The sequence below is a fragment of the Pseudoalteromonas sp. McH1-7 genome (assembly GCF_013366255.1).
In the GTDB taxonomy this organism is placed as follows: domain Bacteria; phylum Pseudomonadota; class Gammaproteobacteria; order Enterobacterales; family Alteromonadaceae; genus Pseudoalteromonas; species Pseudoalteromonas peptidolytica.
Window position 1 is genome coordinate 230687 of sequence record NZ_JABWPQ010000002.1, and the last position, 57671, is coordinate 288357.

52 protein-coding genes and 1 tRNA gene (2 of these 53 running past the window's edge) are annotated in these 57671 nt (G+C 42.3%); 8 read left to right on the top strand and 45 right to left on the bottom strand.

The features are described from left to right. The 16 genes from HUZ36_RS02325 to HUZ36_RS02400 form a co-directional block, all read right to left on the bottom strand. Positions 1 to 398, bottom strand: the beginning of a protein-coding gene (locus HUZ36_RS02325; RefSeq protein ID WP_128729615.1) for a flagellin N-terminal helical domain-containing protein. 565 nt of this gene lie to the left of the window's left edge; only the first 398 of its 963 coding nucleotides appear in the window; it begins with the start codon at positions 396 to 398; the stop codon falls past the left edge of the window. 157 nt (positions 399 to 555) lie between these two features. Then, positions 556 to 1521 carry a flagellin N-terminal helical domain-containing protein gene (locus tag HUZ36_RS02330; protein WP_128729614.1) on the bottom strand — a complete coding sequence of 322 codons (966 nt, stop codon included), beginning with the start codon at positions 1519 to 1521 and terminating at the stop codon, positions 556 to 558. Positions 1522 to 2445: 924 nt separating this feature from the next. Continuing rightward, positions 2446 to 3408 (bottom strand): flagellin N-terminal helical domain-containing protein, encoded by a 963-nt coding sequence (locus tag HUZ36_RS02335; RefSeq protein WP_125252061.1) that lies wholly within the window; start codon positions 3406 to 3408, stop codon positions 2446 to 2448. Positions 3409 to 3724: 316 nt separating this feature from the next. Next, the gene (gene flgL / locus HUZ36_RS02340; protein WP_176031893.1) at positions 3725 to 4960 is read right to left on the bottom strand and encodes a flagellar hook-associated protein FlgL; all 1236 of its coding nucleotides are present in this window, start codon (positions 4958 to 4960) and stop codon (positions 3725 to 3727) included. A gap of 2 nt (positions 4961 to 4962) precedes the next feature. After that, the gene (locus HUZ36_RS02345; RefSeq protein WP_176031894.1) at positions 4963 to 6975 is read right to left on the bottom strand and encodes a FlgK family flagellar hook-associated protein; all 2013 of its coding nucleotides are present in this window, start codon (positions 6973 to 6975) and stop codon (positions 4963 to 4965) included. Between the two features lies 1 nt (position 6976). Beyond that, positions 6977 to 7930, bottom strand: a complete 954-nt coding sequence (gene flgJ, locus HUZ36_RS02350; RefSeq protein ID WP_176031895.1) for a flagellar assembly peptidoglycan hydrolase FlgJ — start codon at positions 7928 to 7930, stop codon at positions 6977 to 6979. A 103-nt stretch (positions 7931 to 8033) separates the two neighbouring features. After that, a complete protein-coding gene (locus HUZ36_RS02355; protein WP_444428300.1) occupies positions 8034 to 9152 on the bottom strand; it encodes a flagellar basal body P-ring protein FlgI in 1119 nt (372 codons plus the stop codon). Between the two features lie 2 nt (positions 9153 to 9154). Next, on the bottom strand, positions 9155 to 9838 hold the full coding sequence (gene flgH, locus HUZ36_RS02360) for a flagellar basal body L-ring protein FlgH (RefSeq protein WP_125252066.1): 684 nt from the start codon (positions 9836 to 9838) through the stop codon (positions 9155 to 9157). 16 nt (positions 9839 to 9854) lie between these two features. Continuing rightward, the gene (gene flgG / locus HUZ36_RS02365; protein ID WP_099640599.1) at positions 9855 to 10643 is read right to left on the bottom strand and encodes a flagellar basal-body rod protein FlgG; all 789 of its coding nucleotides are present in this window, start codon (positions 10641 to 10643) and stop codon (positions 9855 to 9857) included. Positions 10644 to 10659: 16 nt separating this feature from the next. After that, positions 10660 to 11424 (bottom strand): flagellar basal body rod protein FlgF, encoded by a 765-nt coding sequence (locus HUZ36_RS02370; protein ID WP_147390773.1) that lies wholly within the window; start codon positions 11422 to 11424, stop codon positions 10660 to 10662. A 123-nt stretch (positions 11425 to 11547) separates the two neighbouring features. Further along, positions 11548 to 12948 carry a flagellar hook protein FlgE gene (gene flgE, locus HUZ36_RS02375; RefSeq protein WP_128729610.1) on the bottom strand — a complete coding sequence of 467 codons (1401 nt, stop codon included), beginning with the start codon at positions 12946 to 12948 and terminating at the stop codon, positions 11548 to 11550. A 41-nt stretch (positions 12949 to 12989) separates the two neighbouring features. Further along, positions 12990 to 13670: a flagellar hook assembly protein FlgD gene (locus tag HUZ36_RS02380; protein WP_147390774.1), complete on the bottom strand. Its 681-nt coding sequence runs from the start codon at positions 13668 to 13670 to the stop codon at positions 12990 to 12992. A gap of 16 nt (positions 13671 to 13686) precedes the next feature. After that, on the bottom strand, positions 13687 to 14118 hold the full coding sequence (gene flgC, locus HUZ36_RS02385) for a flagellar basal body rod protein FlgC (RefSeq protein WP_125252070.1): 432 nt from the start codon (positions 14116 to 14118) through the stop codon (positions 13687 to 13689). A gap of 2 nt (positions 14119 to 14120) precedes the next feature. Continuing rightward, on the bottom strand, positions 14121 to 14531 hold the full coding sequence (gene flgB / locus HUZ36_RS02390; RefSeq protein WP_125252071.1) for a flagellar basal body rod protein FlgB: 411 nt from the start codon (positions 14529 to 14531) through the stop codon (positions 14121 to 14123). A gap of 673 nt (positions 14532 to 15204) precedes the next feature. Continuing rightward, positions 15205 to 16038, bottom strand: coding sequence for a CheR family methyltransferase (locus HUZ36_RS02395; protein WP_176031897.1), 834 nt, complete (start codon positions 16036 to 16038; stop codon positions 15205 to 15207). Positions 16039 to 16053: 15 nt separating this feature from the next. Continuing rightward, positions 16054 to 16986 carry a chemotaxis protein CheV gene (locus HUZ36_RS02400; RefSeq protein WP_125252073.1) on the bottom strand — a complete coding sequence of 311 codons (933 nt, stop codon included), beginning with the start codon at positions 16984 to 16986 and terminating at the stop codon, positions 16054 to 16056. 140 nt (positions 16987 to 17126) lie between these two features. On the opposite strand from HUZ36_RS02400, the gene flgA reads away from it, so the two are divergent. From flgA to flgN, 3 genes are all read left to right on the top strand, one after another. Then, complete coding sequence (gene flgA, locus HUZ36_RS02405; RefSeq protein ID WP_176031898.1) at positions 17127 to 17834, top strand: flagellar basal body P-ring formation chaperone FlgA; 708 nt, start codon at positions 17127 to 17129, stop codon at positions 17832 to 17834. A 72-nt stretch (positions 17835 to 17906) separates the two neighbouring features. After that, positions 17907 to 18230 carry a flagellar biosynthesis anti-sigma factor FlgM gene (gene flgM / locus HUZ36_RS02410; protein WP_125252075.1) on the top strand — a complete coding sequence of 108 codons (324 nt, stop codon included), beginning with the start codon at positions 17907 to 17909 and terminating at the stop codon, positions 18228 to 18230. Beyond that, positions 18223 to 18651: a flagellar protein FlgN gene (gene flgN / locus HUZ36_RS02415; RefSeq protein ID WP_176031899.1), complete on the top strand. Its 429-nt coding sequence runs from the start codon at positions 18223 to 18225 to the stop codon at positions 18649 to 18651. The genes flgM and flgN overlap by 8 nt, the downstream gene beginning before the upstream one ends. A gap of 527 nt (positions 18652 to 19178) precedes the next feature. Here flgN and HUZ36_RS02420 read toward each other — a convergent pair. Continuing rightward, complete coding sequence (locus HUZ36_RS02420; RefSeq protein WP_128732337.1) at positions 19179 to 19655, bottom strand: LPP20 family lipoprotein; 477 nt, start codon at positions 19653 to 19655, stop codon at positions 19179 to 19181. A 192-nt stretch (positions 19656 to 19847) separates the two neighbouring features. Between HUZ36_RS02420 and HUZ36_RS02425 the strand changes: the two genes are divergently transcribed. Next, positions 19848 to 21044 carry a flagellar assembly protein T N-terminal domain-containing protein gene (locus tag HUZ36_RS02425; protein ID WP_176031900.1) on the top strand — a complete coding sequence of 399 codons (1197 nt, stop codon included), beginning with the start codon at positions 19848 to 19850 and terminating at the stop codon, positions 21042 to 21044. Positions 21045 to 21115: 71 nt separating this feature from the next. Continuing rightward, a complete protein-coding gene (locus HUZ36_RS02430) occupies positions 21116 to 21304 on the top strand; it encodes a hypothetical protein (protein ID WP_176031805.1) in 189 nt (62 codons plus the stop codon). Between the two features lie 124 nt (positions 21305 to 21428). Here the strand turns inward: HUZ36_RS02430 and HUZ36_RS02435 are convergent. From HUZ36_RS02435 to rppH, 16 genes are all read right to left on the bottom strand, one after another. After that, positions 21429 to 21503: transfer RNA gene (locus tag HUZ36_RS02435), tRNA-Arg, on the bottom strand. Between the two features lie 249 nt (positions 21504 to 21752). Continuing rightward, on the bottom strand, positions 21753 to 22391 hold the full coding sequence (locus HUZ36_RS02440; protein WP_128732340.1) for a FlgO family outer membrane protein: 639 nt from the start codon (positions 22389 to 22391) through the stop codon (positions 21753 to 21755). Positions 22392 to 22405: 14 nt separating this feature from the next. After that, complete coding sequence (locus HUZ36_RS02445; protein WP_128732341.1) at positions 22406 to 23059, bottom strand: FlgO family outer membrane protein; 654 nt, start codon at positions 23057 to 23059, stop codon at positions 22406 to 22408. A 14-nt stretch (positions 23060 to 23073) separates the two neighbouring features. Next, positions 23074 to 23655: a FlgO family outer membrane protein gene (locus HUZ36_RS02450; RefSeq protein WP_128732342.1), complete on the bottom strand. Its 582-nt coding sequence runs from the start codon at positions 23653 to 23655 to the stop codon at positions 23074 to 23076. A gap of 404 nt (positions 23656 to 24059) precedes the next feature. Continuing rightward, complete coding sequence (locus HUZ36_RS02455) at positions 24060 to 24752, bottom strand: SPOR domain-containing protein (protein ID WP_176031901.1); 693 nt, start codon at positions 24750 to 24752, stop codon at positions 24060 to 24062. Then, positions 24753 to 27650: an SdrD B-like domain-containing protein gene (locus HUZ36_RS02460; protein ID WP_176031902.1), complete on the bottom strand. Its 2898-nt coding sequence runs from the start codon at positions 27648 to 27650 to the stop codon at positions 24753 to 24755. It abuts the gene before it with no gap. Between the two features lie 72 nt (positions 27651 to 27722). Beyond that, positions 27723 to 28499, bottom strand: coding sequence for a fimbrial biogenesis chaperone (locus HUZ36_RS02465; protein ID WP_176031903.1), 777 nt, complete (start codon positions 28497 to 28499; stop codon positions 27723 to 27725). A 261-nt stretch (positions 28500 to 28760) separates the two neighbouring features. Continuing rightward, positions 28761 to 29216 carry a DUF4402 domain-containing protein gene (locus HUZ36_RS02470; protein WP_176031904.1) on the bottom strand — a complete coding sequence of 152 codons (456 nt, stop codon included), beginning with the start codon at positions 29214 to 29216 and terminating at the stop codon, positions 28761 to 28763. A 43-nt stretch (positions 29217 to 29259) separates the two neighbouring features. Further along, positions 29260 to 29901 (bottom strand): DUF4402 domain-containing protein, encoded by a 642-nt coding sequence (locus HUZ36_RS02475; protein WP_147390944.1) that lies wholly within the window; start codon positions 29899 to 29901, stop codon positions 29260 to 29262. 144 nt (positions 29902 to 30045) lie between these two features. Beyond that, entirely contained in the window at positions 30046 to 30588 is a 543-nt protein-coding gene (locus HUZ36_RS02480; RefSeq protein ID WP_176031905.1) for a hypothetical protein, read from the bottom strand. A gap of 75 nt (positions 30589 to 30663) precedes the next feature. Beyond that, positions 30664 to 31545, bottom strand: coding sequence for a UTP--glucose-1-phosphate uridylyltransferase GalU (gene galU / locus HUZ36_RS02485; RefSeq protein ID WP_147390946.1), 882 nt, complete (start codon positions 31543 to 31545; stop codon positions 30664 to 30666). 8 nt (positions 31546 to 31553) lie between these two features. After that, a complete protein-coding gene (locus HUZ36_RS02490) occupies positions 31554 to 32387 on the bottom strand; it encodes a thymidylate synthase (RefSeq protein ID WP_128732350.1) in 834 nt (277 codons plus the stop codon). A 12-nt stretch (positions 32388 to 32399) separates the two neighbouring features. After that, positions 32400 to 33212, bottom strand: coding sequence for a prolipoprotein diacylglyceryl transferase (gene lgt, locus HUZ36_RS02495; protein ID WP_176031906.1), 813 nt, complete (start codon positions 33210 to 33212; stop codon positions 32400 to 32402). A 9-nt stretch (positions 33213 to 33221) separates the two neighbouring features. Next, the gene (locus tag HUZ36_RS02500) at positions 33222 to 34031 is read right to left on the bottom strand and encodes a sulfite exporter TauE/SafE family protein (RefSeq protein WP_147390948.1); all 810 of its coding nucleotides are present in this window, start codon (positions 34029 to 34031) and stop codon (positions 33222 to 33224) included. Positions 34032 to 34077: 46 nt separating this feature from the next. Then, positions 34078 to 36366 (bottom strand): phosphoenolpyruvate--protein phosphotransferase, encoded by a 2289-nt coding sequence (gene ptsP, locus HUZ36_RS02505; RefSeq protein ID WP_176031907.1) that lies wholly within the window; start codon positions 36364 to 36366, stop codon positions 34078 to 34080. A gap of 16 nt (positions 36367 to 36382) precedes the next feature. Continuing rightward, positions 36383 to 36907 (bottom strand): RNA pyrophosphohydrolase, encoded by a 525-nt coding sequence (rppH, locus tag HUZ36_RS02510; protein WP_125254277.1) that lies wholly within the window; start codon positions 36905 to 36907, stop codon positions 36383 to 36385. Between the two features lie 435 nt (positions 36908 to 37342). On the opposite strand from rppH, the gene mutH reads away from it, so the two are divergent. Further along, on the top strand, positions 37343 to 38017 hold the full coding sequence (mutH, locus tag HUZ36_RS02515) for a DNA mismatch repair endonuclease MutH (protein ID WP_128732352.1): 675 nt from the start codon (positions 37343 to 37345) through the stop codon (positions 38015 to 38017). A gap of 376 nt (positions 38018 to 38393) precedes the next feature. Continuing rightward, a complete protein-coding gene (locus HUZ36_RS02520; RefSeq protein WP_128732353.1) occupies positions 38394 to 38585 on the top strand; it encodes a hypothetical protein in 192 nt (63 codons plus the stop codon). Positions 38586 to 38642: 57 nt separating this feature from the next. Here the strand turns inward: HUZ36_RS02520 and eno are convergent, their stop codons facing one another. From eno to rlmD, 5 genes are all read right to left on the bottom strand, one after another. Next, entirely contained in the window at positions 38643 to 39935 is a 1293-nt protein-coding gene (gene eno, locus HUZ36_RS02525) for a phosphopyruvate hydratase (RefSeq protein ID WP_125254274.1), read from the bottom strand. A gap of 242 nt (positions 39936 to 40177) precedes the next feature. Beyond that, positions 40178 to 41812, bottom strand: a complete 1635-nt coding sequence (locus tag HUZ36_RS02530; RefSeq protein WP_147390695.1) for a CTP synthase — start codon at positions 41810 to 41812, stop codon at positions 40178 to 40180. A gap of 151 nt (positions 41813 to 41963) precedes the next feature. Continuing rightward, positions 41964 to 42782: a nucleoside triphosphate pyrophosphohydrolase gene (gene mazG, locus HUZ36_RS02535; protein ID WP_128732355.1), complete on the bottom strand. Its 819-nt coding sequence runs from the start codon at positions 42780 to 42782 to the stop codon at positions 41964 to 41966. Then, positions 42766 to 44919, bottom strand: a complete 2154-nt coding sequence (relA, locus tag HUZ36_RS02540; protein ID WP_125254271.1) for a GTP diphosphokinase — start codon at positions 44917 to 44919, stop codon at positions 42766 to 42768. The genes mazG and relA overlap by 17 nt, the downstream gene beginning before the upstream one ends. A 206-nt stretch (positions 44920 to 45125) precedes the next feature. Next, positions 45126 to 46445 (bottom strand): 23S rRNA (uracil(1939)-C(5))-methyltransferase RlmD, encoded by a 1320-nt coding sequence (rlmD, locus tag HUZ36_RS02545; RefSeq protein ID WP_147390697.1) that lies wholly within the window; start codon positions 46443 to 46445, stop codon positions 45126 to 45128. A gap of 78 nt (positions 46446 to 46523) precedes the next feature. Here rlmD and barA point away from each other — a divergent pair, with 78 nt between their 5' ends. Continuing rightward, complete coding sequence (gene barA, locus HUZ36_RS02550; RefSeq protein WP_128730349.1) at positions 46524 to 49292, top strand: two-component sensor histidine kinase BarA; 2769 nt, start codon at positions 46524 to 46526, stop codon at positions 49290 to 49292. A 297-nt stretch (positions 49293 to 49589) separates the two neighbouring features. Here barA and purF read toward each other — a convergent pair whose 3' ends face one another. The 7 genes from purF to HUZ36_RS02585 form a co-directional block, all read right to left on the bottom strand. Continuing rightward, the gene (gene purF, locus HUZ36_RS02555; RefSeq protein ID WP_128730347.1) at positions 49590 to 51122 is read right to left on the bottom strand and encodes an amidophosphoribosyltransferase; all 1533 of its coding nucleotides are present in this window, start codon (positions 51120 to 51122) and stop codon (positions 49590 to 49592) included. An 18-nt stretch (positions 51123 to 51140) separates the two neighbouring features. Continuing rightward, complete coding sequence (locus tag HUZ36_RS02560) at positions 51141 to 51635, bottom strand: CvpA family protein (protein WP_125254267.1); 495 nt, start codon at positions 51633 to 51635, stop codon at positions 51141 to 51143. Between the two features lie 61 nt (positions 51636 to 51696). Then, positions 51697 to 52323, bottom strand: coding sequence for an SPOR domain-containing protein (locus HUZ36_RS02565; protein ID WP_176031908.1), 627 nt, complete (start codon positions 52321 to 52323; stop codon positions 51697 to 51699). Positions 52324 to 52358: 35 nt separating this feature from the next. Then, positions 52359 to 53624 carry a bifunctional tetrahydrofolate synthase/dihydrofolate synthase gene (folC, locus tag HUZ36_RS02570; protein ID WP_128730343.1) on the bottom strand — a complete coding sequence of 422 codons (1266 nt, stop codon included), beginning with the start codon at positions 53622 to 53624 and terminating at the stop codon, positions 52359 to 52361. A 26-nt stretch (positions 53625 to 53650) separates the two neighbouring features. Beyond that, positions 53651 to 54526: an acetyl-CoA carboxylase, carboxyltransferase subunit beta gene (accD, locus tag HUZ36_RS02575; RefSeq protein WP_125254460.1), complete on the bottom strand. Its 876-nt coding sequence runs from the start codon at positions 54524 to 54526 to the stop codon at positions 53651 to 53653. Positions 54527 to 54660: 134 nt separating this feature from the next. Then, positions 54661 to 55455 carry a tRNA pseudouridine(38-40) synthase TruA gene (truA, locus tag HUZ36_RS02580; protein ID WP_125254459.1) on the bottom strand — a complete coding sequence of 265 codons (795 nt, stop codon included), beginning with the start codon at positions 55453 to 55455 and terminating at the stop codon, positions 54661 to 54663. A 146-nt stretch (positions 55456 to 55601) separates the two neighbouring features. Next, positions 55602 to 57671, bottom strand: part of the annotated coding region (locus tag HUZ36_RS02585) for a FimV/HubP family polar landmark protein (RefSeq protein WP_303246154.1) (this coding region is incomplete at its 5' end). The annotated region continues 471 nt past the right edge of the window; 2070 of its 2541 annotated nt are in view.

Sequence of the window (57671 nt, forward strand, 5' to 3'; positions counted from 1 at the left end):
CCAAATGTGGTATCTGCAGCAACCCTATTCACTTCTTTAGATAGCGACTGGATCTCTTCTTGTATTGCTAAGCGGTCTTCATCAGTATTAGAGCCGTTAGAAGCCTGCTGTGCCAATGTGCGAATACGCTGAAACATTTGTGTTGTTTCATCTAGCGCACCTTCGGCTGTTTGTGCTAATGATATACCATCATTTGCATTTCGAATGCCCTGATTCAGACCATTGATTTGACCTGTGAGACGATTAGATATCTGCATACCAGCAGCATCATCTTTCGCACTATTTATACGAAAACCTGAAGATAGTCTTTTAAAGGACGTATCAAGTGAATTCGCAGAGTTCATTAACTGACGCTGCGCATTTAATGAGCTAACGTTAGTATTTACATATAAAGCCATAATAGCCTCCGCTTTATCAATTTTAATCAAAGCGTCGGGATACCCCTACCCTTCAGCTTCGACGAGTTAGAGTCCTAAAGTTATAGTTCTCTAACTCTGCTATCGACTGACAAAGAAAAAGCTTTAGCTTTTTTTTAAATAATTTGATTATTCAGTTTTAACCTTGAAGTAAGCTCAATGCTGCTTGCGGTCTTTGGTTAGCCTGGCCGAGTATGGTCTGACTTGCCTGTTGTAGGATCTGGTTCTTTGTCAGCTTGGCCGTTTCTAAAGCAAAATCGGCATCTTTAATTCGAGATTTTGCAGCTGATAAGTTCTCAGATATATTCGCTTGGTTTCGAATTGTAGATTGGAAGCGGTTTTGAACTGCACCTAATTCGGCACGTTTTTTATCCACTACTGCAATTAACGCATCCATACCAGCCATTACCGCTTGAGCATTGGCTTGAGTTGATACAGATATACCAGATGCTGTATAAACTGCAGCGAAGCTTGTCGCATCAGCCGAGACTCCAACAGATGTACTAATGGAGCCTGCAACAGCGCTAAGAGAGGCGCCACTTACACCACTTGCGATACCAGCAATACCTGACAAAGTAAAGCCGCCATTTGACACCATACTATTAGACGTTGCCCCAACAAACTGCATACTAAAGCCTATTGTCTGAACGGCATCAGCGCCAACTTGGAAGTTAGCCGCGTATGTGCCATCAAGCAAGTTTTGACCACCAAACGTGGTGTCGGAGGCAACACGGTTGACTTCTTTGGCTAGCTGCTGGATTTCTTCTTGGATCGCTAACCTGTCTTCATCAGTGTTAGAGCCGTTAGCTGCTTGCTGTGAAAGCGTTCTGATCCGCTGAAACATCGACGTAATTTCATCCATCGCCCCTTCTGCAGTCTGTGCCAAAGAAATACCATCATTAGCATTTCGGTTTCCTTGATTCAGACCCATAATTTGTGATTGAAGACGGTCGGAAATTTGTAGACCAGCCGCATCATCTGCCGCACTATTGATGCGCATACCTGATGATAAACGTTTAAAAGAAGTATCTAGTTCATTGCCAGAATTAGTTAGTTGTCTTTGTGCGTTAATAGCACTGACATTAGTATTTACATATAAAGCCATAACTCACTCTCTTTTTGTCAAATCAATTATCTAATTGATAGATAGTTAAATGACAAAGCGGCACTTATGCATCGGGTGTTCAACCAACTAAGGCAACCAATTGCCACTTTGACGCCAAAATTAACTCTGACAAGATATAAGCAATATGCAGGCCAACAATAAAATACGTATTCTAAATAGTGAAGTCGATAGGAATTATCTAACCTGAGGTTTAGATAAGGAGTCTTCCAACTCATTGCTGCTAAGCCATAACTTAGTTTTTCCTTGTCTAGCCAGAGAGTTTTATGGAAAACACCGCTTCCGCGTCCTGCTCTCGTTAAGGTGTTTGCATCCTGTAGGCAAGGCAAATTTACGCATTAATAGCTGGCCATTAGAAGTGAATTCAACGCAGCCAGCGCAAAAATCAGGCAATAAAAATCACTATTTATCAAAAAGTTAGATTCCCTAGTTGAGCAATAGCATAAGTTGAGAGAGTGAGCGAGTTGAAGTAGGAAAGTAGTTGTAGCAACTTCTATTGCGTTGCTGTACTGCCAAACAACCTAGATCAATACAGGAGTTTCAACTGCGAAATATCAGAAGATTAGCAGTAATAATATTTTTCTTTAATTCTGCTATGACCAGTCGCAAAGAGTAATTTACAACAGTAGCATAAGAAGGCGTTATTAGTGATGACTCAGTTCTCAGGGGCTCCCCAACTTGCGTCAATAAACTATCTATATAAAAAAGAGGCCCAAGAGCCTCTTTTGTTTTAATTTTGAGAGTGAGTGTCATTTTTCCAGCACAAAGTTGGCATGCTATGTGCTTTACTTAACGTGTTCATTGTTTAAATGAACGCAGTTGGATTTTAAGCTCCTCCGCTTTATCATCCAATTCGGTGTCTAGGCAAATACCCCATTCGGCCTAGGCACCTTTACCTTCCTATGCTTATCCTAGTAGACTCAAAGCAGCCTGAGGACGCTGGTTAGCCTGACTCAAGATTGTTTGGCTAGCCTGTTGAAGGATCTGCATTTTCGTTAAGTTTGCCGTTTCTTGCGCAAAGTCTGTATCTTTGATACGTGATTTAGCAGCAGATAAGTTTTCAGCAATATTCGACTGGTTACGAATTGTTGACTGGAATCGGTTTTGTACCGCACCAAGCTCAGCACGTTTCTTATCAACTACTGCAATCAAAGCATCCATACCGGCCATTACTGCTTGCGCATTAGCTTGTGTCGATACTGAAATACCTGATGCAGTGAAAACACCAGAGAAACTTGTTGCATCCGCTGAAACCCCAACAGAAGTACTGATCGTTCCGGCAGTTGCACTCAACGAAGCTCCGGTTACACCACTTGCAATACCTGCGATACCTGAAAGCGTAAAGCCGCCATTTGCCACTAAGCTGTTCGTAGTCGCGCCTACAGTTTGCATACTGAAGCTGATTGTTTGAACAGCATCGGCACCTACTTGGAAGTTAGCAGCATATGAGCCGTCAAGTAGGTTTTGACCACCAAACGTTGTATCTGCTGCAACACGGTTTACTTCTTTTGATAGAGATTGGATCTCTTCTTGAATCGCCAATCTATCTTCGTCAGTATTAGAGCCGTTTGCTGCTTGTTGTGCTAGCGTACGGATACGCTGGAACATTGAGGTAACTTCGTCCATTGCACCTTCAGCAGTTTGTGCTAGAGAGATGCCGTCGTTTGCGTTACGATTACCTTGGTTTAGACCATTAATTTGTGATGTTAAACGGTCTGAAATTTGTAGACCTGCCGCATCGTCAGCTGCGCTGTTAATACGAAAGCCTGAAGATAGACGCTTGAATGATGTATCTAGTGAGTTACCAGAATTCATTAATTGTCTTTGTGCGTTCAATGAACTTACGTTAGTATTTACATAAAGTGCCATGATGGTTCTCCCACTTTAAATCGAGTCTTTCACTCTCAAACTTAGATTCTTTTCCAACCTTTGAATGTTTTTCACTCTCCGGCTTGGTTAATTAAGTTATCGGTCGGCAAAATATTTCCTTTAGTGTTTTTTTTAAAAAAAATTTATCATCATGATTAGTATAGATTTTTATCTTGAAACCAAACTATTTGACAAAGTTTTGACGGCAAGACATTACCAGCCTTAAATAATTACTAACTATATATAATTCAAACTGTTGGGTGAGAAAGGTAAAGTTTTAGTAGTTGTAGGGGAAGCAGCCTGTAAAGGCTGCGTTTTAACGAATGTAGTCCAGTAAAGAAAGGTTAGTTAAACGACCAAATGTAGCTTGAGAGGCCTGCAAGGCGGTTTCATGCTTAGTAAGCTCAGAAATCGCAGAGTAAAAGTCAACTTCCATCAGCGCTGCTTTATTAGCTTTGTTATCCACATCAAGATCTGAGTTAGCTTGTTCGACCAATTTTGCAGCATTAAGTCTGCCACCAAGTCCTGCTTGAGCCTGTGATACCTTTATCTTTGCGTTATCCAAACCCGTAATGCCATCCGCAAGTACCTGTTTGTAATCTTCCCCCGTAATGCTTGGGTCTCGTAAAGAGGTGATCATAGATTCCAACGTGTTAAGAATATTTTCTTTCTGAGGCTTTTCTAAATCAAAGCTGATTTGCCCGGGTGCTGCGCCATCATACTTAAACTCCATCCCTGCTACTTTTACCGCATTACCTTCAAAGGTACCTGTCGAGATAACCGTACCGCCTTGCTCCAACTGATAGGTGTTTGGTGTGCCTGCAGCTATGACTAAATCAAAAGTATTCGCTCCTGCAGGAGCGGCAGGGTCTGCGTTGTAGTTTGCTTTGTGAAATTTATCAAATACTGCTTGCTCATCAACATAGACAGATGCCGAAGTCACCCCGCCAGATACAACCCCTGTATTTGAAGTGATATTGAGGCGTTTGTCTGCACTCTCAAAAACGTCAAAGCCATTGTCACTTGAACGAACTTCAACACTTTCTGCTATTTTTATTTTATGTTGACCTTGGTCGCCGTTGTAAACATACTCTCCGCTCGCTGAATCGAAGCTGTAAGTTTGCGTATTGTCTTGATAGCCAGAAAATATAAACTTTCCATCTTCGCTTTTGGAGTTCATCAAATCCAAAATTGTGTCTTGGATTGATTCTAACTCGTCAGCAATTGATGCACGGTCAACATCCGACAGGCCACCATTACCCGCCTGAATGGATTTTGCATACGCACTATCTATCGCTGTTTTAATATTTTCCAAAACCGACTCTTGGGTATCCAACCGCGATGACAACATCGTTAAATTTTTTGTGTATTGATCGTTTGCTTGAATTCTATCGTCAAACAACATTGCTCTGGCGGTCGCGGAAGCGTCATCTGACGCACTCAATACCCGCTTTTGAGTATTAAGCTGTTGTGTGGCTTTATTAACATCTTGCTGATTACGCAAAATAGAATTGAGATTTGAATTAAAAATTTGATTTTGAGATAAACGCATAATTACCTCGCGGCACTTAATAAGGTATCAAATACAGTTCTAGCTGCAGATATCACCTGCGCTGATGCTGAATATGATTGTTGAAAACGTAATAGGTTTGCAGCTTCTTCATCCAAGTTTACGCCAGATAAAGATTCAAACCAGGCACTGGATTGGCTAGCAAGTGCCTCAAATGCTGCACTATTTGTTTTTGCCTGGTTGGTGATAACACCAACACCCGTCACAATATCGGCATACGCCTCGTTAAACGTTTTATGACTTTCGGTGCTGCCGGTAGACTCCACATTCTGTCTCACTAAATCTGACGACTTCAGGCCATCTAACGCAGCACCATTACGGTTATCATCAAAACCACCTGTATTAAAACTAATCTTGAAGCTGTCACCTGTATTCGGCGTTCCTTCAATGTCGAATGTGAATCCAAGATTATTAAACGGTGCAGGAGCTGCGCCAACTGTCGATAGGATATCTTTACCATTAGCAGGCGCGGTAAAGGTGTGATTCACCCCCGACGCACTAGTCAATGTGTACTCATCAGCATTTGCCGTTTTAGTTAACGTATACGGGCCATCATTTAATGTTGGCGGCGTAGTGGCCGTAAATGCACTTGTTGTTGGGTCGGTATCCGTTACCGTACCCGCTGAAATTGTCGCCGTTCCGTTATTATCAGCAGATTTTTCAGTACGAATAGGCGATGCCAGTGCCAGCGCTTCAGGCCTTTGTGTCGCTAGTTCTAGACTTGTAGCCGCTTGTTGATTTAGTTTTACTAGAAATTTATCTCCGGTTGCCCCAGCACCGGTGACATTCATTTGCAAACCAAAATAATCCCCAGTACCCGTTATAACACCAGCGGCAATGGTGCCAGTTGTAGGGCTACCAATAGGATTGCCTTTAGCATCTACTGCGGTAATTTCTACCGTTGTCGGGCTGGTGTAAGTGACTTGAAAGTCAGTCGCAGGCAACTCATTGCCGCGACCAGGTTCGAGCGTTGCCGTTAATGTAGCTGTACCGGTATTATCGCTATAAGCAAAACCACCTACAGTAGGGATTTTAAACAAGTCTCCACCTATATTACCGTCTAAGTCCATCCCTAACTTATTTTGTTGATTAAAGGCATCCGCTAGTGCAAGTCCTATCTGACCCAGTTGATTTTGTGCTGGAATTAATACTTCGTCCCTAAAAGCAAGTAATCCACCTATTTTTCCCTTCAAACTGCCACTATCTAACTCTAACTGCACAACATTTTTATCTTTGATATCCAGAACAAGTGATTTGTGGTTGGGATCAGGATCTCCTTTATTTGAAAATAAGTTAAACGCACCTCCTTGCATAACAAGGGCATCACCCGTGCCAAGAAAAACAAGCTTTTCGCCATTTTCACCATCGAGTGTCTCAATATCTACCAGTTCAGCTAGATCTTTAATTGCTTGGTCTCGCTCGTTGAGCACACTGTGATCAACACTATTAAGGTTAAGCGCTGACTGGCTCGCCACTTGTTTGTTTAACTCACTAATTTTTTGTACTAAGTTGTTTGCCTCTTGCGAAAAAATATCGAGCTGATCATTCACAATACTACTTTGATCAACTACGATACCTGACAACCTGTCCATTTGATCAATTAATCCCTGTGCACCTGTCATAAATAGAGATCGGTTTGTGGTAGATGATGGTAGGTTGACTGCACTCTGAAGATTATTAAACATTGCGTTAATGCTTTTACTCAGGCTGTTAGACTCTTGAGCAAATAACGTATCAACGCGACTGGACTCAGTCACAAACTGCTCGTAATAAGATTGGTTTGAAATATCTCGGTTCAACTGTTGCTGTGCGAACTGATTAAGTAGGCGCACGGTTTCACCACGGCCAACCATACCACCTATCATCGTACCGTGTTCTGTTCTCTCACGGATATAACCTTTGGTATTTAGGTTTGCGATGTTTTTACTGGTAGTTTGCAGTAATTCTGAGTTTGCTCTAACTCCTGCAGCTCCAATGTTTAATAGATCAAATGACATTTCATCTGACTCCCTTTGTTAACGCACCAGATACCAAATCGGATATATCTATGCGTTTTAAAACAGACTTAATTTTGTTGGCATAATTTGGGTCAGTCGCATAACCCGCATTTTGTAGTTCATCAAGATAGGCATGACTGTCTTCGGCTTTGGCGAGCGCCTGTTGATATCTCGGGTTATCTTGGAGAAAACTGACATAATCATTAAAACTTTGCTCTAATGAATGATAAGCACGAAAATGTGCTTGCTTCTTCACAGGCAACCCGCCTTCAAACTCAAGCGTCGATTTTTTGGCACTCTCTCCATCCCAACGGCTATCAGCCTTAATATTAAAGAGATTAAAACTGCTGCTACCATCATGTTTGCTAATAATGTGTTTGCCCCACCCTGTTTCTAATGCTGCTTGTGCAACCATTACCGCAGGATTTAACCCCAGCTTTTTCGCAGCTGACTGCGCATAGTTCCAGACACTTTCGACAAATTCTTTAGGCGAACCAAACCCTGTTTGTTCATCACTATTTTGTGTGCTCAAAGCATCTGACCGCTTTATTGTTGTTGGAGCTGGTTGGTTGGTCGCAATGTCAGCGTCAGCACGTAGGACAGAAGCTGGCTTATACTTCTCAGAGTTAGGCGATAGTTGTTGCACGATAAGGTCTGCAAGTCCTAAGCTACCTTTTTCAGATAAGTGCATAGAAAGTTGCTGGTCGTGCATTTCTTCAAAGAATTTCACGCCACTAGAGTTGAAAGGGCTATCTTTATCTTCCAGCGCTTCATTCGCTTTTCTCATACTTTGCAATAACATCTGTGTGAAAATCGATTCAAACTGCTGTGCAGCTTTTTTCAGTGCTTGATCTGACGCTCCCTGATCACCAGCTCCCTTGAGTGCCTCTTTACGGATCGAGTCAAGGTTCCCTAAATCGAAAAAGCTTTGATTTTTTAACTGATCGGTATTCATAACACTACGCACTATTTACAATTCTATAGTTCAAACAATGCAATATACGAGCCAAAAAAAGCCTCACTATTGTGAGGCTAACTAATTGATTAATAATAAAACACTATATGACGACTAATTGACCATTTATAGCACCAGCCTCTTTTAATGCTTCTAGAATCGCCATCAAATCCCCCGGAGCGGCCCCGACTTGATTAATGGCTCTTACTAAATCGTCAAGGCTAACGCCTGGGTCAAATACAAATGCACGAGAGTCATCCTGATCCACATCAATGATACTTTGCTGTGTAACCACAGTTTCACCATTTGCGAGTTCATTAGGTTGTGAAACATTTTGCTGTTCAGCAATCGTCACTGTCAGTCCACCATGAGTAATAGCCGCTGGTTGAAGTTTGACATTTTTTCCTATCACAATAGTCCCAGTTCTTGAGTTGACAATAATTTTAGCGGCGGTGTCCGCAGGTTTAAACTCAAGGTTTTCCAATGTCGAAAGGTAGGCGACACGCTGTGATGGGTCGCGCGGTGCAATTACTCTAACAGAGGCAGCGTCCATCGGCTTTGCACTATTTGGTCCCACCAAATCGTTAATGGTATCAGCCAGACGCTTTGCAGTTGTGAAGTCAGGTCTATTAAGGTTGAAGGTAATATAATCACCTTGTGTAAATGGACTTGGGACTGCTCGCTCAACAGTTGCTCCATTAGCCACTCGTCCAACTGTAGGCGTATTAATAACGACCCGGCTGCCATCAGCACCGTCTGCACCTAACCCGCCAACAATCAAACTTCCTTGGGCAATAGCGTATACGTTACCGTCAACCCCCTTTAGGAAGGTTTGCAATAAAGTACCGCCGCGCAAGCTACCAGCACTACCAATCGATGAAACCGTCACGTCAATGGTTTGACCAGGCTTCACAAAAGGAGGTAAATCAGCATGTACTGCCACCGCAGCCACATTCTTGATTTTCGGCTTAAGCGATGCGGGCATAGTGATCCCAAAGCTATTAAGCATTGCTTTGAAGCTTTGCTCTGTGAATCTGGTTTGCTCCCCAGTTCCAGGAAGACCAACCACTAGTCCATACCCCACTAGTTGGTTCGAACGAACACCTTCAACCATACTGACGTCTTTTACCCGCTCTGCAGCCGCGAAGGATGGATAAAATATTAGTGATGCAGTAACGCAACTAAAGAGAAAATACTTAAGAAATTGAATCATTTTCTGCATCCTTAAAATGGCATGATGGCACTCATGAAGAAACTAGTTAACCAACCCGCACTTTGTACTTCTTGTTGATCGCCTTTACCGGAATATTGGATCCTCGCATTCGCAACTCGATTAGATTCGACCGTGTTATCGGCAGTCACATCTTGCGGTCTAACCAGCCCTTCCAGTCGAATAAACTCTTCTCCGGTATTAAGTGTTAACCACTTCTCCCCACGGATCACCAAATTTCCATTAGGTAGAACACGCGTCACATTCACAGAAATATTGCCAAACAGACTATTTGACTGATTCGACTTCGAATCGCCTGAAAATGACGAGCTCGATTTCGCACCAAACTGAATAGCTTCATTACCTATGTTTATTGCGTTGGCACCCAAACCAATAATGGGATCTAGGCTTGAGTCACTTGACTTATCTAACTCTGAATTAGCTGCTTTTGTTGCCTGAGTCGTCTCGCGCAGCACGATCGTAATAATGTCCCCGACCCTCAACGCTTTTTTATCTGCATACAAATCATTTGAAAATTGTGTATTAAACAGTGATCCTGTGGCTACTATCTGTACTTGGTTATCTTCAGGATAAATCGGTGCATAATACGGGTCATCACGCACCACACTTTTGTTTTGGGTCGTACTACATCCAGACAATGCAGCTACCGTTACTATGGCCAAATATAATGCACGCATATTACCCCCTACCCAGTTACAACTGCTGGTTAATGTAGCTCAACATCTGGTCAACAGATGAGATAACTTTAGAGTTCATTTCATAGACACGCTGCGTTTCAATCAGATTAACTAATTCTTCAGTAACGTTTACGTTCGATGTCTCGAGTGCTCCTTGAACAATTTTACCAAGCCCTTCTACACTTGGGTTACCTTGCACTGGAGCACCACTTACCGCTGTCTCTGTATATAAGTTCTGCCCTATCGGCTCTAGACCTGAAGGGTTAATGAAGTCACTAATAGTCAACTGGCCAATAACAACATTTTCAGCTTGACCAGCAACACGGACTGATACTTCACCGTCCTGCGATATAGTGATTGATTGAGCATCATCTGGCACGTTCATCTCTGGCAACACCGGGAAGCCGGCACCTGATGTGACGACGCGACCTTCTTCATCAGTGGTAAATTGTCCGTTGCGAGAATAGGCCGTCGTTCCATCCGGCATTTGTATTTCAAAAAAACCAGGGCCTTGGATCATCCAGTCTAAAGAGTTTTCTGTACTCAACATGTTGCCTTGTGAGAAATTCTTTTGGTTAGCCACCACTTTAGCACCGGCCCCAAGCATCAGACCTGAAGGCAACTCTGTATCCTGAGAGCTTCTTCCTCCTGGCTGGTTAATATTTTGGTATAACAAATCTTCAAAAATCGCACGACTCTTTTTATATCCAACAGTACTGGCGTTAGCCAAGTTGTTAGAGATAACTGAAATATCAGTTTGTTGTGCATCCAAACCGGTTTTACTTATCCACAATGCAGGATTCATAATTTCTACCTCACTCTTAAACTATGCGTAGGAGCGAAGTGTGTCGCTCATCTATTTCTTCAGCTGTTTTCATCAGCTTAATTTGCATTTCAAATTGTCTTTGATGATTGATCATATCAACCATCTCGTGAACTGGATTTACATTAGACATTTCTAGGAAGCCGCTCATCACTTTGGCGGTAGGTGATACCTCACAAAAACCGCAGAACCCATCTTCCAAAGTGTCTTCTTTGGGCCTGAATAGGCCGTCATTTCCTTTTTCTAGTTTGTTGCTGTCAGCCTTTATAATCTTCAGCCTATCAACAACCTCTAGAAAATTAGCAGGCGCTCCTTGTGGACGAACTTGAATGGAGCCATCATCGCTAAACACCACTTTATCTACAGGTATGGGTAGAACAATCGGCCCACCTTCGCCAATAAGTTGACGCCCATGAGCAGTAACTAACGCACCGTCATTACGAATATTCAACGTACCAACTTTGGTATATGCTTCTTCGCCTGATGCGTCAACAACACTGATCCAAGACTTATCATCAACAGCTATATCTAGCTCCCGACCGGTTTCGACTATTGCCCCACCAGTCATATTAGTTCCTGGGCGCTCTTGCATTGCAAACACACGGGTAGGTAACCCTTCACCAAATGCCTGCATTGAACGAGCCTGTGCAAAGTCCGCTTTGAAGCCAGTCGTGTTGGCATTTGCTAGGTTATTCGCTTTTAACGCCACACCACGTAAGCTTTGCTTAGCGCCTGACATCGCGATATACACCATTTTATCCATGACGATGACCTATAAAATTCTAACTTGGTATATGTAATGCAAACTCAATGCCAAAATGGTGAAGTGTTTTTGACGGGAATAAAAAAGGCTGCTTGAGAAGCAGCCTTTGGAGGGCATAATATATTATCGTATCTGTAATATATTCTGTTGTAATGTTGAATTAACTTCGAGTGCTCGCGAGTTAGCCTGGAAATTACGCTGTGCGCTTATCAAGTCAACCAGCTCATTAGTTAAGTTTACGTTTGACTGCTCTAAGGCTGAAGAGCTAATACTACCTAAAGTACCAGTGTTAGGTTCCCCTGCTAGTGGTTCACCAGAGGATAGACTCTTCTTCCATTCAGTATTGCCTATCGCTTGTAGGCCTTGTGAATTTGGAAAACGTACTAATGCAACTTGACCTAAATAAGTGGAGTCGCCATTAGTGTAAGATGCAACTACCTTACCATCAGAGCCAATATCAATTCCCGCCAAACGGCCAACTGTGGCACCATCTTGTTCCAATGCTTTTACTTCAAATCGACCTGACGAGTATTGAGTCGGCAGCTTTTGCGCTGTGTTTGCTTCATCGCGCCAGTTTACGACAATATCATTGGGAAAAGTCGCACCATTATCAAGCAAATTCGACATACCAATTGTCGGATCCGTTGCGTCTTGTGGGCCTGCCAGACTGAGCGGGTTAAAAGTCGAACCGGTATTATTATTAAAAACTAGCGGCGTTGCTGATGGGTCAGCAGCAGTCTGTGATGGAATACCACTGGCATCAAAGCGAAATACACTGACAGGCGTATACGGAATTGGTGGCGTTGCCGTCGGATCAATCTGTCTGGCATTATGGTTAAACGGTTTGTCATCTAACGTTGCATAGGTAGACCATTCATTGTCAGCTGTTTTTCTGAAAAATAGCTGTAGCGTATGAGACTCACCAAGCGAATCATACACGGTAATAGCCGTTCTGGAGTTATACGACGCGCGTTGCTCTGGGTCAAACGCAATCGTCGGTGGCTGAACCGTTGCATCAAGGTTGAACGACGTATAAATCTGAGATGTGGCACGAGGCGAGCCTGACGCGTCTGGGATTTGTACTGGCGACGTGGTACTCAAACTCAATGATGTGGTATCACCTGTTGAGGGGTCAACTGGGAACCCCTGCAAATAGTCACCTTTGGCGTTTACAATAAAGTTGTCTTTATTGAGTTTAAACGCGCCAGCTCTAGAATACGTGAAGTCCTGTGACTGTAATGAGTTTGACATGGCAAAATAGCCCTCACCCTCAATCGCCAAATCAAGTGAATTCTGTGTAAACTTGAGTGAACCTTGGTGAAATTGCTGCGCAACCATAGTGGTTTGCACACCATCACCATTTTTCGTTTTACCTGAACTAAAAACAGACGAAGCGTATACATCAGCAAATTCTGCTCGAGACTCTTTAAAGCCTGTGGTGTTTACGTTAGCGATGTTATTTGCCGTTACATCCAAGTCTTTTTGCGCGGCCGCAATACCTGTCAATGCTATGTTAAAACTCATACTCTCACCTCTAATTTCTTAAGGTTAATTCTCTAAAACTATTATGCTATTTCAGCAATGTCAGTTAAGCGCACCGCGCCTTCTTTCGTGTTAATAACGATGCCATTTGCACCATTAACATTCACACTATCTATATTTCTGAATGTCGCAGATGGAAGTGTCTGGTACTCACCTTCAATCATCCCTTCAGCTTTGATGGTGTACTCACCCGGAGGCATTGTTTCACCGTCTTTATTTTTACCGTCCCACGTAAACCTCACAGCACCGGCGCTTTGCTCACCGAGCTCTAATGTATTCACCAGGGCACCAGCTTCGTCATAAATTCCTACGGATAAATTCTGTACCGGCTCTTGAACAATAACAGAGCCTTTAGATAAGGAATCTCCACCATGCTCTAGTGTCGTAGACTCCAGCAACGCCTTTTTACCAATTAATGTTGACGCTTGTAATGCCGAGTTTGAAGTCATGGATGCTGCTAACGAGTCAAAGTTCTCATTAAGCTTCGAAATCCCCTCAGCCATTGTAAAACTCGTCATTTGCGCAATCATCTGGTCATTATCAGCAGGTTTACTCGGATCCTGAAAGGACAGCTGTTGAGTAAGTAGCGAGAAAAAGTCTTCTTGCGACAACTCATCTCTGGGCTTTTGCTCCTCGGCCTGCTTTTGCCTGTCCCAGTAGAGTGAATCTACACCCGTTGATGTGGCATTTACGTTATTACTCATCAGCTGTTACTCCCAATTAGCGCTGGCCTAGTTGCAGCGTTTTTGTCAGCATCTGTTTTGCTGCATCTGCAACTTGTACATTGGTTTGATATGAACGGGACGCTGAAATCATATTTGCCATCTCTTCCACCACATTCACATTCGGTTTATAAATGTAGCCATTTGCATCTGCACTGGGATGATTGGGGTTATACTCCACTTGAAGTGGCTTATCACTCTCAACTACACCCAGCACTTTAACTCCTACAGATGAACCGGCAGCATTGCTTTGAGACGCTGCGGCCTTGGTAAGTTCAGCGGCAAAAACGGGATGTCTAGCTCGATATACTTTATCTTGGCTAGAGCTAACGGAGTTTGCATTAGATATATTACTCGCGGTCGTATTCAGGCGCACATTTTGTGCACTCATGCCAGAACCTGCTATATCAAAAACGTTATATAAACTCATCGTTATGCCCCTTGACTACCTAGAGCTTTTTTAAGCCCTTTGAACTTACCAGATAGGAACTGCATACTGGCTTGGTACTCTAATGCGTTTTGTACATACAAGTTTCGTTCCACCTGTATATCAACTGAGTTACCATCACCTGTATCTGCTTGATTTGGCGAACGATATAGCTCAGATGAATTACTCATTTTAGTACCACCACTTAGGTGCTTGGCATCTGTTCTGACCATATCATTGCCGCTTCTTTGCGATGACTTTGCCGCTTTCAAGGCACTCGCAAAATCGATATCTTTCGCTTTATATCCTGGAGTATCTGCATTTGCGATATTGCTTGCTAAAATTTCAGCACGTTGAGAACGAAGTAGCATTGTGTGCTGATGTACACCCAACGCTTTATCGAAACTGATTGCCATTATCTCACTCCAAAAATTTGACTCATTAGGTAAAAGCAATATTCAGGCCAATTAGAAATTTATTTTAAATCCTTACAATTCAAGAGGGTAGTAGCATATCAATAGCAGTTAATATTCTTTGTATCAGTTTACACAGTACAATATAGGGAATTTGTATCGGCATTAAAGGGATGACTTTCACGATTGTGACAATCTTAAGAGTATGCCTATGTGAATAAAATAACGGCAGAGCGTTTAAAGTAACTTGGCGGAGTGGTACTGGTTTGTATAATGCCGACTCAATTTGAAGGAGTAAATCTGATGCGAACTGCGTTAAAAGTGTCTTGTTTATTTAGAGCAACTCAATAGCGAAATTTTTGCCTGCCTACAGAGCGTAGGTACCTCAGCATAAGACGGTTATTGACAAGATTTTCTCGCCTGAAAATAGACCTCTTAATTAAGGTAATTGGTATTAGGGATCACAGCGGCTGGATAATAAGTTATTATTTCGAGCTCAAATTGGTTAAGTGGATTAATATTATCAGTAAGAATTTAGAGTCTAAAAATAGCTCACTAGATGAAAGAGGCTGTTACAGTTAGTGAAGTTGTTGTCAAAGTTTAAGGCACCTGCTGGGTACAGCGTTTTTGTACCGCAATAAATCAACAGGCAAGCTTCCCTGCTGCCATTATTGTGTTAAGCTTTCTTCTGATAAATGATACCAGGATTACACCTGATCATGTTGAAGTCATCGCTTAACCCGGCCATTGACTCTGAGGCTCCCAAAAACAAATACCCATTTGGATTAAGTGATTGCGCAAACTGCGAAATTATTTTTGCCTTCACCTCAGGTGCAAAGTAAATCAGCACGTTGCGACAGAATATCACATCAAACTTTCCCATCAGCGCATAAGAATCAAGTAGGTTCAAATGCCTAAAGCTCACCATTTTGCGGATTGGCTCAACCACCTTTGCCATGCCATTACCACTATCAGTGAAAAATTTCTTTCTGCGCTCTGGGGATAAGCCTCTGGCTAGTGCAAGTGCATCATATTCCGCGTTCTTGCACATATCTAACATAGTGTTAGATATATCAGTGCCTACAATTTGTACACCCATCTTCAGCGAGCCTGGGCTCTTGCTTGTATATTCATTCGCCGACATCGCTATCGAATACGGTTCCTGTCCTGACGAACTGGCAGCAGACCAAATCTTTACCGGTCGCCTTAAGTCTTTAAACTCTGGCAAAATTTTGGTTTTGATTAGCTCAAATGGGTAAGTGTCGCGGAACCAAAGCGTTTCATTTGTGGTCATTGCATCAACCACGGCGGCACGCAGTTGCCGCTCATGTGGACTAAGCGTTTTAGCCACTAAAGATGAAAGCGTTTCCACACCGAAACGAGCCATAAGAGGGGCTAACCTACTTTTAACCAAGTATAACTTATTGTCACCCAGCACAATACCGCACTGTTGTTCCAAAAAAGTTCTAAATTGATCGTACTCTTTTTGCTCTAAATGCTTATTTTCCAAGTGCTACCACCAGCTTTAATCACAGTGAACCCATTTTTTAACCGCTGCTGCCAACTCATCAGGGTTAAACTTTGCAATAAAATCATCAGCGCCGACTTTTTCTATCATCGCTTGATTAAATACACCACTCAATGAAGTATGAAGTATTACATGCAATGGCGCTAATTTCGGATCCGCTTTTATTTCTGCTGTTAATGTATAGCCGTCCATTTCAGGCATTTCAACATCAGAAATTAATAATCCAACGCGCTCAGTGACATTATTTTGACAGTCTACTTCTGCTATCTCTCGTAATCTGATTAACGCCTCCTTACCATTTTTAGCCAGCTCGGTTTGAACACCCAGAGGCTCAAGCGCACGTTTTACCTGATTACGAGCCACAGCTGAGTCGTCAGCAATGAATACTATACGTTCACCAAGATCTTTTTGCATCTCACCATCAGATACAATATCGGCACTCACTTCTGTATTGATTGGACAGATCTCATTGAGAATCTTTTCTACATCTAAAATTTCAACTAATTCATTTTCAATTTCAGTTACCGCTGTCAGGTACGAATAACGGCCTGCACCAGACGGTGGCGGCATTATTTTTTCCCAGTTCATGTTGACGATACGCTCAACAGCACTAACTAAAAAGCCCTGAACGGAACGGTTGTACTCAGCAATAACAATAAAACAATTGCGAATATCCTGAATAGGTGGCCCACCTACTGCAAGTGACATGTCTATCACAGAAATAGTTTGACCACGAATATGGGCTACCCCCCTGATTAGAGGGTTTGACTTTGGCATACTCGTGAGTGCTGGGCATTGCAGCACTTCCCGGACTTTAAACACATTGATGCCGAAGCGTTGTCGACCTTGAAGCCGAAAAAGTAATAGCTCGAGACGGTTTTGACCAACCAGTTGTGTTCGTTGGTTAACCGAGTCTAAAATACCTGCCATTTCAATCTCCTACTGTATAAACCGCTAATCGGAACGATCTTTGCTTCGACTCTGATATGGTTTACCACCCTTGATTAGGTGCAGTTATTAAAGCAGAATCTTTATACCTTGTTTCACCCCATAAGCATAGTCGAAACATCATGAGTTTGTTAAAAAAAACCCGTTACATTCAACTTTTTTGTTTGTTCGCTCATTTTATAAGCATAGGATATGGCCACTGTCAGCAATATGACAACAAAGCCTTGGAACAAACTGCTGTCGATTTTGTTGCTCCACAGGTAGAACTTGACCCTGATAGCCAACTATCAATATTTGCTATACCACTTGACTCAAGAATCCCCACTAGAGTGTGTCAAGCACCACTGGTACACAGCACAGCAGCGACACCACCATTTAATACCCAAGTTACTGTTCAAATAAAATGTGATGATTTACAAGGGTGGACACAGTATGTGCATGTGCGCATTGAACACTTGTTTCCAGTGTTAGTTAGCGCGACCATGCTAGAAAAAGGTAGAGTGATAACGGAAGATGACATTAAAGTCGAAATGCAGCCTAAACGGTTTCGCCGAGTTTCATATATAGAAGACCAAACCTTATTAATTGGTAGTCGCAGTAAAAGAAACATCCGTGAAGGGCAAGCATTTACACAGTCACATATTTGTATGGTTTGCAAAGGCGACAATGTAACTATTTTTGCCAAATCAGGGGGGCTTGTTATTAAAACTCAAGGTGAGGCAATGCAAGATGGCAACAGGGGTGAACTAATTACTGTGAAAAATACTCGCTCAGGCAAAACCTTACGTGCTAGAGTAATAGAAGTGGAAACAGTAGAGGTGAATTTATGAAAAATTTGCTAAAGTAATACTATTTCGCGCCGATATTATGGCTGAGAGTATAATATTATTGGGTCTATAATCATGGTCAATCAAGTTAACGGTCAAAATCAGTCCTCCACCGTTGCAAACAACGTTAAACAGCAAAAAGCTGAATTGCAACGAAATGAGGCCAGTGCTACAGCGGCTAAAGCGCCCGCTACCCCAAAAGCTGCGGCAGATTCCGTCAGTCTAACACCACAAGCACAGCAATTAAAAACAGTGAATGAAAAGGCACAGCAGTCTTCAGGCTTCGATGACAAGAAAGTCGAAGAGCTGAAAAAAGCGATAGCTGAAGGCAAATACCAAGTTGATGCCGAAAAACTGGCGAAGAACATAGCTGCATTTGAGTTTGAAATATATGGATAATTTGGTTCGGCTTTGCCACCACAAACTTTCTGAACAAATTGTAACGCTAGAAGCGATGACCCAGCTTCTGGCGCGTGAGCTTGATGAACTAGCCTCTCGCCGTGGCGACCACCTCAAAGAGGTTGCACGGGAAAAACTCTCTTATATATCCAAACTTCAAAAGCTCGATAAGGAGCTAGCGCAGACAGACCCTAAAGTATTTCAGCACGCTGAGATAGTGCCCTTGGTGAGTAAAGTACGCGCGTTACTTGCCGAATGTCAGACCAAAAATGAAGTTAACGCCAAAACAGCTCATCAAGCCAACGTCAGCACAAGAGAGCTAAAGAGTATTTTAATTGGTGCACCAACATCCGTCACTTATGGTCAAGATGGCAACGTCAAGAGCAGTGATGGTGAACTGGTAAGGAACCTTAAAGCTTAATTGGCACTTTTTACCTAAACACGCCTTATGCTCTAATTTAACGTCGCCCCGCTCCTATAAAGAGTTGCACTCCGTATTATTAGAACCTTGTCCATGTTCTAATAAAAACAGTAAAGCACTTGGCTATAGGTAGTTAACCCGAACTTCAAACAATTAATTCGTTTCTAGCGGCTAGTTTTAGCGCTAGCTGTACGCTGAGTTCACTTTCAATAGTCAGCGATTGGTGCGTAAATTTATACCAATTTTCTTAATTAAGTAGTCTATTTTGAGGCAAGCAAATCTTGTCGATAACTAGGCGAAAATTTCTTATTTAGTTGTTCTAAATAAGAAATTTTTAAAGCTGTTAGCGTCAAATTGGTATTACCTTGCCTTCAAGACGTAGGGACCTTAGCGAGAGCAGGACACGGAAGCGATGCGTTTGCCTAGAACCCTCTGGCTAGACAAGAGAAATATTAAGTTGTGCGTTAGCAGCAACGAGTTAGAACATCCCTTATCCAAACCTCAGGGTAGTTACACGCAAATTTATGCTATTTGAAGCTATACGACACTTTTTTAATCTTTTGCGGCTTAACTTGCGTGATGTATAGATCATACACCCGCTTCATATCCAGCTCGAGTTCGGTAGCGTATGTATCTCCCACTGCGTAACTCTTCAGCACTTTTGCCCCTCTCACTAACCCATTTACTTGGCTTTTTAAGCCATCATTTTGTGCTATGGCACCTTTGACAGTCGTAGTTGATGTTAACTTTTGACCGTACAACTGTTCGGCAAGCTCTCGATATGCTTCTAGCTTTGAAACTTTAATCGCCATTAACTGTTTTTCACCAGCAGTATTTCCAGGCTGGGCACTTAACGGCGCATACCCAACAGCACGTAGCACTGGGAAAGTATCAGGCTGGACTGTCTCATATTCAATATGCTTATCGATCATGCTTGAACAACCGCCAAGCAAAACCAGAGCACAAACCATAATCCAAGCATTATTAGGACTGATGATACGCATTTTGCTTCTCTCCACTATGTATCGATGTGCTACTACTGCCCTGATACAATTCTTATTACCATCTGCTAGCATGGTAATAGTAGCAATCATTGATATGAATAATTCACTGATAAGTATTATGCACGAATCTTGCCACAATTTGGCATAGGTATTGCTGTTGTAATAAGTAGTCTTAACACTGAGTATCTGAGTATGAAAACGCAATTCGCACTGAGCCTTTCATTTATATGTATGGTATTCCACATTCCATCTCACGCAGAATGGTTTGAGGTGACTGGGGTGGCTGATATAAAAAATGGCGACCATCAGAAAGCAAAAAAGCAGGCTGTTAATGATGCCATCACCCAAGCACTACTTTTTTCTGGTGCAACCGTAAGCAGTGTGCAAACCGTCACCGACGGTGTGCTTACGCAAGATCAGTTGAAAATACGCGCTAATGGTGAAATTCAGGGTGCTAATGTAATTGCAGAATCAAGAGTGGGTGATGCTTGGCAAGTAACACTACATATCGATATCACCCCACAACAAAGTCAATGCTCTACCAGTGCATACAATAAGCAAATTGCAATAACACAAAGTCAACTCAAAAATAAGCATCAAGCTACTTTGGGTCAAATTTTTGACATTAACAAGATTGTCAGCGAGCGCCTTTATCATACCCTATCAGATCAGAATCAAAGCGTTGAACCGGTGCCCTATTTTGCTCAAAAAATAGATGTAAATCGATTTTTTAGTCAACGATTCGATTACAACGAGCAGTTAATCGAAACAGTAACAGCAAACACAAATAGTCAGTATGTATTACTTAGTCAAATTTCAGATATTTCTAGCGTCAACAAACTCAACAACGACCTTGCATTTTGGCAAAGCGATAAGTATCTAAGGAGCTTTAAAATAGAGTTTATACTGTTTGATGCTCTTTCTCATGAAAAGGTCTGGCAACAAAGGTACGGTACTCAAGGAGTATGGCCTTTTAAAAAGACCAAATTAGTTGATGTATATAGTGAACAGTTTTGGCAAACTGATTATGCGGCTGAAATTCAAACTGTGTTGAACCAAGTCAGCGTCGATCTGAACTCGGCCATCGCCTGCTTACCCACCCATGGTAAAATACTGCATATTGATGACGAGCAAGTTGTGATTAACTTAGGCCGTATGCATGGGCTGGAAGAGGGTCAAGTGTTGAGCATTGCACATAGCAGCCCCCTTACTGACGCTGGTGGTAATGTCTTTATGCGTCAAGTTAAAACGTTGAATAAATTGCAAGTCATCCAAGTCAACGCCCAGACAGCTATTGCTGTAAACCAAGAACAGCGACCGCTTAACAATGTTCAAATTAATGATTTAGTTGAAATTCACATAGAGAAAGACGACCTGTTTGCCCTGTGATACCAATTTTTCAATTACGTGATGTACCTCCGGACAGGAAAGTAATATCAGTGATCTTAATTAAGTGGTTTATGTTAAGACAAGAGAAGCTTGTCGGTAGCCAAGAGAAGCTTGTCGGTAGCCAAGAGAAGCTTGTCGGTAGCCAAGAGAGTTTTTGCTATTTAGTTGCTTTAAATAAGAAATTCTTAACGCTGTTAGCGTCAGATTTACTCCTTCTAATTGAGCAAGTTTTAAGTCAAATTGGTATTATTCTGCCATAAGATATTGTTAACTCAATTAGGGTCAGATTTACCCCTTTAAATTGAGCATGTCATCCTTTTGGTTCAGACACAGAGCGGACGATAACGAGTGGAGAAAATTGTAACAGATAAGCCACTATTGAGATGGCGTCCCCAGTAGGAATCGAACCTACATCTAAGCCTTAGGAGGGCCTTGTTTTATCCATTAAACTATGGGGACAGCGAAGACTGTGGCGCAAAATGTACCAGCAAAATTCCACTGACTGAAACTTAGTATACTGATTTTTATGAACTTTTAAAGAGTAAAATCATGCAATTATGATGCACTGCTCGATAACACCTAATTTTTAATTATCACGCTTCTAGCCACACTTCAATAAACACAATCTATAATCGTATGCAATGAATAAGCTTAATTACAATGCCTTCATCTGAAGGCATTAATAATCGGAAGCTAAAAGCGGTACACCTATCTTGATGCCGTAGCCCCACCATCTAAAATAAAGTAAGGGATCGTGACTGCCGTTGTCGCTATCACTAAGTTTGTTGAAAATTCAAGAAGTCGCGCATTAACTTCTACCCCACGGGGGCGATAAATCATGGTACCAGACAGAATATGACTTGGTGCTTTGACGCTCTTTAATCTTTGCGCTTCCCGTGAAAATACTAAGTCACCACTTGGCGCTACCTCTATTTTTCCCAGTGCTTTAAAGTCCAGAGCTTGATAGCCTAATTTTTGCATCTGATGAATGAGAGATTCAGCAATTTGATTACCCAGTTGATTGGTGTCACGCAAAGACTGATTGAAATTCACAAAGCTTGCCACAGCTATCGATTCAGGTTTTTGCCCCAGAATGGTGTCTGATAATTCCAACGCAATTTGACTCGCATAGTTTGCGACAGCTTTACGATGACGATAGCTAATAAAACCCATGTCTTGTGTTACTGGCGACAGGGTCGCGTCATCATTTGACTGTTCTTCCATCAGCGCATACAAAAGCTCCATATCACTGGGCTTGGTTTCAATCGGTGCAGGAGATTGCTCTTGTGTCATTTTGCACCCACCTAGCAGTGCCAATGTGGTTGCAAAAAGTACTACATTTTTCATGTTCTGCCTCCAAATTAATTGGCTTGCTCTAAGCGAATACCATCATATGAAGCACCATCTTGCAGCGCATTTACCACACTTTGTGGTAAAAACCCTTGGGCAGAACCGACAACACTCTTACTTCTCAAACCAACAACCCTGGCGTTTACCATTACCCCACCTTGGTGATTAACTAGCGTGCCACCAAGTACATATAAAAATGGATGATCATCTGATAATTCAAGAAAGTCTCTGCTAAAGATAAAATCCCCTTCAGGTGTTACGCGAATGTAATCTGTCGTTTTAAAATCAACAACAGGGATCCCAAAAGCATGTAATTCGTGAATAAAACTCTCAGCTAACTGATTACCGAGAAGCGACCCTTTATCGAACTCTTTGTCTAAGAATACAAAACTAGTTACCGCGACAGGCGTCTTTTCATTTACATGCTTCAGGTTCGTGACCATATCTTGCATGATACTTTGGACATAATGGGTCACATTCTTCCCAGCCATTTGCTGAGATATAGAAAACTGCTTTAATCCATTTGGATTACTCTGAAACATGGACGATTGTTCAAAGCCATTTCTCACTGGCTCCGTTTGTGCTGTATCTACAGCGAAAAAGTTACTCTGAGTACAGCCAACCATCAATGAAAGAGGCAAAGCCAGACTACATATTTTTTTCATTACACTCATCTCCATTAATATTGACTGCGTATGATAAGACCATCTCGAGACGTGGCTCTCTCAGAGCCCCATAATGCCGATTTAGGAATACTAAGCGATGCCGCGGATAGAGCCCGACTGTGAAGTGTTTCTACAAGCCTAGCATTGACCAAATAGCTGTCACGGCTCTCAACTATCGTACCAACTACAACCAGGTCAATTTTCTGACGTTGATTTATCGCTTTTAACTCTCTGCTTAACATACTATCGGCAGAGTCACTCAAAGATAAAGCGCTTCTTAATCTGTACTCAACAACATCAGCTCCCATTTGGCTCAAATGGGTTATTAATGACTCTTGTAGCGCCACACCAAGTCCACTTCCTTGCCCCACTATGACGTCATTTAATTGGTTTGCCCTAAAAAAGCTAGTCACTGCTACTGTTGAGTTCGGTTTGAAAGGTCGCACATATTGCCCAAGTTCAGCCGCTAGTTGTGCACCAAAGCCATCAAAATCTGGTAATATTTCTCGCTGCTGGGTTAGTTCTCTTTTGCCTACTTGCTCACTGCTCGTGCACGCGGTAAGCCAAAATACAAAAATGAATACAAGATATTTCATTGTCGTCAGCCATCGTTGATCTTACTTACGATTAAGCAAAAATCGCGCCACATGGACGGCGCGATTTTACGAACTGTAGGAATAATTAATACCAATTTTCTTAATTAAGTGGTCTATGTTGAGGTGAGAAAATCTTGTCGAGAACACCGCTTCCGCGTCCTGTTCACGCCGAGATACCTACGTCCTGTAGGCAAGGCAAAAATTTTGCTATTTAGCTGTTCTAAATAAGAAATTTTTAACGCTGTTAGCGTCAGACTTACTCCTTCAAATTGGTATAAGGATGCTGGTTGTTCATTATCGTTGGTATTTCACATAAGCTTTGTTATCGCAATTGGAACCAGCGCTTGTTTCTGGTTTTCGTGGACAAGAAAGTGGCAACTAATTACCGGCTCATTTTCAGTGACTCAAAGACGAGAAAGTTTTTCTCCACCAAATGCAGTAACAAAACATGCTCGACGATGCTGTTTAAATTTGTCGCACGCATCCAGTGCTGCCGCTTTGTTCTCGAAGGCTCCCCACTTAACTCGGTATCGCGTAACGCCTTTACCATCAACTGTCTCAATCGAAAAAGTTTCTTTGCTCTTTATCAATTCAGGGAGGGTTTGTTCTAGTGTCGACGTCAACTCTAATACTTGTGTTTTGCCGTTTAACGAAGCTAGCTGAACGGCATATTTGTATTCTACTTTTTGACTATTTGTATCAATTGAGTCGTCCACACTAACCGGTTGAGCTTGTGTTTTTATTGGTTGATAACTATTTTGTGTGATGACTTCTTCTACTGCTGCCTGAGACTCGTTGGCTTGTGTAATCAAAGGAGTCTGTTTTTTAGTGGTAGTTACTTGAGCCGGTTTTGTATTTGACACGTAACCGGACAGCGCTTGAATGAGTTTTTGCAAATCTTTTTCCGCATCCAATAGCCTAGCAATTGCTACTTTATCCTCTTGCCACTGGGCAATGGCCTCTTGCATCTGCTGATATTCTTCCACTGTAATCTTTGCATAATTAACTGTTGTTTCTTCTGGCTTTGTACTCTGACACCCAGATAGAAGTGCGAGCACGCATATTATGCTGGTGATGGAAAATACTGGTTTTATCATTTAGTGTACTACCTCTAATGCTTTAACATCACAATTAATACCCTGTTCGAGCACCTGCGAACATAATGCTGTCAAGTCTTGTTTTGGATCTGAGCTAAATGCTACCCCAAGCAGATAGTGCGCTTGATCTTGAACATAAAATGGTTGGATTGATTCTATAGCCATCAATCGTGGTTTGATAAGTTGAAGATACACTTTCAAAAAATTAAGTTCATTGAATTTACCAAGGCTTGCAACCTGTAACTGCTCTGTTTCTTTTGGAATAACGTTAATATCAACACCACTGACCACATCCCCTCGTAAAGGTAAAATCACCAACGTTTTTTGCGCACTTTTCAGGTTTCTTGCCTCTGTTATTTCTTGGTCTAGTTTTACCTCATAGTTGCCAGGCTTTACATCTGTGAATACATAAAAGCCATCAAACTGCGTTCGTGTTGTTGCAACTTCTTCTCCCTGCTCATCAATCAGCGCCACTTCAGTAAACGCAACTTCTTCTTTACCTTGTTTAAATACCTTACCTTCTACTTCACTAGAATAAACAATCGGGAAATCCAACCGCTCTATAAAACCAGCGCGAGGTACAATAGACTTGCCAGCATGCGCTGGGATCATAAAAGGATCGGGCAGTGAAGTCGATTGAAGCTCAATATCTGTGGCTCTATATTCGGTCAAGCCAGTTAGCAATGCAACGCCATTTTCGTCCGTAACAGCACGGCGATACGCGTGTACGGCCCTCACTTCGACATCAGGTAGTAATTCATCTGTACCGTCGAGTACACTGTTATTATTTTTGTCTAAAAAGACCCGAACGACTAGCGAGCCTCGATTAGATAAAGTGTTTTTAGTGGAAAATACACTGCTGGATAGACTATTGTATCCAAGACTAAACCTTCCAGCGACAGCAACTTGCCAATGTTGCTCACTTGAATAAGAAGCGGTGCTAAACAGACTAAAGCGTTCAAAGTTAAAGTTTGAACCAAACTCTATAGAGTCGCTATCGTCAAGCAATGAGTGAGCAAATCGCACCCGCGCTTCAATATCGTCATCTATTTGATGGGTAACGGTAGCATATATATCAGTGAAATCCGCTTCAGGATTAATCTGATAATCTGCACCAAGTCGATACCAAGTCTCGCCATAACTGCCACTAATTTGCGTCGCGCCGAATAGAGCTTCTGATTGCAGACTTTGTCGCCACGTAAGCTGATTACCAATATTCCAACGACCCAACCCATAATTTAATCGATTTACAACCTGCGTAAACCGGCCTGCAGCCGTGTCATTGACACTAAATTGTGTTCTGTGACGCAAACTCCCAAACGAGCTGTTATGTAGCCGGCCTGAGAGGTTTAGTTGATATACATTGTTGGAAACGCTATCCCCTTGAAAATTCGATCGCGTATTACGACTTATACTTGCAGTCAACGCTTGACCTAACACTCGAGTATTGCCTGAAATTTGACTTTTACTTTCACCTTCAGTGGTTGCTTCATGCTCGATATTCAACAGCCAGTTTCGAAATCCGTTATAGTAACTTCCAACAGAATAAGTAGCGGTATCATCGTCGCTCCCCATATGAGATTCAGCGCCAATATAGGTCGATAGGCCATCAGTAATACTGGTGCGATAAGTGCCTGCAACTCGCCACCCGTTATCGCCACTATTACTTTGCTTATCTAAAAGACGCTGCCCAACTTTATTTAAAGAGAATTCATACTCACCAGAGTGGGAGGACAAGTTTGGATCAAACTGGTAGACCTGCTTGGCACGAGTTAATTGACCTTGTGGGCCATATTTAACGATTTCAAATTCATTTTCACCATATTGTAGTTCAACGTCACTAAAGTCATATACACCACTCTCAATGTCTAACTCTTGCGCAAGCAACACGCCATTTTGGTATAGTTCAACATCCCACCCTTGTTGAATTTCTCCAGTGATATTGACACTACGCTTCGCTGATGAAGCGCTCATCGGTCTATTCGATAATTTAATGCCAGCAGAGAAGCCTGCTGTACTCAAACTACTGACATTAACTGGAGTGATATCACCTACTCGCACTTCAGTTGCACCAATACCTAGGAGCTCTCCCTTTTCACTTTTACGGCTAAATGTAAGGCGGTTACGTTTAAAGTGGTCATCATATTCGCCAAAGGTATAGTAATCAGCTTTCATATACGCAAACTCATGTGAGCCAAGTACGGAATAAGTCAATTCATTCTGATTTTGATTATGCCTAAAGCTTGCTTGTATATCGGCAACTGGCGCGGATAACATTTGGTAACCCGATCCAGACCTCGGGTAAAGTATCGCTCGGTCTGATTTTTCTCTGGATAACGCCCTTGACTGGCGTGCAATCTGCGCCTCAACAGGATAGGTAAACTGACTCTGCACTTGCAAGCTTTGACGTCCATAATCTACAGTGTGTGAGAAACCAAACCATTCATTAAGTCTGTTAGACTCTATGAAAAGTTGATCTTGGTCTATATAAATATCTTCTGTCTGCAAGCTGTATTCTTGCTCATTTACAAACACAACTTGGCGAGCCAAATCAATAGCAAAGCGGTTGTCAGGATCTTTTAGCCAGCCAGATGCCCCCGCCTCATTTATTTCTATAGCAAGGCCTATCATCTGGACAAAGCTTTCCAGCTCTATCCAAAAAGAGTGTTCATTTTTTATCGCGATAAGTTCGCCAATATAATGACGCTCATTTAAGTGTGTAGATAAAAATAAATATTCGCCGACAGGAATATATAGCTCAGCTTGTGCCGCCTGTACTGGTTTCTTAATATCAGACAAGGTACTTTCGAGTTGACTAAGCACCCGCACTACCGCATGGACATCAATGTCTTGCTTCGCCTGCAAGGGGGTCACAGTAGCAATACAGCACAATGCCATTACTAGCTTACTTCCGAAATGCATCGCTATTAACTTTTCATCATGTGATACAACAACTATGAATAACTGCGTTTATTTCAGTATTACTGTCTTTTCGGCAAAGACATGGCGCTTGTACTCCCCTGAACCAGTAAAACGGACCTCTAATATTCCTGGAGCATTTATTCGAGCGCGAGGTAATAGTGTTAGCTGTGCTTGAGCGCGTTCCAGTTCGGTATGTACCGTATAATCTGCAGTAATGGCCACTCGCTTTGCAGAAGCAACTCCTTGGGGCTTAAAAAATGCCTCAATGGTACCAAATGCACTTGCAACACCGGTTTTGGACAATCCAACTGTCACCTTATCGGTTACATCCACTGTGGTAATCGTTATGTTAGGTGTGTCGATTTTATGTCGGGCCATAATAGGCAAAGAATAATTTAACGCGATATCTAATTTAATTGTTCCTTGATTACCATTTCCGTCATTTCCATTTGGTAACGCTTGAAACAGTAGATGTGAGCGATACTCTCCAGCGCCAAGTGCCCTCGGCTTTCGCAGTGCAATTTTGACTACCTGTCTTTGTCCTGGTGCCAGCCTCATTTGGCTTGGGCTGACTCTCGCCATTGAGCTCAGATTTATCACATTTTCCTCTTGGATTAGCTTATAGCCACCACTGGGTAAGGCTTGTTTTTCTTCCCATGATAAACGATAACTTTGATATACACTGGAGTTATTGAGTACGACGATTTCGGCTGTACGAGTACGCTCGTCAAATACCACTCTTGTTGGAGAAATTAATAAGTTAGCGTAAGAGAAAGTGCTAAATACAGACACAAAAACACTGAACAAAAAAACGATATACTTCATGATATTCTTTTATTTAAAACCAAATTATTAAGTAATGTATGCGTTATATAACTCATGCCCAAATGGCATCCATTTTAGATACGCGCTACCTTGTGTTCACCATTAAGCCCATATTATTGGCACATTACCTCTGTAGTATACCTATTCGCCTAATTAACTGTTCTTCATGTAGGCGATAAAACCCTCCCCATGGCTAAGCAGAAATTTTCAACACAGCTAGCGCAAGATTCTCCCTTTTAAATCAGCGATATACATAGTTCATTAATACTCAATTACTATACTCACTTTACCGGTATAGCTTCCATCTACATAAGGTTGGCCATTGCCAGACGTTGCGAGTATTGCGCCTATTTTTATTTCCGCTTCCCCATATACACCGGTGAAAGCCTTATCAACTAAATTCAGACGCTTTATCAAAAAGAAGTTACTACTGTGCTGGTTTTGTATTTTTACTTCACAACGACAGTCAGAGATATAAATTTGCTTATTGGCTGGAAAGCCCTTGAGTTGAATAACCGCAGGTTCACCACGCTTGAAAATATACAACTCATTGGTGCTCGACACTTCTCCATAAGGGGTCATATTGAGTATGCTTTCCCGCGAATTTTCATAAGCAACAATAATGCCAAAATTAAGATTCTGAAGAACCTCAATTGAGCTTGCATGGCTCATACCTGAGAGCATTGTAGCAAACGCGAAAAACTTTAATCCTTTCATACCACTCAAAAAAGGCGATAAACATCATCGCCTATATCATAACTTAGTAAGATACTGTAATGGCTACCGTAGCTGAATATGTATCATCTAAATAGCTTCCACCATCTTTATCAGTACCAATAGATGCACCAACGTTGAAAGTAGCTTTACCTTCATTATTCGCTGCAATCACATATTCGTCGTCACCATTTTTTTCAATCGCCGCGTTTGGTGTCTGGCCCTCAACCGCATATAAGGATAAGCTTAAAAGCTCAAATTTAGCCGTGTCACTCGGGCCTTCAGCTGAAACAAGCTCAATTGCTGCTACTTCTGGTGTTCCTGCATCACCATCATGGTCAACCGTTAAGGTTGGTAGTGATATTTTCATGTTGGCATAGCGAGTTACACCTGAAATTGTAAACTGCGCTGGAGAAGAGTCATCTGTTAAAATACCAATTTGAGCACCATCTTGAGAGGTTGCAGCTAGTGCTTCTGTAGAATCTGCTGGACGCGTTAAAGTTGCTTGTTTGGTGCTTTCAGCCATCGCTCGAATCGTACCAAACTTAAGATCGTTTACTTTTTCCAGTGTAAACGCATTCTGAACCGTAACACTGGCATTAAACGTTTTGTTTTGAGACGCAACAGCAACGGAAGTCACACTTAGCAAAGATAGCGTGATTAAACTAACCTTAATTTTATTTATCATTTACCTTTCCTTTACCTTCAGGTTTATTATTAGGATTTCCATTATATTTATCGGTACGATACTAAGAAACTTTAGTTATTTTTTGTTATTTTTATATATATTTTACGACCCATCTAACCAACGGATAACTAAAGAACAAAACGTTCAATATTCAACCGAAACGCATTTTTCATTATATTTTTCCAGGATTTTACAAACCACGCTCGCAGCCCTATTTGATTCCAAAGGCCCCATTTGAACAATAAAACGCTCCCCAAATGCCTTTTGCTCTGTTCTTATACCAACATTTGTAATTGTATTTAACGTGGGTAATGCTCTATTTACCCTTAATACAACTTTCTCCGCAGCTGCTTGTGTGAGCCTTGGTGTGAGTACCGCATAAAATCTCTGTGTAGTATTATCCTCAGCCCGATGAGAGACCACCGATGGGTTGCCATTCAATAGCGCATCCGAAGATGGGAGCGGCTGTTGTGCAGCTAATAGTGTAATGAGTTTATTTAAGTCGTTTTCAGACTGTAATAAGCGTTTAATTTGCTCTTTCGATTCATTCCATTCCTTGATGACTTGCTCAATTTCTTCCTGTGAATATTCAGAGGTTTTTTTGGCGATGGTTAACTCACTGTTTTGTGAACTGCAACCCAAAATAAGAAGAAAAAAAAAAGCGAGCGCTGAGTGTTTTTTAAACATCAATATCTCATATAATAAAAAGGGAGCAAAGCTCCCATAATTAACTCACTATATAAAAGAGTATTAATTTCACACTCATTTTGCAAGCTTTGTTATAAATTGCATCAGTTCATTGGAAAATTCATCTCGACGAACAGCATGCTCTATAATCGCTTTCAAATAACCAATCTTGCTGCCACAATCATGGCTTTTACCACAAAGCGCATATGCTTGTACTTGCTCAGTTTCCATCATCATTGCTATCGCATCGGTCAATTGGATTTCTCCTCCTGCCCCCTCTGGCGTTTTTGCCAACAATGGCCAAATAGACTTGTTTAAAACATAGCGGCCAACGATGGCAAGGTTTGAAGGTGCCGTGCCAGGTTTCGGCTTTTCAACCATGTTGTGCATAGGTTTAGATTCACCAGCAGCCAACATTTCACCGCCGATATCTACAATACCAAATTGTGACACAACCTCTTCCGCGACAGGCTCAACCATAACTTGACTACAACCTTGCTGCTCAAAACGTGCAATCATCTGGGCCAGATTTTCCTGTCTTAGATCAGCAGTAGCAGCATCAATTAACACATCAGGCAACATGACAACAAAAGGTTCATCGCCAATAACCGGTGCTGCACAATTGATAGCATGTCCAAGCCCTTTGGCTTCACCTTGACGGACCTGTATCATCGTTATTCCTTTTGGACAGATAGATTGCACTTCTTCTAATAACTGTCTCTTTACCCGTTGTTCTAGCGTCGCTTCAAGTTCAAAACTAGTATCGAAATGGTTTTCAATCGAGTTTTTACTGGAGTGAGTAACCAAAACGATCTCTTTGATCCCTGCTGCAGCGGCTTCGTCAACCACATATTGAATAAGTGGCTTATCCACTATGGGTAGCATTTCTTTTGGTATTGCTTTTGTTGCAGGCAACATTCTAGTGCCTAAGCCTGCGACTGGAATAACGGCTTTCATGTTAACTCCTAAATAGCGACTGGTGCTTTAATATGAGGATGGCACTGATAATCAACTAGCTCAAAATCCTCAAATTTAAAGTCGAAAATATCCTTAACTTCAGGGTTAATTCTCATTGTTGGTTTAGGGAACGGCTTTCGGTTTAACTGCTCGTCTACCTGATCCATGTGATTCAAGTATAGGTGAGCATCGCCAAAGGTGTGAATAAAATCACCGACCTCTAGCTCGCACACTTGCGCTATCATCATAGTCAACAGCGCATAGCTCGCAATATTGAAAGGCACACCAAGGAAAATATCTGCACTACGCTGATATAATTGACAGGATAGCTTGCCATCTAGAACATAAAATTGAAATAACGTATGACAAGGTGGTAACGCCTGCTTGCCCATGGCAGCATTATCTTTTGGTGAGTATTGTGTGTCGGGTAACAACGCGGGGTTCCAAGCACTCACAATTAAGCGCCTAGAGTCCGGGTTGGTTTTTATTTGCTCAACCACATCTTTGATTTGATCTACAACCTCTCCGTTTGGTCCTACCCATGAGCGCCATTGACTACCATATACAGGCCCTAAGTCACCTTCATCTGTGGCCCAACCGTCCCATATTCTTACCCCATTATCGTTTAGGTATTTTATATTCGTATCACCGTTTAAAAACCATAGTAACTCATGAATAATTGAGCGTAGATGACACTTTTTGGTAGTAACTAATGGGAAGCCTTCTTGTAAGTTAAAGCGCATTTGATAACCAAACACACTGACTGTGCCTGTGCCTGTTCTGTCTTCTTTTTTAGTGCCATTGTCACGCACATGGCGCATCAGTTCTAAATATTGTTTCATTATTACTACTCTTTAACTTTTTGCTTGTCCGGTAGGTGTCATTTTACTGTCGCGCTTGTATGCCCACACCATGAGAATGGTACCAGCTATTACCATAGGTAAAGATAGGATTTGGCCCTGCGAAATTATGCCGCCATACAAGCCAATATGGGCATCCGGCTCTCGGAAGTACTCAATAGCAAAACGAAATACACCGTATCCGGCTAAAAATAATCCTGCAACGCTGCCTGCTGGGCGAGGTTTTTTTCTGAACCAAACTAGCATAATAAATAACACTACCCCTTCAAAAAACGCTTCATATAACTGTGATGGGTGACGCGGTTGTGGTCCACCGGTTGGAAATACAAACGCCCACGGCACGTCTGTAACTCGCCCCCATAATTCACCATTAATAAAGTTACCGATACGCCCTGCTAAAAGTCCAACCGGTACCATAGGTACCACAAAGTCACCAACTGACAAAATAGAGCGATTATGTTTAACTGCATAAATAACAATAGCTGTAATTACACCAAGCGCGCCGCCGTGGAATGACATACCACCTTGGTCAACTCGAAATAGATAAAGCGGGTTCTCTATAAAGTGAGAAAATTGATAAAATAATACATAGCCGATACGACCACCTAAAATAACCCCAAGCATAGAATAAAAGACAAGATCACCAACTTGGTCTTTGTTCCAGCCAGAATTCGGCTTTTTCGCCTCTTTTGCCGCCCACCACATAGCGAACATAAAGCCGATTAAATACATTAGTCCATACCAGCGCACACTCAGCGGTCCGATGGAAAAAATCACAGGGTCTATCTGTGGAAACTGCAAAGCCATAGCCTTTCCTTAATTTATTAACATATTGCCAGCGATAATAATCAGTAACGCCGCAAACACTTTTTTAATCGTTGCCACTGGTAAATGATGCGTTGCTTTTGCACCAATAGGCGCCATAAACCAAGATGTGGCTACTATACCGACTAAAGCGGGTAAGTAGACAAAGCCTAAAAAGCCGTGTTCAATATCCACATGTTTTGCACCAGAGGCAATATAACCAAAAGAGCCGAAAATTGCGATGACGATGCCGCTCGCTGAAGCGCACCCAATCGCTTTTTTCATATCAAGTGAAAAAAAAGTCAATAGTGGAACAATCAACGCTCCCCCACCAATACCTATCATAGCGGATAGTGCCCCCGTTACAGAGGTTAACACCGAAAGGATTGGCCCTTTTGGCATTACTCTGGTTGATTGTGCCGGTTTCCTGGAGCTCCACGCCATTTTCATCGCAATACCGATAACACTAACCACAAAAATGATTCTAACGATTTTTTCTGGTAACAATACCGCCGCAAAACCACTTCCCAGCGCGCCGAATGCAACTCCCAACATCACCCAAGGCGCAATATGCCATGGCACATTGTCATTTTTATGATGGGCCTTTGCAGAAGATGTCGAAGTAAAAATAATTGATGCAAGTGACGTCGCCACCGCGACTATGACAACTTGCTCATTGGGAATGATTGCGAACTTAGTAAGTATGACTGATAAAATCGGAACAATTAGCAAGCCTCCGCCAATTCCAAGGAGGCCTGCAAGAAAACCAACGGCACAGCCAAGTAAAGCGCATAGTAAAACGATGAGTAAAATAGTGTCCATCAAAAGCTCTTCTTCTTATTGCGCGCTAATGGTAGCGTAAATAGCGTTAAGAAGCACCCTTTGCTTGATGACTGGTGTAGAGTAATTCTGCAAAGCTATGTTCAATCATAAACTCCTTTATCACTCGACGAACTTGCTTTGAAGAAGACTGTGTCAAACAGGTCTGCAACAGCGTTTCCATATCTGTTACATTGAGCCGGCGAAGTACCCACTTCACTTTGTTCAAAGATGAAATATTCATACTTAAACGGCGATATCCCATCGCTACCAGTAATATCGCACCTTCAGGCTCACCGCCGAGTTCGCCACATAAACTAAACGGCAGCTCGTGCGCTTCACATTCCTGAGCAATATGATTCAGCACTCTAAGTACGCTAGGGTGATATGGGTCAAAAAGATCTGCCACTTGAGCATTTGTCCTATCGACGGCTAGCAGGTATTGAGTTAGGTCATTACTACCAACAGAACAGAAGTCAATTTTTGTTGCCCAGTCAGGTAATAAGTATATACTTGAGGGCACTTCGAGCATTACACCAACTTCTGGTCTATCGATTGTGTAAAATGGATCTGCCCATTCATCTTGTAGCTCAAAGCAGGCTTGGTCAATTAATGCTATCGCTTCATCAATTTCTTCACTGTGGCCCACCATAGGCAGCATAATTTGCAAATTCCCAAGACCGGCATTGGCTTTTATCATGGCTTTGATTTGGTCTAAAAATAATTCGGGATGATCGAGGGATACGCGAATACCTCGCCAACCCAGAAATGGGTTATCTTCACGTATATCGAAATAATCTAAAACTTTATCACCACCAATATCCAGCGTTCTCATCACGACAGGCTCAGGATGGTAACGCGTTAGTACCTCACGATACCAAACTTCTTGTTCTGCTTGAGTAGGAAACTGCCCTTTTTGCATAAACCACGACTCGGTTCGATATAACCCTACTCCATCACAATAGCTTGCGCTCATGGTTTCTGTAGAGAGATCAAGGCCCGCGTTTAAGAGCAGGTTAATACGCTCTCCGTCAAGTGTAATTGGCGGTAAATCATGCTCCGCTTCAAACTTATCATGGAGCATATTGTCTTTACGCTTTATTTCCACATATTCATTAACAAGTATTTGAGAAGGTGAGATATAAAGACGGCCGGAGTACGCATCCATAATCATGGACTTACCATCAAACTGTAGTAAGGGAATGTCTTCGATCCCCCAAATAGCAGGCACTCCCATGGCACGAGTTAAAATAGACGCATGTGAATTGACTGAACCGTGAACACTCACCACGCCTTTTAGTTTTTCTTTTGGTACTTGGGCCAGCATTGTTGGTGTTAAAGTGTGTGCAATTATAATCGTATTGTCTGGATACTGCTTGATGACTTGTTCTGTTGACACCAAATGTTGAAGTACCCGTAAACCAATATCTTTTACATCTATCGCGCGCTCTTTGATATAAGGGTCGCTCATCCTATCAAACTGTGCTACCAGTTTTTCAATCACTATTTTTAGCGCTGTTTTGGCATTCCAACCTCGCTCAATCTCGGACTCAACCTGTGTCCCTAAACTTCTCGCGTCTAACAGTTGTTGGTACACTTCAAAGACAGCGACAGCTTCTTTGGGGATATCGTCGCTCAGTGTTTTCGCTAAAATATGAAATTCTTGACGAGTAGCCGCTACAGCTTGATGAAATAACTGAATTTGCTGTTGGCTATTATCACAATGCTGCGCTTCGATACTTTTGAAGTCTATGTGAGGCAACACAACATAACCTGACCCCAGAGCAATGCCCGGGGCACTAGAAACCCCTTTCAAGACAGATGTTCGATGACTACTTGCATCTTGCTGTAATAACGTCTGAATTTCTGCGTTTGCGAGCACAGAGGCCAATTGTGCTGAGAGCGTGATCAAAAAAGACTCTTCGTCGTGGCTAAATACGCGAGCGATTTTCTGCTGCACCACAATGACTCCAAGCACTTTACGTTGATGAACCACAGGAACAGACAAAAAAGCGTTGTAGCCTTCTTCATTTACTTCGGGGGAGAGTTTAAATCTCGGGTGAGATTGAGCATGCGCAACATTGATAGGTTCTTCACGCTGAGCAACAAGGCCAACCAGGCCCTCTGTAAATCCCATTCGGAATTGCCCGATTGCTTCAGGGTTTAACCCATCTGTAGCCATCAAGATAAAATTGTCTTGACTATAATCTGCAAAATAAACTGAGCAGCACTCAGTGTGCATAGCCTCTTTAACCATAGTAACAAAGCAATTTAACGCGCTTTGTAGGTCACTTTGCTGTGCCACTGATTCAGCAATCGATCTCAACGTTGCTAACACTTGCTGCTCCTTAAGTTTACCGCTTATTGCGCCAGAACTCTTTTTGCCCATGTGATTCACGCTTGCCAAATGGCATTGCGAATGGAGCAAACTCTTTCATAACACGTCGATAAACATCACGTTTAAACGATACTACTTGGCGGACTGGATACCAATAACTCACCCAGCGCCAGTCATCGAACTCAGGATGATGGGTTCGTAATAAATCTACATCCTCATCCTTGCACCTCAGCTTCAACAAAAACCACTTTTGCTTTTGCCCAATGCAGACCGGACTTGAATCTCTTCTAATTAACCTTTTCGGTAGTTTGTAACGTAACCAATGTTTAGAACTTGCTACAATTTCAACATCTTCTGGCCTAAGCCCAACTTCTTCATGAAGTTCACGATACATCGTTTGCTCAGGCGTTTCCCCTTGATCTATTCCACCTTGAGGAAATTGCCAAGAGTGTTGTCCGTAACGACGGGCCCAAAATACCTGCCCCTGATTATTACAAATCACTATTCCGACATTGGCACGAAACCCTTCGGCATCAATCACCTTAGTGCCTCATTTATAAGTCGATTTCTAATGATTGTTCCACAACTCCTGCGTCACGGCAAATTTAATTCCTTACTATACCTAAATTATCTCAGCATATTCTCAACTTACCCACAACTTGTGCATAACCCGATCAATTATCGTTTAAATTACCAACAAATACATAGTTACACACTTTAAATCTTATGTTTTCCACATATTCTGTGGATAATTATGTTTATAGCCCTGTATTTATCCAAAGAACTGACAATTCTACTAAGTTGACAACCTACAACTTTAAAAATAATCCTATATTTATCATGGTGATAGCTATTATACACACAGAAGTTCATGCGACTATTTAAATCCACAATCAAATTGAGTGTAAATTAACCAACTTACTTCGTCTTATGATTTCATTTATAATGATGCTTTCACCACATATTGGAGAATCACTTGTCATTCGTTACGCCACCGCACTCTGTAGGGGAGCTTATGCAGCGTGTTGATAACATCGCTGGCTTAACATTAGGTGAGCTTGCTGAGCAATTATCCTTTAAAACACCTCAAGACTTACTTAGAGAAAAAGGATGGGTTGGGCAACTGGTTGAAGCCGCCTTGGGTGCCAGCGCCGGCTCCAAACCTATTCCCGATTTTGAATATATTGGTGTCGAGCTGAAGACATTACCAATTAGTTATCACGGTAAACCTCTAGAGACAACCTACGTCTCCGTTGTACCACTCACTCAGTTAACCGGGCTAACATGGTACAACTCAACAGTAAAAAAGAAGCTTTCTCACGTCCTTTGGTTACCTATATTAGCTGAGAGAGATATTCCTGTGGTGGAACGAGTTATCGGGCAAGGTTTTTTGTGGCAACCAAGTCCAGTTCAAGAACAGCAGATTCGTAGAGACTGGGAAGAGCAAATTGAATTAATCGCAACGGGCAACGTAGATCAAATATCTGGACACCTGGGCGAAGTCATGCAAATAAGGCCAAAGGCAGCGAACGCAAAAGCACTTACAGATGCTATTGGTCCGAATGGAAAGTGCATCCAAACACTCCCTAGAGGATTTTACTTAAAAACTAATTTTACCCAATCAATACTCGCTCAAGAGTTTAGTGCTTAAGCAGCTGCATTTGCTGACCGTTCAGATTATACCAATTTTCTTACTTAAGTAGTCTATTTTGAGGCGAGAAAGTCTTGTCGATAACCAGACAAAAATTTTGCTATTTAGTTGTTCTAAATAAGAGATTTTAACGCGGTTAGCGTCAGATTTACTCCTTCAAATTGAACAAGTACTAAGTCAAATTAGTATTATGCTCGAGCGCCTCAAGTCAAAATAGTAATAGACTACCTGAAACTCATATCGAGCATACGACTGTTGACTTTTCGAACAAAAAATGAAAGTGTAAAAATTAATCGAGCCTTGATCGCTAACCTGTAAATTAAAATAGCATTACAGCCTCGATTGACGCTTATATTTTTATTGAAGGAAAACGATAATGAAATTAAAGTTCAACAAGAAATCAATTAAAGAACTCAGTGTAACTGGCACAATGTCAAAAAAAATGACACCTATGGTCGCAGGAGGTAATGATCTCGGGATGACAGATGGCGCCTGCAACTCAGACCAAATATGTTGGACGTTTAGAAACGGTCAAGCAAATTGTCAAATTTGGAATGACGAGCGTTAGAAATAAAAACGCCAGTCCTGTGACTGGCGTTTTTAAAATTAACAGAGCAGTTGCTACTTACTGCCCTTTGATTTCACTACGACCTTTATAAATGGCTTTTTCACCTAGTGCTTCTTCAATACGTAGTAACTGGTTGTATTTCGCTACGCGATCTGAACGACAAAGTGAACCCGTCTTGATTTGACCAGCCGCTGTAGCTACCGCTAAATCTGCAATCGTCGCATCCTCTGTCTCACCAGAGCGGTGTGAAATGACAGCAGTAAAGCCTGCATCTTGTGCCATTTTGATAGCATCAAGCGTTTCAGACAGCGAACCGATCTGGTTAAATTTGATCAAGATTGAGTTACCAATACTTTCTTCAATACCACGCTTTAGGATCTTAGTGTTAGTAACAAAGAGGTCATCACCTACTAGCTGGACTTTATCACCAATTTTATCCGTGAGAATTTTCCAACCAGCCCAATCGCTTTCATCGAGGCCATCTTCGATTGATACAATTGGGTAGCGTGCAGCAAGATCAGCCAAGAAGCCAGCAAAACCTTCTGAGTCGAATGTTTTACCTTCGCCTTTTAAGTCATACTTGCCATCTACATAAAACTCAGATGCAGCACAGTCAAGTGCTAGCGTGACGTCTTTGTTCATTTCATAGCCAGCCGCAGCAACCGCTTCAACAATCACTTCCAGCGCTTCTTCGTTTGATTTAAGATCTGGTGCAAAACCACCTTCATCACCAACCGCTGTGTTTAGACCACGAGACTTAAGTACTTTTTTCAGGCTGTGGAAAATTTCGGCGCCCATGCGTAACGCTTCACGAAAGCTTTTTGCACCGACAGGTTGAACCATAAACTCTTGAATATCAACGTTGTTATCCGCATGCTCACCACCATTGATGATATTCATCATAGGAACTGGCATTGAGTATTGGCCTGCTGTACCGTTAATGTCTGCAATATGCTCGTATAGTGCAACACCTTTATCTTGTGCTGCAGCTTTTGCTGTTGCTAGAGATACTGCAAGAATGGCGTTAGCACCTAGTTTTTCTTTGTTTTCAGTGCCATCTAAATCTAACATAATTTGGTCGATTGCACGTTGCTCAAGCGCATTTTGACCTTCAAGTGCTGCCGCGATTTCGTTATTTACGTAGTTTACCGCAGTTAAGACACCTTTACCTAAGTAACGAGTTTTATCTCCGTCACGTAGCTCTAGTGCTTCACGGGTACCCGTAGATGCACCTGATGGCGCACATGCACGACCCCATGCACCTGATTCTAGGTGTACGTCCGCTTCTACTGTTGGGTTACCGCGTGAGTCCATAACTTCACGGCCAATCACTCTAACGATTTTTGACATCTTGATTCCTCTTATTCCCAAAGTGGTGTGTGTTGCACTGCTTTGTTGCAGGCGAATATTAGGGTCAATAAACCCACTTTACAGTTTGCCCTATCTCTGCTGCGTCGCAAAGTGAAGAATTTACACGTATCACATTGAGGCGCGGGCAGATAAGAAAAGGCTTGGCGACAAACACTTAATTAGTGCCTGTGGCAAAACCTTCTGCTACAAAAAAGCCGTGCAAGAGCACGGCTTTTTCTTAGTTATGAAGACGCCTTTTGGTGGCTGTGTGCCGCCGCAACAAAGCCTTCAAATAATGGGTGACCATCTCGAGGCGTTGATGTGAACTCAGGGTGGAACTGAGCTGCAATAAACCAAGGGTGATCTTTATTTTCGATAATTTCAACTAGCTTTTTGTCTTCTGAAAGACCGGTGAATTGCAAACCTGCTTTTTCAAGTTCGCTAACATAGTTGTTGTTCACTTCATAGCGGTGACGGTGACGTTCAACGATTTCGGCATTACCGTAAACTTCGCGCACTTTAGAGCCTTCTTTCAAGTGACAAAGTTGTGCACCAAGACGCATTGTACCGCCCAAGTCAGAGTTTTCGGTACGCACTTCAATCTTACCATCAGCATCTAACCACTCAGTAATAAGGCCAACAACTGGGTGCGGACTTTCCAGATCAAACTCTGTCGAGTTAGCACCGGTAAGACCCGCAACGTTGCGCGCATATTCAATCAGCGCAACCTGCATACCTAAACAAATACCTAAATATGGTACGCTGTTCTCACGGGCATATTTAGCAGCTAAAATCTTACCTTCTACACCACGGTTGCCAAACCCACCAGGGACTAAAATGGCATCAAGGTGTTCAAGTAATTCAGTACCTTTGCTTTCGATATCCTGTGAATCAACATATTCAATGTTAACCGTTAAACGGTTTTTCAAACCCGCATGCTTTAATGCTTCGTTTACAGATTTATAAGCATCTGGCAATTCGATGTATTTTCCTACCATTCCGATAGTCACTTCACCGGTTGGGTTAGACTCTTGATATAATACTTGTTCCCACTCAGATAAATCCGCCTCTGGACACTCAAGATAGAAACGACGGCAGATAATATCATCTAGCTCTTGCGACTTTAAAAGCGCTGGGATCTTATAGATACTGTCAACGTCTTGCAGAGAAATAACTGCCTTTTCTTCAACGTTCGTGAACAGTGCAATCTTCGCACGCTCATTCGCAGGTAATTTACGGTCTGAACGACAGATCAAAATATCAGGTTGAATACCAATTGAGCGAAGCTCTTTTACAGAATGCTGTGTAGGCTTAGTTTTTACTTCGCCCGCAGGGCCTAAGAAAGGCACTAACGTTAAGTGCATAAACAAAGCACTTTCACGACCAAGCTCAGTCCCTAATTGGCGAATTGCTTCTAGGAAAGGTTGTGATTCAATATCACCAACTGTGCCACCGATCTCAACAATAGCAACATCATGGCCTTCTGCACCTTCAAGTACACGGCGCTTAATGTCGTTTGTGATGTGAGGAATAACCTGAATAGTAGCACCTAAGTACTCACCTCTGCGCTCTTTACGTAACACATCTTCAAATACACGGCCTTGTGTAAAGTTGTTACGCTTGGTCATTTTGGTACGAATAAAACGCTCATAGTGGCCAAGGTCAAGGTCTGTTTCCGCGCCGTCCTCGGTTACGAATACTTCACCGTGCTGGATAGGGCTCATTGTCCCAGGGTCAACATTGATGTAAGGATCTAACTTTAAAATCGTTACTTTTAAGCCACGTGCTTCTAAAATAGCGGCCAAAGAAGCAGCTGCAATACCTTTACCCAAGGAGGATACTACTCCGCCCGTTACGAAGATAAATTTTGTACTCATGCGAACCCTAGAAATTTCAGGAAAATTGGAATTTAAATAAGAATCAAGACGGGGCGATAGTATAGCAAAAGGCCCCAAGTCATTCCAGCTAAAAATGACTCAGGTCTACAATATATTTAGCCAAAGGTACTACGACTCTGCGATCGACATCCTATTTACAACCGCGTTGACGGCGCTTCACCGTTTCCCATGCAGCATCCATTTGTGCTAAATTCGCTTCTTCTAGTGTAAGTGATGACTCATTAAGCACCGATTCTATTTGCACAAAACGGTGTTTAAATTTTTCATTTGCTTGGCGCAGTAATTGTTCAGGGTCTCTCTTAATGTGGCGGCTTACGTTTACGGTAGCAAACAGCAAATCCCCTATTTCTTCAGCCGTATGTTCAGACAATGGGTCAACCTGCAGAGCTTCATTTACTTCAGCAATTTCTTCTTGCACTTTGTCCCACGCACCGTGATAACTCGGCCAATCAAATCCAAGCTTAGCAGCTCGTTTTTGGGTTTTATAAGCTTTGGTTAATGCCGGCAGGCTACTTGGAATATCAGCCGCAAATTCATCAGTTGGTCGCCTTGATTTCTCTTGCTGCTTTATTTTGTGCCATTGCTCCTCAAGTTCCGCATCTGTGAGCTTTTCTTTTTTTGCAAACACGTGAGGATGACGTCTGACTAACTTTTCATTCAGCGTCTGCACTATATCTGCAAAATCAAATAGCCCCTGTTCTTTACCCAACTGCGCATAGAATATGACTTGAAATAGTAAATCACCCAGCTCTTCTTTTAGGTGAACAAAATCATCACGCTCAATAGCATCAGCAACCTCATGTGCTTCTTCTAATGTATGAGGCACAATAGAGTTAAACGTTTGCTGTTTATCCCAGTCACAACCTGTGTCAGAGTCGCGCAGCTGCGTCATAATCTGCAACAGTTTCTCAATATCAGGGACAACATTGGATTTAGAGTCGCTTGGCATCGAATACCCCTTCAATCTGCATCAACTTGGTCAGCAACCGGTGCATCGCGGACAAATCATCTACTTCAACTTTCATCATAAACACAGCAACATTCTTATCATCTTGTGTTTGTACATTCATGTTAAGTACGTTAACTTTTTCATTTGCAAGCACTGAGCTGATATCTCTGATCAATCCTTGGCGATCATGTGCTTCTATCTTCAAAGTAATAGAATAAGCGGCTTTAACATTATCAGACCAACTTACTGCGATCTCTCGCTCAGGATGCTTATCACTAATATGCGCGAATGACTCACAATCTGAACGATGTACCGCGATGCCGCGACCTTGAGTAATGTACCCAACAATGTCATCTCCTGGAACCGGCTCACAACACTTAGCCATATGACTCATCAAACTTCCCACACCATCAACTACGACCGCATTTTTGTCACCTTTGCTTTGCTTTGGTGAGGAAATTTTTAATTTAGGAGTATCTTCAGGTTTGTCCTGTACATAATTAAGAAATTGATTGATCCGAACGTCACCTGCACCAATCGCTACCATCAAGTCATCTAATTCTTTAAAATTAAAACGTGCAATAGCAGGTTCTAAGTCTTTATAAGTAATATCTAACTTTTGTAGGTGACTATCTAAAAGCTCTTTGCCCGCTTGAAGGTTTTTATCTCGATCTTGCTGTTTAAACCAATGATGAATTTTACTGCGTGCTCTTGAAGAATGAATATAGCCTAGCGATGGGTTTAACCAATCTCGACTTGGTGACGCATTCTTTTGAGTGAGGATCTCGACTTGATCGCCAGTACGTAGGGTGTAAGTGAAAGGTACGATTTTGCCAAATACTTTTGCTCCAATACAGCGGTGCCCCACATTTGAGTGAATATAATACGCAAAATCAAGAGGCGTCGCCCCCAGTGGTAAATCAAAGATATCACCTTTTGGCGTAAAGACATAAACACGGTCTTCAACAACCTGGTTTTTCAATTCATCCGCAATTTCACTGCCATCAACCACCTCTTCTTGCCACTGCAACAATTTGCGTAGCCAGCTGATCTTCTGCTCATATCCTGAATTTCGACCTGGCAACGCGCCTTCTTTATACATCCAGTGCGCTGCAACCCCTAGCTCAGCATCTCGATGCATGGCTTCAGTTCTAATTTGAATTTCTACAGTTTTGCCTTCTGGCCCAAACACGACGGTATGGATTGATTGATAACCATTTTGCTTTGGTGTCGCAATATAATCATCAAACTCTTTGTTTAAATGCCGCCAACTGGTATGAACAATGCCCAGTGCTGCATAACAGTCTTGGATCTCATCAACCACGACACGCATTGCTCTGATGTCAAACAGCTGCTCAAATTCGTAGCTCTTTTGTACCATTTTTTTATAGATACTATAAATATGCTTCGGACGACCATACACCTGCGCTTTAACACCGGCATCCGCAAGCTTTTGCGCCACCGAGCTGACCATATTTTCCATATAGGCTTCACGGTCTAAGCGCTTGTCCGAGAGCTTTTTGGCGATCGATTTATAAGTATCAGGGTGCAGGTATCTGAAAGATAAGTCTTCGAGTTCCCACTTCAGCTGTCCAATCCCTAACCGGTTAGCGAGAGGCGCAAAAATATTAGCAGCTGCTTTGGCTGCAACCACTCGCTCTTCTTCAGATGCTTTTTTTACCGCACGTAAATGACAGATTTGCTCCGCGAGCTTGATGACCACCGCTCTGACATCTTCAACCATAGAAAGTAACATACGACGAATGTTATCTACTTGCACTTTCCCTGAGCTTTGATGCGCAAGCGTACTAATGGTTTCCATATTTTCGACTCCCTTTAACAGGAGGGAAATATTATTTCCTAATTCTTCTTCAACCTGCTCAACAGAGAGCGTACCTGCAACAAAATAGGGAGTTAAAAACGCAGTTGCTAAAGATTCACTATCAAAGTTTAAATCAGCGAGGATCTCAACCATTTCAATGGCATTATTGAGATCCTCATTAGATTCATCAGTGGGGCATAGCTCATAAGCTCTTTGTAACCATGCTCGTTGATCCGATGATAAATTTAAGATAGTGAGTCGTGCATCAAACTCCAGTGGTAGCGTGGTTTGATGCGACTGCCGAGTAGCAACCATGTTTTGATACCTCCTTAAAATTTCTTACCCATGTGATAAAACCATCACTGAGGGTATCGCCGTACCCATTTCATTTTTAGGTACTCATGTCATTGCGATTACATTCTCTTTTTCGACCATACGCTTATTTGCGAGCGAATAAAAACGTTTACTAAGAGCCTAAACCCAATTGCCATCATTTAATCTATGTACCATGATGATTCAAGCTATTTTTGCTGTTTTACAAACAGTGCCATGGTTTCAATATGTCCTGTGTGGACAAACATATTCATTAAGCCCAGCTTTTCTAGCGTAAACCCAGCACGATGGATCACTTGCGCGTCACGAGCTAAGGTAACCGGATCGCATGAGACATATAAGATCCGTGAAAACTGTCCTAACGGTAACTGCTCTAACACTTCAAGTGCCCCAGTCCTGGAAGGGTCAAGTAGTAATACGTCTACACTTGGATCAAACCAAGTGGCTTCACTGATAGCGCGAGTTAAGTCAAAACAATGAAACTGAACATTATGGATTTGGTTAGTTTGCGCATTTTGTCTTGCCATTGCAACTGATTGCGCTTCGCCTTCAACACCAATCACTGCATTTGCATATTTTGCGAGCACTAAGGAAAAATTTCCCACGCCACAGAAAAGGTCAAGTACCTTCTCATCAGCACGTGGTTTTAACCAAGTAACTGCTTGGTGCAACATAGCATCATTGACGGCTTGATTAACTTGAATAAAGTTATTTAGCTGAAATTCTAATACGAGGCCAAATTCAGGGAGTCGATAATTTGGTAGCTGCTGATATTCAACCGCATTTTCCCCATCGTCAAACACCACTTGATAATTCTCAAGACCAGCTCTAATTGCTTGATAAGTCGTTTGCGAAAGCGCCTTGGTGTGTCGAAATAGCACATAGTTATGATTGTCCGCTTGGCATAACTGAACGTGGCTGATGAACTTAAATTCATTGAGCGCTTGAGACAGCGCATTTAACGTGATGAAAATATCAGCAAAAGGAGCAGCCAACACATTACACTGTTCAATATCCACTATCTGTTTTGACTGACTGGCTCTAAAGCCCAGTTTTACCGTGTTACGCTTCTTATCATAAATACTGGCTATGCGAGCGGCACGACGATAATGAAGTGGTGCAGAGGTAATAGCAGCTTGCCATGGTAACTGTGTTATTTTAGCAAAGCGCGCAAACAGTTTTTCTACGGCTTGTTGCTTTTCGATGAGCTGATTGTCGACGCTTTGATGTTGCAAATTACAACCACCACACTGTTCATAATGCTCGCAAAACGGCTGAGTGCGATACTCAGAGGCAGTCATTACTTTGATAAGTTTTGCCTCAAGTAATTTAGACTTTGCTTGAGTTACTTGCGCAGTAACATGTTCATTGGTCAATGCACCAGCTACAAAACATACTTTACCATCGTGACGCGCAACTCCCCTGCCTTGGTGATCCATAGATTCTATTTGAAGGGCAAGGTGTTTTGACGGTTTGGTTGCTTTTTTAGCACGAAAAATCTGTGCCATTGGGTTCCTCATTTGTTTGCTTATCACGTCGGTAAAAGATAATCTTAGTTACAGATTTCTCTGCACTTTTTTGACCCTATGACAAAATTAAACCTGCGTGACAGTATTTTACTACTCACTCTTTTGCCAACCCTACTCGTTGGCTTGCTACTCGGTGGCTATTTTACTATAAATCGCTACGTAGAGCTTGAGGAAATTCTGATTAGTCAGGGGAATCGTATTTCAGAATCACTAGCCATGTCGGTAGAGTACCCGATAAAAAAACAGGATAAGTCCCATCTGCACAGGATCTTAAGCCAAGCTCACAATAAGCATGCACCTTTGGTAAAAAGTATTGCTCTATTTGACGAGCAAAACCAGCTTATCCTAACCAGCAATTACCATAGTGAATTTGACAAGCTGCACTATTTTGGCGAAGTGCAAGCATTGCAAACGACGGTTGTGACGACTCTTAAAAATACATTTGTCTTTTACTCACCAGTAAAAAATCACCTAGCTAAAAAAACAGACTGGCATAGTGCCGAACCTGCAACGCTAGCAATCTTGGTCGTCGAGATCAGTAAAGACCAAGCACTCATTTCTCAGCAGCGGGCATTAATTTTAAGTGCAATTGTTATTATTTTCTCTTTTTTACTCAGTATCATGTTAGCTATGCGTTTATCTCGTATGCTTACCAAGCCCATTGCCAGCTTAATATTAGCCACTGATAAACTCAATGAGGGTAAGCAAGACATCGCTATTAACGAGCCAATGCGAGGTGAGTTTGAGCTACTACGCCAGGGGCTAATTGTCATTGGTAAAAAAATGGCGAATCAAAAAGACGAAATGCAAAAGCACATTGACCAAGCAACCAGTGACTACCGAGAAACATTAGAGCAATACGAAACACAAAATATTCAGCTCAACATTGCTAAGAAAGAAGCGCAAGATGCCAACCGTGTAAAATCTGACTTTTTAGCGAAGATGAGTCATGAACTTAGAACGCCACTTAATGGCGTCATCGGCTTTACTCGTCAGCTCTATAAAACACCTTTAAATAAACACCAAAAAGATTATTTAGATACCATAGAATTGTCGGCAAACAGTCTGCTTACAATCATCAGCGATATTCTCGACTTCTCAAAGTTAGAAGCCGGAGCAATGGAGCTTGAAAATATTCAGTTTGAGCTGCGTGATGCCGTCAATGAAGTAATGACATTATTGGCTCCAAGTGCCCATGACAAGCACTTAGAGTTTTCTATTTCGGTGAACAGACAAGTACCAGATAATTTGATTGGCGATCCAACACGATTTAAGCAAGTACTTACCAACCTAATCAGCAATGCCATAAAATTCACTGAAAAAGGGGCAATTAAAGTTGATATTAATCATCGATTAATAGATGAATCTCAATCTTCATTACTGGTGTCAGTCAGCGATACCGGCGTGGGTATCGCACAGGATAAGCAAGACGCCTTATTTACCCCATTTGCTCAAGCGGATACCAGTATTACAAGAAAATTTGGAGGCACGGGACTGGGTTTAATCATTACCAAACACATAGTCGAGGCAATGAATGGCCGTATTACGCTCAACTCAGCACCAGGTCATGGTACATGCTTCTCCTTTAATGCCGTATTTGCATTACCTAATCGGCTTTATAACGATGACTTACCAAGTAAACCTCTTGAGAATAAGCGAGTACTGTATTTTGAACCACAAGAACATACTCACTATGCGGTTGTTTCGCAGTTACAGGCTTGGGATATGCAGGTGACACGCTGTCTCAGTGAAGAGGACTTTGATGACGCACTAGCAAAAGATTTTAATTATGATATTTGTTTAATCGGCTCAATGGCCAGCGTTGATCAAATGCAAACTGTAAAAAGCTACATCAAACAAGCAAGGCAGTCAGCTGATTATTTATACCTGATGGTGAACACGATTTCTCACAACATGCGTGAAGCACTCATTGGTAGCGGTGCCGACGCTTGCCTAAGTAAACCATTAAACCACAGAAAATTGTGCGAAATGTTAGCTGCTCCTTATCGACTAGACCATCCCGATATGAGCGCCAACGAAATTGAAACTACCAACCTACCATTGAAAGTGCTAGTGGCAGATGACAATGACGCAAACTTAAAGCTGATATGTACGCTCTTAGACGAGCAAGTAGAAGCTATAGACACTGCCCACAATGGTGCTCAAGCCGTGAGTCTATGTAAATCAAGAAAATATGATCTGATATTTATGGATATTCAGATGCCGATTATGGATGGGATCAGTGCTTGCAAAAGTATTCGTGAATCATCTCTTAATGAAGATACACCCATTATTGCAGTCACGGCTCATGCCTTAGCAGGTGAAAAAGAAGAGTTACTAAAAAATGGTTTTAGTAACTACATGACCAAGCCAATTGATGAAGATATGTTAAAGCAGATCATCTGCGACCATAGCACCTCATCTCCCATTGCAAGGCAAAAAAATAATGAACATGAACGGCACAGCGTCCCTCCTTTTGAAAGCCAAGTACTAGACTGGGGGTTAGCATTACAACGCGCTGGCAACAAACCAGATCTGGCGCTTGAGATGTTGAATATGCTGCTCTCTAGTGTTCCCGAGACACTTCAACAACTAGAATCTGCGCAACAGGCTGAAGATGGTGCGACACTACTCAAGGTCATACATAAGTTTCATGGTGCATGCTGTTATACCGGTGTGCCAGCGCTTAAAAAGTTAGCTGAAACCATAGAAACAAGTTTAAAACAGGCTAAACCTCTCAATGATATTGAGCCTGAGCTATATGAATTAGTAGACAGTTTAACAATGCTATTAAACGATGCTAAGCCTAATCAAGTACTATCTTAATGAGGCTGAAGTGAGTGGCATTTGCACCAACCAGCTAGCTAAGTACTTAATTTTTTTAAGAGAAGACCATGACGATAACACCACCTACTCTGCTATCGTCATGGTATGTACATGCAAACTTTGCTATCGAGTCGTTATAGATAAGAAATTTTTAACGCAGTTAGCGTCAAGTTTACTCCTCTAAATTGATCAAGTATTAAGGCTAATTGGTAAAACACGAAAAAGCCCAAGTATCACTTGGGCTTTTTTACGTTAACGCTGATGGCTGAACATCCAGCGCATTTGGGAGTAAGTTTACTACTCGCCTTCTGTACTTTCAGTTTCTTGATTATGTAACTCAAGACTTGCGGACATAGCTGCTTCACGCGTTGACTTGGCAGAATCATTACGAAGCTCATCGATATGATTCAAATAGTTTTGATCAACATCTCCGGTGATATATTGGCCATCGAATACTGACGTCTCAAACCTTGATACTTCTGGGTTTTCTTGGCGAACCGCCGCAATCAAATCACTCAATGATTGATAAATAAGACCATCAGAGCCGATGCTTGCATTAATATCTTCCACTTCTCGACCATGTGCAATTAACTCAGAAGCCGATGGCATGTCGATACCATACACATTTGGAAATCTCACTTCAGGTGCCGCTGAGGCGAAGTAGACGTTTTTAGCGCCAGCTTCACGCGCCATTTCAACGATTTGTGCTGAAGTTGTACCGCGTACGATAGAGTCATCTACCAACAGCACATTTTTACCAACGAATTCGCGGTCTATTGCGTTCAGTTTACGACGCACTGACTTTTTACGCATTTCTTGACCAGGCATGATGAATGTCCGACCAATATAACGGTTTTTTACAAAACCTTGGCGATATGGCAAACCTAAAACAGAAGCAATTTCTAGGGCAATGTCACACGAAGTTTCTGGGATAGGGATAACCACATCAATGTCTTTATCGCCCCATTCACTGGCAATTTTCTCTCCAAGCTTAGTGCCCATGTTAACGCGCGTTGCATAAACTGACATCTTATCGATATTCGAATCTGGACGAGCAAAGTATACAAACTCAAAAATACACGGTGCTAGAGTCGTTTTCGCAGCGCAGATCTGTGAGAAGAATTCGCCGTTTTCAGTGACATAAATTGCTTCGCCAGGAGCAACGTCGCGGACAAACTCAAATCCGTCAATCGACAATGCCACACTCTCAGAGGCAAACATATACTCTGTGCCACGCTCGGTTTCCTTCTTACCAAACACCAGCGGTCGAATACCATGAGGGTCTCTGAATGCCAAAATACCGTGTCCAATAATCATCGCGATACTTGCGTAACCACCAGATACAACAGACACCACCTCTGTTACCGCGGTAAACATATCTTCCGCATCTAGCTTCATCTTGTCTGTTTTACCGAGCTCATGGGCTAGGATATTCAGCAAAATCTCTGAATCAGAAGTCGTGTTGACGTGACGGCGAGCTTGAGTAAACAAACGCTCTTTTAGCTTTTCAGCATTGGTTAAGTTGCCGTTATGAGCAAGCGCAATACCAAATGGAGAGTTGACGTAAAAAGGTTGTGCCTCTGCTGAGCTTGAAGAACCCGCTGTAGGATAACGTACATGACCAAGGCCGATGTTGCCTTGAAGTCGTTTCATGTGTCTAGTATGAAATACGTCCTTCACTAGACCGTTTGCTTTTCTCAAGCTAAACGTATTGTTGTCAATGGTAATAATGCCAGCCGCATCTTGGCCACGGTGTTGCAAAACAGTTAAGCCATCATAAATCGCCTGATTAACAGGTGATGTTCCGACTATCCCAACGATACCACACATTAAAAATTTCCTCGCCGATTAACGGTTTACCGAATTTAAAAAACTGGAACTATGCTCAAGGTAGGAAAAAAACCACTCGATCACAAAACCAAATTCAGGAATTAAGTTTGATGATTTCCACCATTGCGTACTTGGCGCGTTGGTAAAAGCATCAAGGAAGAAGAGTAAGGCGCTAACGACTAACACGCCTCGAAGTGCACCGAATACGATCCCGATGATCCTATCGGTACCCGAGAGACCAGTTCTTTGAACCAGTTCACTCAAGACATAGTTAACAAGCCCACCTAGCATCAAGGTCGCAATAAAAAGTATGGCAATTGCGGCTGCATTTCTTAAAAGGGGTTCTGAAATGAATGTTAGGAAGGTTGAGAGATATTGATAGAACATGCTGGAGATGAAAAATGCGCCGATCCAAACAACAAGTGACATCGCTTCTTTGACGAAGCCTCGAAGCAAGCCAAAAAGTGTCGATAAACCAACAATGCCTGCAATGGCGTAATCAACCCAGATCATAGTAACCAATAAGTCGTTAATGTGGGGCGCATTCTAAAAGGTTTGGCAGCTAAATACCAGATCATTTTGTTACTTCAAATTGCGTTAAGCGGCCATTTAATTTAGTTAATTTCTTTAGTTCTGGTAACTTAGCTTCAAGTTCTGCTTTATTTAAAGAAGGGCCTACAAACACTTTTGTTAGTGTTCCATTTGGTGTTTTGACTGGTTTTGTAAACGCTTTAAAACCATTTCCGCGTAATTTGTTAGTTAACGCATCTACATTCGATTTGTGAGAAAAGCTGCCTAACTGAATTACGTACGCCATCTTTGAAAAGTTCGATGTCTCTGGTCGGGTAAGTTTAGCCACTTCTATTTTATCATTGCTAAGCACTCGTTGTGGCTCACTTTGCTTGAGAGTGTTATCCGCTTGCAGTTCTTCTGTGCGCTCTTTCGCGCCACTACTCTCAAACTTTTCATCGTCTGCAGGAACATTCTCAATATGCTCCTCAGTTAGCTCAGGTGCTAGTGCGGCTTGCATATCGAGCTTTTCTTGTAAATCTATGGTTTTGAACTCAGGCCTGTCAGGGATCGCTTGAAAGCCCTCTTTATAATGGACTTTTTCGCCGTCTAGAATATTTGGAATAAATATTATCGCCGCAACCACAACAATACTCGTCCCTACCAAGCGATTTATAAATACTGAGTTCACTACTATACTCTCTACTAAGTGTTAATTCTCGAATGTTATTTCAAGTTGTTTTGCCAATATGTCATTGCCTGAGCAACGGTCAAGAAGGAACCAAATATGACTAAAGCTTGATCCTGTTTTAGGCCGTGAATTTGCGCGTTCAATGCACCTTCCACATCATCATATATTGTAATTTGCTTATCCGTATCAAGTAATGGCTTAAGGTTTTCTGCGCGCTCCCCTCTGGGACCGTGCAACGACGCTAGACTCCATCTGTCGACATAGGGGGTTAGCGTTTTTAATACACTGGCTTTATCTTTATCCGCAAGCATAGCCGCTAAGGCATGAATTTTAAACCCTTTTTGCCGAAGATGTTGTAACTTAGTCGCTAAATACCTAGCTGACTCGGGGTTATGTGCGACATCAACATACACTAAAGGAAAAATACTAAGCTGTTGAAAGCGTCCTTCAACCTGAATTTCACTAAGACAACATTGCACAGATTCAAAGCTGGGTAGTAAATCAAGTGTCGCTAAGACAGTGAGCGCAGTTGCCACATTCTGGGCGGGAATATTGGGGTTATCAAAGTACCAATCATTGTCAAAATATTGCCACCTAAATTGCGACTCTAGCTGCGTAAAGTGAAAGTCTTTGTTCGCAAGTACCATTTTGGCTGCTATTTCTGTTCCGTAGTCAGTAACCGAATCAGGTATATTAAAATCACCAACGATAGCTGGCGTATTGGCACGAAAGATACCTGCTTTATGGTAACCAACAGACTCTCGGGTGTCCCCTAAAAATGCTTTATGGTCTAAGTCAATGGTGGTAATGACCGATGCAACAGGCATCACGATATTTGTAGCATCATTGCGCCCACCTAACCCCACCTCTAACAGTATATAATCAACATTACAACGCTTAAAAATGCTTAACGCACCTAAGGTGCCAAACTCAAACTGAGTGAGCAAAGTATCGCCACGCGTATCGTCAATTTGCTTAAAGGCATCGATATGATATTGCTCGTCGAGCTCGACACCATTAACTCTGACACATTCTGTATATCGAATTAAATGAGGAGAAGAGTAAGTTCCAACAGAAAAGCCTTGATTAAGCAACAAAGCTTCCAAACAACGCGCTGTGGTACCTTTACCGTTTGTACCACCAATCAAAATGATTTTACTGAATGATTCAAGCAGACCGACTTGCTCAGCAACTTGAGTAATTCGCTCAAGTCCCATGTCAATCGTGGCGGGGTGAATAGCTTCTAAATAACAAAGCCAATCATCAAGGCATGATGATTGGCTAGGCTGTTTAACTGTCATGGTTTGAATAGCTCAATCTGAAAAATTTACGCTACTCTATGCTCTTGTTCAGTAGAAGGCAAGTCCATAAACTTAGCTAAGATACGCGCTAACGTATCACGCATTTCACGACGGTCAACAATCATGTCGATGGCACCGTGCTCAAGTAAAAACTCACTACGTTGGAAACCTTCTGGTAGCGTTTCTCGAACCGTTTGCTCAATAACGCGAGGGCCTGCAAATCCTATCAATGCCTTAGGCTCAGCAACGTTAATATCCCCAAGCATAGCAAGTGATGCAGAGACTCCACCCATTGTAGGGTCTGTCAATACAGATATGAATGGCAACCCACGTTCACTCATCTTAGCCAATGCAGCACTCGTTTTAGCCATTTGCATAAGCGACATCAACGCCTCTTGCATTCGAGCACCACCTGAGGCTGAAAAGCAAATTAACGGCATATTGTGTTCAAGACAAACGTTAACTGCGTCAACGAATCGAGCACCTACCACCGATGCCATAGAGCCACCCATAAATGAGAACTCAAAAGCAACCGCTGCTACAGGAATACCTTTAACTCGACCTTTCATCGCTACAAGTGCATCTTTTTCGCCACTGGCTTTTTGCGCTTGAACAATTCGATCTGAATACTTTTTGGAATCTTTAAACTTGAGCACATCTTTTGGTTCATGCTCTATTCCCAACTCTTGACGATCTGCATCATCTAAAAAGCTTTCAAGGCGCTTACGTGCTGTGATACGCATATGATGATCACACTTAGGACACACACTTAACGACTTTTCTAATTCTGCTTTGTATAGGATTGAATCACAATCTGTACACTTCGCCCAAACCCCTTCTGGGATCTCTTTTTTACCAGAAGATTTCGTGGTTTTAGGTAAGATCTTTTCTAACCAACTCATTTGCAACTCTCTATCGTGCTTTATTCTGTTCCGTCAGCAAAGACAGACATCTTTTCCCAATTAAATCATGATTTAGCTATAGGTGATATAAAAAACTGGTCTTAAGAGTATAAGGTAGTACCTAAATATGACCGTTATACCAGCGCTTCCGGCAAAAATAGAGGCCCTAAAGGCATTTTTTCTATCTGCCACTGCTCAGGATAATCTACGTCAACCAAATAAAGACCATTGGGTTTTGCCGTCGCACTTGCTAGCGTACGATCTTTTGCAGCCAATAATTCAGCCATCCAACCTGGCTCTTGCTTGCCAACACCAATATCCAGCAAACACCCTGTTATATTACGCACCATATGGTGTAAAAACGCATTGGCTTTAATGTCAATGACGATATATTTACCTACGCGTTCCACTTCTAAGTGATGGATATTACGAAATGGCGTATTAGATTGGCAATGCACTGCCCTGAAGGATGTGAAGTCTTGCTCTCCAATCATGGCAGGACATGCCGCTTTCATTCTTTCTACATCAAGTTCATGATGGAAGTGCGTTACACCGCTGCGTAAAATACCTGGTCGATATGTATGATTATAAATGACATAACGATAACGACGAGCAGTTGCAGAAAAGCGTGCATGGAACTCTGGGTGTACCTCTTTAGCAAACCGAACGGCAATATCATCAGGGAGCTGTGAGTTCATACCCAATGTGAATGCACTCATGTCTCGAGCCGACTCAGTATCGAAATGAATGATCTGCCCAGTAGCATGAACACCAGCATCTGTGCGCCCTGCGCAAGTGATCTCAACCGGATGATTACAAATATTCGAGAGCGCTTTTTCTATTTCTTCTTGGACACTGCTAACGTGGCTTTGTCGTTGCCACCCACTGTAATTTGCCCCATTGTACTCAATGCCTAACGCTACTCGCATACTATTTCTATCGCAACCTATAACAAAAACACCATTTTATGCGATTGCTGGCTTTAATTAAAGCGCTGAAGTGAAAACCAGTACCTGCCAAAAACACATCTTGTTATTTGGCAGGCCTTAAGGTGGCAGCCTAATCACCGTTTCCGCTAACTAGTAAGGCTAGATTTAAGCGCTTTAGCTTCTGCTTGAACAGAGTCAGGACCATTGTCTATCACGTCGTCCAGCGTAGAGATTGCAGAATCATAATCTTGGATCTCAATATATGCTTTGGCTAAGTCCAGTTTGGCAGAAAAGCCCTCGTCTTCTAAATCAACATCAGTGGTGTTTTCACCCGCCAGTAACTCATCAAAGTCACCTAGCCCAACATCCATATTCGCACCAACATAAGGCTCTTCATCTGAGACTAAATCATCGCTTTGCTCCAGCAACTCCTCTATTTCCAAGTAGTCACCCTCACCAATCTCTTCCATAGGAGCGTCTTGAGGGTCATGGGCTTCGAGTTCATCTTGCAATAAGCTATCAAAATCAACTTCAAAATCTTCACTATCATTGGTGTCGAAGGTAGCTGGTTCATCAAGTTCACTCAATAGTGCATCAAAGTCCTGTTGAGTAAAATCGGCCATAAATTCTTTTTCAATTTCGGCTTCATCAACCTGCGGCACTTCAACTTCCGAGTCAGACTCACTTAGCAATGTATCAAGTTCGTCCCCATCAGCCAGTTCAGTGATCACCTCTTCAAACGGAGCAGTTTCGTCATTTATGAGGTCTTCTTCGTCAAGCGTGTCTGACGCTAACTCAACTTCGTCTTCAAGTAACGTGTCTTCATCAAAGTCAGCTTCTAGCTCTGGGAGTATCTCCGCGTCATCTTGCGCTGCGTCTTCGTCAAGCGCAGTTGGCACGTCAGGTGCTGGTGCTTCTTCGGCTTCGTCCTCAAGCAACGCCTCGTCTTCAAGTAACGTGTCTTCATCAAAGTCAGCTTCTAACTCTGGGAGTAGCTCAGCCTCATCTTGCGCTGCGTCTTCGTCAAGTGCAGTTGGCACGTCAGATGCTGGTGCTTCTTCGGCTTCGTCCTCAAGTAACGCCTCGTCTTCAAGTAAAGTATCTTCATCAAAGTCAACTTCTAACTCTGGGAGTAGCTCCGCGTCATCTTGCGCTGCGTCTTCGTCAAGTGCATCAGGTGCTGGTGCTTCTTCGGCTTCGTCCTCAAGTAACGTTTCGTCTTCAAGTAAAGTATCTTCATCAAAGTCAGCTTCTAGCTCTGGGAGTAGCTCAGCCTCATCTTGCGCTGCGTTTTCTTCAAGTGCAGTAGATACATCAGGTGCTGGTGTTTCTTCGGCTTCGGCCTCAAGTAACGCCTCGTCTTCAAGTAAAGTATCTTCATCAAAGTCAGCTTCTAACTCTGAGAGTAGCTCCGCGTCATCGTGCGCTGCGTCTTCGTCAAGTGCAGTTGGCACATCAGGTGCTGGTGCTTCTTCGGCTTCGTCCTCAAGTAACGTTTCGTCTTCAAGTAACGTGTCTTCATCAAAGTCAGCTTCTAACTCTGGGAGTAGCTCCGCGTCATCTTGCACTGCGTCTTCGTCAAGTACAATTGGCACGTCAGGTACTGGTGCTTCTTCGGCTTCATCTTCAAGTAACGCCTCGTCTTCAAGTAACGTGTCTTCATCAAAGTCAGCTTCTAACTCTGAGAGTAGCTCCGCGTCATCTTGCGCTGCGTCTTCGTCAAGTGCAGTTGGCACGTCAGGTGCTGGTGCTTCTTCGGCTTCGTCCTCAAGCAACGCCTCGTCTTCAAGTAAAGTATCTTCGTCGAAGTCAGCTTCTAACTCCGAGAGTGGCTCAGCCTCATCTTGCGCTGCGTCTTCGTCAAGTACAGTTGGCACGTCAGGTGCTGGTGCTTCTTCGGCTTCATCTTCAAGTAACGCCTCGTCTTCAAGTAACGTGTCTTTGTCGAAGTCAGCTTCCTGATCTGATAATGGTTCAGCTTCACCCGGTGAGGTCACTTCTTCAAGCTCTGGAAGTGCGTCTTCGATTTCAAGATCTGCATCACTCGTTAGCTCATCATCAAGGTTTCCCTCAATATCAAAGTTTGAATCGCGTTGCAGCGCTTCAGAGAGCGCTCTTTCAGTCTCTGTTTCAATATCTGTTGTAGCATCTTCCCCAAGCTCTAACTCAGGATAGCTATCTAACTCAACGCTTGCTTCGAATTCCTCTTCTGAGAG

Bases quoted from the DNA above. Each gene is read 5' to 3' on its own strand.
- HUZ36_RS02330 (WP_128729614.1), bottom strand. From the start codon at position 1,521: ATGGCTTTATATGTAAATACTAATGTCAGTGCTATTAACGCACAAAGA.
- HUZ36_RS02335 (WP_125252061.1), bottom strand. From the start codon at position 3,408: ATGGCACTTTATGTAAATACTAACGTAAGTTCATTGAACGCACAAAGA.
- flgL (WP_176031893.1), bottom strand. From the start codon at position 4,960: ATGCGTTTATCTCAAAATCAAATTTTTAATTCAAATCTCAATTCTATT.
- HUZ36_RS02345 (WP_176031894.1), bottom strand. From the start codon at position 6,975: ATGTCATTTGATCTATTAAACATTGGAGCTGCAGGAGTTAGAGCAAAC.
- flgJ (WP_176031895.1), bottom strand. From the start codon at position 7,930: ATGAATACCGATCAGTTAAAAAATCAAAGCTTTTTCGATTTAGGGAAC.
- HUZ36_RS02355 (WP_444428300.1), bottom strand. From the start codon at position 9,152: ATGCAGAAAATGATTCAATTTCTTAAGTATTTTCTCTTTAGTTGCGTT.
- flgH (WP_125252066.1), bottom strand. From the start codon at position 9,838: ATGCGTGCATTATATTTGGCCATAGTAACGGTAGCTGCATTGTCTGGA.
- flgG (WP_099640599.1), bottom strand. From the start codon at position 10,643: ATGAATCCTGCATTGTGGATAAGTAAAACCGGTTTGGATGCACAACAA.
- HUZ36_RS02370 (WP_147390773.1), bottom strand. From the start codon at position 11,424: ATGGATAAAATGGTGTATATCGCGATGTCAGGCGCTAAGCAAAGCTTA.
- flgE (WP_128729610.1), bottom strand. From the start codon at position 12,948: ATGAGTTTTAACATAGCATTGACAGGTATTGCGGCCGCGCAAAAAGAC.
- HUZ36_RS02380 (WP_147390774.1), bottom strand. From the start codon at position 13,670: ATGAGTAATAACGTAAATGCCACATCAACGGGTGTAGATTCACTCTAC.
- flgC (WP_125252070.1), bottom strand. From the start codon at position 14,118: ATGAGTTTATATAACGTTTTTGATATAGCAGGTTCTGGCATGAGTGCA.
- flgB (WP_125252071.1), bottom strand. From the start codon at position 14,531: ATGGCAATCAGTTTCGATAAAGCGTTGGGTGTACATCAGCACACAATG.
- HUZ36_RS02400 (WP_125252073.1), bottom strand. From the start codon at position 16,986: ATGGCAGGTATTTTAGACTCGGTTAACCAACGAACACAACTGGTTGGT.
- flgA (WP_176031898.1), top strand. From the start codon at position 17,127: ATGAGTTTGTTAAAAAAAACCCGTTACATTCAACTTTTTTGTTTGTTC.
- flgM (WP_125252075.1), top strand. From the start codon at position 17,907: ATGGTCAATCAAGTTAACGGTCAAAATCAGTCCTCCACCGTTGCAAAC.
- flgN (WP_176031899.1), top strand. From the start codon at position 18,223: ATGGATAATTTGGTTCGGCTTTGCCACCACAAACTTTCTGAACAAATT.
- HUZ36_RS02420 (WP_128732337.1), bottom strand. From the start codon at position 19,655: ATGCGTATCATCAGTCCTAATAATGCTTGGATTATGGTTTGTGCTCTG.
- HUZ36_RS02425 (WP_176031900.1), top strand. From the start codon at position 19,848: ATGAAAACGCAATTCGCACTGAGCCTTTCATTTATATGTATGGTATTC.
- HUZ36_RS02430 (WP_176031805.1), top strand. From the start codon at position 21,116: ATGTTAAGACAAGAGAAGCTTGTCGGTAGCCAAGAGAAGCTTGTCGGT.
- HUZ36_RS02440 (WP_128732340.1), bottom strand. From the start codon at position 22,391: ATGAAAAATGTAGTACTTTTTGCAACCACATTGGCACTGCTAGGTGGG.
- HUZ36_RS02445 (WP_128732341.1), bottom strand. From the start codon at position 23,059: ATGAAAAAAATATGTAGTCTGGCTTTGCCTCTTTCATTGATGGTTGGC.
- HUZ36_RS02450 (WP_128732342.1), bottom strand. From the start codon at position 23,655: ATGAAATATCTTGTATTCATTTTTGTATTTTGGCTTACCGCGTGCACG.
- HUZ36_RS02455 (WP_176031901.1), bottom strand. From the start codon at position 24,752: ATGATAAAACCAGTATTTTCCATCACCAGCATAATATGCGTGCTCGCA.
- HUZ36_RS02460 (WP_176031902.1), bottom strand. From the start codon at position 27,650: ATGGCATTGTGCTGTATTGCTACTGTGACCCCCTTGCAGGCGAAGCAA.
- HUZ36_RS02465 (WP_176031903.1), bottom strand. From the start codon at position 28,499: ATGAAGTATATCGTTTTTTTGTTCAGTGTTTTTGTGTCTGTATTTAGC.
- HUZ36_RS02470 (WP_176031904.1), bottom strand. From the start codon at position 29,216: ATGAAAGGATTAAAGTTTTTCGCGTTTGCTACAATGCTCTCAGGTATG.
- HUZ36_RS02475 (WP_147390944.1), bottom strand. From the start codon at position 29,901: ATGATAAATAAAATTAAGGTTAGTTTAATCACGCTATCTTTGCTAAGT.
- HUZ36_RS02480 (WP_176031905.1), bottom strand. From the start codon at position 30,588: ATGTTTAAAAAACACTCAGCGCTCGCTTTTTTTTTTCTTCTTATTTTG.
- galU (WP_147390946.1), bottom strand. From the start codon at position 31,545: ATGAAAGCCGTTATTCCAGTCGCAGGCTTAGGCACTAGAATGTTGCCT.
- HUZ36_RS02490 (WP_128732350.1), bottom strand. From the start codon at position 32,387: ATGAAACAATATTTAGAACTGATGCGCCATGTGCGTGACAATGGCACT.
- lgt (WP_176031906.1), bottom strand. From the start codon at position 33,212: ATGGCTTTGCAGTTTCCACAGATAGACCCTGTGATTTTTTCCATCGGA.
- HUZ36_RS02500 (WP_147390948.1), bottom strand. From the start codon at position 34,031: ATGGACACTATTTTACTCATCGTTTTACTATGCGCTTTACTTGGCTGT.
- HUZ36_RS02520 (WP_128732353.1), top strand. From the start codon at position 38,394: ATGAAATTAAAGTTCAACAAGAAATCAATTAAAGAACTCAGTGTAACT.
- eno (WP_125254274.1), bottom strand. From the start codon at position 39,935: ATGTCAAAAATCGTTAGAGTGATTGGCCGTGAAGTTATGGACTCACGC.
- HUZ36_RS02530 (WP_147390695.1), bottom strand. From the start codon at position 41,812: ATGAGTACAAAATTTATCTTCGTAACGGGCGGAGTAGTATCCTCCTTG.
- mazG (WP_128732355.1), bottom strand. From the start codon at position 42,782: ATGCCAAGCGACTCTAAATCCAATGTTGTCCCTGATATTGAGAAACTG.
- relA (WP_125254271.1), bottom strand. From the start codon at position 44,919: ATGGTTGCTACTCGGCAGTCGCATCAAACCACGCTACCACTGGAGTTT.
- rlmD (WP_147390697.1), bottom strand. From the start codon at position 46,445: ATGGCACAGATTTTTCGTGCTAAAAAAGCAACCAAACCGTCAAAACAC.
- barA (WP_128730349.1), top strand. From the start codon at position 46,524: ATGACAAAATTAAACCTGCGTGACAGTATTTTACTACTCACTCTTTTG.
- purF (WP_128730347.1), bottom strand. From the start codon at position 51,122: ATGTGTGGTATCGTTGGGATAGTCGGAACATCACCTGTTAATCAGGCG.
- HUZ36_RS02560 (WP_125254267.1), bottom strand. From the start codon at position 51,635: ATGATCTGGGTTGATTACGCCATTGCAGGCATTGTTGGTTTATCGACA.
- folC (WP_128730343.1), bottom strand. From the start codon at position 53,624: ATGACAGTTAAACAGCCTAGCCAATCATCATGCCTTGATGATTGGCTT.
- accD (WP_125254460.1), bottom strand. From the start codon at position 54,526: ATGAGTTGGTTAGAAAAGATCTTACCTAAAACCACGAAATCTTCTGGT.
- truA (WP_125254459.1), bottom strand. From the start codon at position 55,455: ATGCGAGTAGCGTTAGGCATTGAGTACAATGGGGCAAATTACAGTGGG.